Here is a 56,596-nt window from a genome sequence, read left to right on the forward strand (position 1 = left end):
AGCGCGGCGATCATGCTGCCCGGATCCGCGCGGCCCGTGCCGGCCAGATCGAGCGCGGTGCCGTGATCGACCGACGTGCGGATGATCGGCAGCCCGAGCGTCACGTTGATGCCCTCGCCGAACGTCGCGTACTTCAGCACGGGCAGACCCTGGTCATGGAACATCGCGAGCACGCAATCGGCATCGGCCAGATGGCGCGGCTGGAACAGCGTGTCGGCCGGATACGGGCCGCGTGCGTCGATGTGTTGCGCGTTCGCGCGGGCCAGCGCCGGCGAGATCACGTCGATCTCCTCGCGGCCGAGATAACCGTTCTCGCCCGCGTGCGGGTTCAGGCCCGTCACGAGAATGCGCGGCGCGGCGAGACCGAAATCGCGCCGCAGGTCGCGATCGATGATCGCGAGCGTCTCGACGAGCCCGTCGATCGTCAGCGCGGCCGATACGTCCTTCAGCGGCAGGTGCGTGGTCGCGAGCGCGACGCGCAGCGGCCGGTGGCCGGTGCCGGCCAGCATCATCACGACGCGCGGCGTGTGCGTGCGTTCGGCCAGGTATTCGGTATGGCCGGTGAACCGCACGCCCGCGTCGTTGATCGTGCTCTTCTGCAGCGGCGCGGTAACGATCGCGTCGTACCGGCCGGCCAGCGCACCGTCGATCGCCGCGTCGAGCAGCCCGAGCACGTAGCGGCCGTTCGCCGCGTCCAGCTTGCCCGCCTGCGCGGGCGCCGCCAGTGCGTGATGCGCGACCGACACCTGCGCGCCGCCGGCCAGTGTGGCCGCGTCGACGCCGACCGCGGCCGCACGCGCGTCGAGCAGTGCGGCATCGCCGAGCACGGTGAAATGCGCATCGGGCCAGCGCTGCGCGGCGTCACGCAGCGCCTGCACGGTCAGCTCCGGGCCGACCCCCGCGGGTTCGCCGGTCGTGATCGCGATCTGCAGCGCGGGCGTGGTCATCCGAGGCTCGCTCAGTTCGCCGGGCCGACGCCGCCGATCTTGTACTGCACGTACGACGAATCGCGCAACTCGCGCAGCCAGTCGGCATACGCCTGCTCGGCCTTGCGCTGGCCGATCGCCTGACGGGCGATGTCCATCTGCTGCTGCACCGACCCTTCCGCCTCGCGGCGGTTCAGCACCTGGATCAGGTGATAGCCGTATTCGGTACGGATCGGCTGGCTGATCTGGCCGTCCTGCAGGTTGTTCATCGCGCGCTCGAATTCCGGCACGGTCTCGCCCGGGCTGATCCAGCCGAGATCGCCGCCCTGCGACGCGGAACCGTCCTGCGAGTAGGTGCGCGCGAATTTCGCGAAATCGCCGCCGGCCTCGACCTGCTTGCGGATGTCGGCCAGTTGCTGGCGCGCCTGGCCTTCCGACTTGCCTTCGCCGACGCGCAGCAGGATGTGGCGCACGTGCGTCTGGACGATCTTCGGCGCCGCGGCGCTCGCGCCCTGGCTTTGGCGGCGATCGACGAGGCGCACGATTTCGAAGCCGTCCGGCACGCGGATCAGCGTCGGGTTGACCTCGCCCGGGCGCAGCTTCGACGCGGCGTCGACGACGTCGGGCGGCAGCGCGCTCGGCGCCTTGAAGCCGAGATCGCCGCCCTTCTTCGCGTCGTTCGCTTCGGAGTTGTTCTTCGCGAGGCGCTCGAAATCGGCGCCCGACTTCGCCTGCTGCAGCAGCGCTTCGGCCTTCTTCTGCGCGGCTTCGATGTCAGCCTGCGGCGCGTTGGTGGGCGCCTTGATGAAGATGTGCTGGAAGCGCAGGTCCTGCTGCTGCGATGCGTTCGGCCCGCGCTGGCTCGCGATGTAGTTCGCGACCTCGGCGTCCGACACCGTGATCTTGCCGTCGACCTCGCGCTCGCGCAGCTTCGACAGCATCAGTTCGGTGCGCGCGTCGCTCGTGAAGATGCTCCAGGGCACGCCCTGCGCCTCGAGGCGCGCGCGGTACTGGTCGAGCGTCATCCCGTTCGCCTGCGCGAGACGCTGCAGCGTGGCCTGCACGGTCGCGTCGTCGATGCGGATCCCGTCGTCCTTGGCCTTCTGCACCTGGATACGTTCGAGCACCATCTGGTTCAGCACCTGCGCGCGCAGCTGGTCGGCCGGCGGCACCGGCGCGTTCTGCTGCTGCAGGCGGCGTGCGATCAGGCCGGCGCGCTGGTCGAGTTCGCGGCCCGTGATCACGTCGTTGTTGACCACGGCGACGACTTCGTCGGCGAGCTGCGCACCTTGCGAACCGAGTGCCTGCGCCGCGGCCGGCGCGGCGGCGAGCAGCGCGGCGGACGCGGCGAGGCTGGACACGACTGCCGCGAAACGAAGGGTTTTCTTCATTGCCACTGAAACTCCATTGAAATCGTGCTGACCGGTGCAGACATGCCGGCGTTACTCGTAGTTGCTGAAGCGGGACATCGGCGGCGGCGGCGGCGGCAACGGCGTGTAGCCCGGCACCCCGGCGCGGAATGCGGACACGAGGCCGTTGTCGATGGTCGACAAGCCCTTGAGCGTCAGCTGCATCATGAAGCGCGTCGACGAGTTCTGCTGTCCCGACGAATTGATGCCGTTCGCGGCCCGCTGCACCCCGACCCCGAGCGCCCAGCAATCCGCGTCGTATTGTAAGCCGACCAGACCGTCGACCACGCGATCTCCGGCGAAGTCGTAGTTGAACCGGCCGATCGCATACAGGCGGCGCGTGAGCGGCCACTGCGCGGACACCAGGAACTGGTTGATCGGCTGGTTGTCGAGCGTGGTATTCGTGCGCGTATAGCGGTAGCCGACGTTGATCACGCGGCGCTCGCCCGGGCTGTAGCCGAAACCGATACTCGACTTCACGAGCTGGTTGTTGTTCTGGTTGTACTGGAACGCCGTTTCCGACATGAAGCCCGAGCCGAGCTTCAGCGCGGCGCCGACGATCAGGTCCGAGTGGCGCGCCAGCACGGCGCTCTGCCCCGGGTTCAGCGTGACGCGCTGATCGGCGAAGTAGTACTGCTGCGCGATCACGAACCGCGCGCGCTCGTCGCCGGTGCGCGGATCGATGAAGCGCGACGTCAGGCCGGCCGTGATCCGGTTCGCATCGGCGATCCGGTCGTTACCGACGAACGTGTTCGGCTGGTAGATCTCCGCGAGGCCGAAGTCCGATTCCGCGGTGTCGAACAGCGGCGCGTTCGACTGATCGCGATACGGCGTGTACACGTAGTACAGGCGCGGCTCCAGGGTCTGGATGAAGTCCTGGCCGAACAGGCGCACCGAACGGTCGAAGATCAGGCCCGAATCGAAGCTCACGGTCGGGATCGACTCGGTGAAGCGCTTCGGGCTGTTCGGCGTGGCGGACGACAGGTAGTTCAGGTCGTACGACGCCAGGTGGTACTGGACCTTCGGCACCGCGAAGTAGCCGGGACCGTATACGCCATACGAAATGTACGGGTTGAAGACGACCCGGTCGCCCTGGGTCGCATCGGCGGTCGTGATGCGGAACCGCGAATAGTCGGCTTCCGCGCCGAAGTCGAACCCGCCGACGTTGTACTTCGTGTACTTCACGTTCAACTGCGGCTCGCGGCTGTACGGCGCGATCGACGGCGGCAGCGTCTGCCAGTGCTGGTAGCGCGCGAGCACCGACCACGGGCCGTTGTTGTACGTGAGGCCGGCTTCCTGCTGGTACAGCGTCTGCGTGCCGTTGATGAACTGGTTCGCCGACCCGAGGTCTTCGGGATACGTGTTGTCCGAAACCTTGTTGAAGTAGACGTAGCCGCCGAAGCCGCCGCCGAAGTTCTGCTGGTGCTGCCAGTAGATCGCGTAGCGGTTGCGATGCGCGAGCCGGTCGTCCGGCAGGTAATTGGCGGTAAACGTGCCCGAATACGACGGCGACAGATAGCGGAACGTCGCTTCGGTCATCACGCCGCGCCGCGAGATGATGCGCGGCGTGAGCGTCAGGTCGCGGTTCGGCGCGATGTTGAAGTAGTACGGCAGCGACAGCTCGAAGCCGTTGTTCGAGTTCACCGAGAACGTCGGCGGCAGCAGGCCGCTGCGCCGCTCGCCCGACAGCGGGAACGTCATCCACGGGCTCGCGAAGATCGGCACGCCCTGGAAGAACAGCACGCCGTTGCGCGCGGTGCCCTCGTCGGCGCCCGTATCGAAGTCGAAGCGGCTGCCCTTGATGTACCACGCGGGGTTCGTCGAGCACTGGCACGCGGTGTACGTACCGTTGACGAACACCGAGCGCTCGTTGTCGACCATGTCGACGCGCTCCGCGCTGCCCGACCCGCCCGTCACGTTGAAGTGATACTTCGGCGCGGTCATGAAGCCCTGGTTCGCCTCGATCTTCAGGTGCGCCTCGGGGCCGGCGAACGACGTGCCGCCATTGACCACCTTGACCTGGCCGTACGCATCGGCCATGTCGGTATCCTGATCGTAGTGGATCGCGTCGGCCTTCACGACGGCGTCGCCGCGCCGCAGCTCGGCCGAACCCTTCGCGGCGAGGTCCTGCTCGGCGGTGCCGCTCGTATGGTCGGCAATGACGAAGGCGGCCGGCTTCGCGCCGTCCTTCAGCGGATGATCCTCGAGCTGGGGCGCGAGACGCAGATCCCACGGCGAGTCGAGCGGCTGCGGCTGCGCAGCCGCGCCCGACAGCTGCGCGTACGACACGGCCGGCACGAGGCCGGGCACGGCCAGGAGCGCGAGCGCGAGCCGCCGTTTGCGCGGCGCCCCGTCACCGGGGAAAACATTCGGGAATAGCGGTTTGGGCGGCATCTATCGTTTGGCGAATCGCCCCTTGTCAACCGCGCCTGCACGGCACCTTCACGCGCGGCGGGCCGCGCCGTCGAGCCGCGACTGCGGCTCTTCGCAAACCGGGGAGGCGATCGGGCGGACGGCGCGACAGGCCGCGGGCCTGCACGGCGGAAGCTGACGCGGGGCGCGTCAAAAAAGTCGTGGGGTATTATATGGCAAGACGTTCCCCCCTCCGCCGAGTTTCATGACGCCCCCATCCGCCGCATCCCAGCCCGACGCCCGCCTCGACGCGCTCACCGCGTGGCTGCACCCGCTCGCCGAGCGCTACGCGCTCGATCTGTCGACCCTCGCGCCCGCGTCGTCGGACGCCAGTTTCCGCCGCTATTTCCGCGTCGCGTCGGCCACGCGCCCCGGCGGCACGCTGATCGCGGTCGACGCGCCGCCGCCCGAGAAGTGCCGCGAGTTCGTCCAGGTCGCGCGGCTGCTCGCCGGGGCCGGCGATCACGTGCCGGACGTGCTGGCCCACGATTTCGACGCGGGCTTCATGCTCGTGACCGATCTCGGCCGCACGTCGTACATCTCGGTGCTCGATCCGGCCGATCCGGGCGCGGCCCGTCCGCTGATGCGTGACGCGCTCGACGCGCTGATCCGCTTCCAGCTCGCGTCGACACCCGACGTGCTGCCGCCGTTCGACGAAGCGTTCCTGCGCCGCGAAATGGAGCTGCTGCCCGAATGGTTCGTCGGCCGCCACCTCGGCAAGCCGGTCACCGACGCGATGCGCGGCACGCTCGACCGCACGTTCGCGCTGCTGGTCGCGAGCGCGCACGCGCAGCCGCAAGGCTTCATGCTGCGCGACTTCATGCCGCGCAACCTGATGGTCTGCGAGCCGAACCCGGGCGTGCTCGACTTCCAGGACGCCGTCTACGGGCCGCTGACGTACGACGTCGTGTCGCTGCTGCGCGACGCGTTCATCAGCTGGGACGAGGAGTTCGAGCTCGACTGCTTCGCGTACTACTGGGAAAAGGCGAAGAAGGCCGGCCTGCCGGTCGACGCGGATTTCGGCGAGTTCTACCGCCAGCTCGAATGGATGGGGCTGCAGCGCCACATCAAGATCCTCGGCCTGTTCGCGCGCATCAACTACCGCGACGGCAAGCCGCACTACCTGAACGACCTGCCGCGCTTCCTCGCGTATGCACGCAAGGTCGCGCTGCGCTATCGCCCGCTCGTGCCGTTCGCGAAGCTGCTCGACGAGCTCGAGGGCAACGCGCCGGCCGACGTCGGCTACACGTTCTGACCGTCCCCACACCCAGTCGAACATGAGCACTACCCTCACCACGGCGATGATCTTCGCCGCCGGACGCGGCGAACGGATGCGTCCGCTGACCGACGCCCGCCCGAAGCCGCTGCTCGAAGCCGGCGGCAAGCCGCTGATCGTGTGGCAGATCGAGGCGCTCGCGCGGGCGGGCATCGACACGATCGTGATCAACCACGCGTGGCTCGGCGAGCAGATCGAGGCCGCGCTCGGCGACGGTTCGCGCTGGGGCGTGCGGCTCGCGTATTCGGCCGAGGGCGACGCACTCGAAACCGCCGGCGGCATCGCGCAGGCGCTGCCGCTGCTGGAACGCGACGGGCAGCCGACGGTGTTCGCGGCGGTCAGCGGCGACGTATACTGCGCGTTCGACTACCGGACGCTCGCGCCGCGCGCCGCCCGGATGGCCGCGCTCGACACGCCGGCGATGCACCTCGTGATGGTGCCGAACCCGCCGTTCCATCCGGCCGGCGACTTCGCGCTCGGCGACGACGGCCGTCTCGCGCTCGACGGCGCCGCGCGCTTCACGTTCGGCAACATCGGCCTGTACGACACGCGGATGTTCCGCGACCTCGCACCCGGCACGCGGCGCGCGCTGACGCCGTACTATCGCGCGACGATCGAAGCCGGCCGCGCGACCGGCGAACTGTACGAAGGGATCTGGGAGAACGTCGGTACGCCCGCGCAGCTCGGCGAACTCGACGCACGGCTGCGCGCCGCCGCGGGCTGATCGGACGACGGGCGGCGACGCCCCCGTCGCGCCCCGTTACGCGGCCTCGGCCTCTTCCCCGCCCGCCGCCGCGCGCTGCTGCTGCAGCGCCCACATCTGCGCATACAGCCCGTCCGCGCGCACGAGTTCGTCGTGCGTGCCGCGCTCGACGATCCGCCCGTGGTCCATCACGAGGATCTGCTGCGCGTGCACGACCGTCGACAGACGGTGCGCGATCACGAGCGTCGTGCGATGCCGCGCGATCTGATCGAGCTCGCGCTGGATCGCGCGTTCCGAGCGGGAATCGAGCGCCGACGTCGCTTCGTCGAACAGCAGCACCGGCGGGTCCTTCAACAGCGTGCGCGCGATCGCGACGCGCTGCTTCTCGCCGCCCGACAGCTTCAGCCCGCGCTCGCCGACCGGCGTGTCATAGCCCTTCGGCAACCCTTCGATGAAATCGTGGATGTGCGCGGCGCGCGCGGCCGCGACCACCTCGTCGCGCGTCGCCGTCGGCCGACCGTACGCGATGTTGTAGTAGATCGAGTCGTTGAACAGTACGGTGTCCTGCGGCACGATCCCGATCGACGCGCGCAGCGATTCCTGCGTGACGTCGCGAATGTCCTGCCCGTCGATCCGGATCGCGCCGCCCGCCTGCCGGTCGAGATCGTAGAAGCGGAACAGCAGCCGCGACAGCGTCGATTTCCCCGACCCGCTGTGGCCGACCACCGCGGTCGTCGTGCCGGCCTCGATCGTGAACGTCACGTCGTGCAGGATCTGCCGCGACGGCTCGTACGCGAAGTTCACGTGCTCGAAGCGCACCTGCGCGCCGGCCACCGCGAGCGGCGGCGCATCGGGCCGGTCGGCCACTTCCTTCGGCGCCGACAGCAACCCGAACATCCGGTCCATGTCGGTCAGGCTCTGCTTCAGCTCGCGATAGACGACGCCGAGGAAATTCAGCGGAATGTACAGCTGCAGCATGAACGTGTTGATCAGCACGAGATCGCCAAGCGTCAGCTTGCCCGCGAGCACGCCCTGCGTCGCGCGCCACAGGATGAACACGAGCCCCGTGCCGATGATCGCCTGCTGGCCGAAGTTCAGCACCGACAGCGAGTTCTGCGAGCGGATCGCGGCCTTCCGGTAGCGCTTCAGGTTCTCGTCGTAGCGCTGCGCTTCCCACGCCTCGTTGCCGAAGTACTTCACCGTCTCGTAGTTGATCAGCGAATCGATCGCCCGCGAGTTCGCGCGCGAATCGAGCTCGTTCATCGTGCGGCGAAAATGCGTGCGCCAGTTGGTGACCTTCACGGTGAACACGATGTACGTGACCAGCGCCGCGAACGTCACGTACGCGTAGTAGGCCTCGTACTTGACCACGAAGAAGCCGAGCACGAGCCCGACCTCGACGAGCGTCGGCAGGATGCTGTAAAGCGAATACGAAATCAGTTGCTGGATGCCGCGCGTGCCGCGCTCGATGTCGCGCGACATGCCGCCCGTCTGGCGCTCGAGATGAAACCGCAGCGACAGCCCGTGCAGATGCCGGAACACCTGCAGCGCGAGCTGGCGCACCGCGCTCTCGGTGACCTTCGAGAACAGGATTTCGCGCAGTTCGGTGAACAGCGACGTCGACAGCCGCACGAGCGCATACGCGACGACCAGCAGCCCGACGCCGCCCGCGAGCACGATGCCGGCCGACTGCTCGGCACGGCCGAGCACGGTGAGCTGCTGCACGGCGGACAGGTGATCGACGATGCGCTTCATCACGACCGGCACGCCGAGGTTCGCGACCTTCGCCCCGATCAGGCAGCCGAGCGCGAGCGCGACGCGCCATTTGTAGGTGGTCAGGTACGGCAGCAGCGACCGGATGGTCTGCCAGTCGTTGCGAGGCCCGGTCGAAGCCGGCGCGGGCTCGCCGGAAGCGGGAAATCGGCGCATGGGGAAAGGTCCTGCGGCAATGCGGGACGCGCGTATCGGCGGCCGGCTCGCGCGCTTTCTCGTACAATTTGCGAACGTTGTATTGTCGCAGAAGCCGCTTCGCGCCGCTGCCGGCGGCCTCGCCGGCCAGCCTGCGCGCGGCGGCTCGTTTATTACAGGATGAAAGCCCCCGCCATGACCGATTCGACCCTCGAACTCCCGCAGAAGCAGCCCGCGCTGCGCGTCGTCCCGCAACCGCACGATGCGAACGTTCACGGCGACGTGTTCGGCGGCTGGATCATGTCGCAGGTCGACATCGCCGGCTCGATTCCCGCGAGCCAGCGCGCGAACGGCCGCGTCGCGACGGTCGCGGTCAATTCGTTCGTGTTCAAGCAGCCGGTATTCGTCGGCGATCTGCTGAGCTTCTACGCCACCATCATGCGCACCGGCAACACGTCGATCACGGTCGACGTCGAGGTGTACGCGCAGCGCATGCGCCTGATGGGCGAAGTCGTGAAAGTCACCGAAGCGACGCTCACCTACGTCGCGACCGGCCCTGACCGCAAGCCGCGGCAACTGCCGCCGCTCTGACGGCGGGCAAGCGCCGCGGTGCGGCAGGCGGCCGTCAGTGCGTGGCCGTCAGTGCGTGGCCGTCAGCCCGAACTCCCGCATCGCGGGCACGAAATCGTGATTCAGCGTCGGTTTGCGCGACAGCTTGACCAGCACGTAGCGCTGGAACGGCGCGAGCCGCTGCCACTGCGCGAGCGCGGGTGCCGGCAGCCCGGCCAGCGCGCTCTGCTGTACCAGCGACTCCGGTACCGCGTCGACGGCGCGCCAGGCCGGCTGCTCGTCCGGCTGGAACCATGACGGCTCCAGATCGGCGTGCGTGCGCAGCATTTCGAACAGCGCGTGATCGAAGTTGGGCTCGATCGCGGTGTCGTCGTCGGCCGGAAAGCGCGCGAGCAGCTTGCGGTCCTCGAGCGGCAGCAGTTGCCACTGGTCGAGCGAAATCCGCAGGCCGAAGCGGTCGAGATTGAAACGCACGATCATCGGGATGTACGCGAAGTTTTCCGACGAATCGTGTTCGAAGTTGAAGAGCAACGGAGCGTCGCTGAGTCCCATGGTCGTTACCTGACGTGGCGGATGCCGGCGCGGCCGGCTTGCCTGGGGTATTTTAGAACCTCTGCGCGCGGCCGGCGGCACGATCGTCGCCGGCCGTGCTTCGAATCAACGGGAGTGCTCGTGAATCCGACCCAATCAGACGAACTGCGCGACGCGTTGCGCGACGAACCGCGCGGCGCGATCGAGCTGCCCGTGAGCCGCACGCGCGGCGGCGCGGTCGAACCCGCGCACGACTTCGTCGGCCAGGAATGGCCGGTCGCACTCGTCTTCAACGGCATCTCGCACGCGGTGATGATGTGCACGCCATGCGAGCTCGAAGCGTTCGCGGTCGGCTTCGCGATCTCGGAAGGGATCGTCGCGCGCGGCAGCGACATCAAGGACATCGAGGTGATCCTGCACGCCGACGCGCCGCTGCCGCATGCGGAAGTTCATCTGGAAGTCGTCCAGCAGGCGTTCGCCGCGCTGAAGGACCGGCGCCGCGCGCTCGCGGGGCGCACGGGCTGCGGCGTCTGCGGCATCGAGAGCATCGACCTGCTCGACCTCGCGCCCGAACGCGTGCCCGATACCGGTTTTCTCGCGCGCCTCGCGCCCGACGCGCTGGCGCGCGCCGCGCATGCGTTACCGTCGCATCAGGCGCTGACGAAACTGACCGGCGGCCTGCATGCGGCCGCGTGGTGCGATGCAACAGGCGCGATCCGCACGGCATTCGAGGACGTCGGCCGCCACAACGCGCTCGACAAGCTGATCGGCTCGCTCGTGCTGGCGCGCGCCGATACCACCGACGGCTTCGTGTTCCTGTCGAGCCGCGCGAGCTACGAGCTCGTGCGCAAGGCCGCGCGGGTCGGCATCCCGCTGGTCGCGACCATCTCCGCGCCGTCGTCGCTCGCGATCGAAATCGCGAAGGCGGCCGGCTTGCGGCTCGTCAGCTTCTGCCGCGAAACGGGCCACGTCGACTACGGCACGGCCTGATCGCTCTCCCAACCGCGCACCGGCGAGCCACCGCCGGCGCGACCCGTTCCGTCAGTCGAACTGACGGAAATCCGGCTTGCGCTTCTCGAAGAACGCCGTCATCGCCTCGCGGGCCTCCGGCGCGCGCAGCATCTCGGCGAAATGGCGCGCTTCCTCGGCCATCCGCGCGGGCGTCGCCACGCCGCCCGTCTCCTTGAGCAGCGCCTTCGTCACACGCAGCGATGCCGCCGGCAGCGCCGCCAGCTTCGCCGCCTGCTTCGCCGCGAACGCGTCGAGCTCGGCCGCCGGCAGCACGCTGTTGACGATACCGATCCGGTGCGCTTCCAGCGCGTCGAACGCCTCGCCCAGCAGCAGCTTCTCGGCGGCGACCTGATGGCCGGCCAGGCGCGGCAGCAGTGCGCTGGACGCGGCTTCCGGGCACAGCCCGAGCTGCACGAACGGCAGCGAGAACGTCGCGGTGTCGGCCGCATAAACCAGATCGCAGTGCAGCAGCATCGTCACGCCGACCCCGACCGCGATGCCGGGCACCGCCGCCACGACCGGCTTGCTCGCGCTGCTGATCCGCGCCAGAAACTGGAACACCGATGCGGTGTCGTCCTTCGGCGGCGACTTCAGGAAATCCTCGAGATCGTTGCCCGCGCTGAAATTACCGTCGCTGCCGCGCAGCAGGATCACGCGCGTCGCCTTGTCTTCCTGCGCGTCGGCGAGCGCATCGGCCATCGTCTGGTACATCGCCGCCGTCAGCGCGTTCTTCTTCGCCGGGCGCGCGATCGTGATCGTCATCACGCCGTCGGCGCGTTCCACTTGAATGTCGGCCACAACCGTCTCCTTTGACTGTCTCTACCGGAATGAAAAAAACGGTGCGCGAGCTCGTGGCCCGCGCACCGTCGTCGCTTGTCGTCGCGTCCCGCTTACAGGCGTTCGATGATGCCCGCGGCGCCCATGCCGGTGCCGACGCACATCGTGACCATCCCGTACTTCAGGTTGCGGCGGCGCAGGCCGTGCACGACGGTCGCCGCGCGGATCGCGCCGGTCGCGCCGAGCGGGTGGCCCAGTGCGATCGCGCCGCCCATCGGGTTGACCTTCGACGGATCGAGGCCGAGATCGCGCATCACCGCCAGCGACTGCGCGGCGAACGCCTCGTTCAGCTCGATCCAGTCGAGATCGTCCTGCTTCAGGCCGGCGGCCTTCAGCGCAGCCGGAATCGCTTCCTTCGGGCCGATCCCCATGATTTCCGGCGGCACGCCGCGCACCGCGAAGCTCACGAAGCGCGCGAGCGGCGTCAGGTTGAACTCCTTCAGCACCTTCTCCGACACGACGAGCAGCGCGCCCGCGCCGTCCGACGTCTGCGAGCTGTTGCCGGCCGTGACCGAGCCCTTGTTCGCGAATACCGTGCGCAGCTTCGCGAGGCCTTCGAGCGACGTATCCGCGCGCGGACCTTCGTCGAGCTTGATCTCGCGCGTCTTCACGTCGACTTCGCCGGTCGCGAGGTTCGGGAACCGCTCGGTGAGCGTGTACGCAGCGATTTCGTCGCCGAATTCGCCGGCCTGCTGCGCGGCGAGCGCCTTGCGGTGCGATTCGACCGAGAACGCGTCCTGGTCGTCGCGGCTCACCTTCCACTGTTCGGCGACGCGCTCGGCCGTCAGGCCCATCCCGTACGCGATGCCGAAGTCTTCGCTGCGATCGAAGATGTGCGGCGACATCGACGGCTTGTTGCCCATCATCGGCACCATGCTCATCGATTCGCAGCCGCCCGCGAAGATCGCGTCCGATTCGCCGACGCGGATGCGGTCGGCCGCCATCGCGAGCGCGGTGATGCCCGACGCGCAGAAGCGGTTGACCGTCACGCCGCCGACCGTCTGCGGCAGGCCCGCGAGCAGCGCGCCCATGCGCGCGACGTTCAGCCCCTGCTCGGCTTCCGGAATCGCGCAGCCGATGATCGCGTCCTCGATCACCTTCGTGTCGAGACCGGGCACCTGCGCGACCGCCGACCTGATCGCGTGAACCAGCAGCTCGTCGGGGCGCGTGTTCTTGAAGACACCGCGCGGGGCCTTGCCGATCGGGGTGCGGCTGGCGGCGACGATGTATGCGTCTTGCAGTTGTTTGCTCATTTCAGACTCCTTGTCTGCTCGCTCAGTTACGCACCGGCTTGCCGGTCTGCAACATGCCCATGATCCGTTCCTGCGTCTTCTGCGTGCCGAGCAGCTCGACGAACGCGCGGCGCTCGAGCGCAAGCAGCCATTCCTCGTCGACGAGGCTGCCGGCTTCGACGTCGCCGCCGCACACGGCTTCGGCGATGCGGCTCGCGATCAGGTAGTCGTGGTCGCTGATGAAGCGGCCGTCACGCATGTTGACGAGCGATGCCTTGATCGTCGCGATCGCCGAACGGCCCGCAACCGGCACGTCCTTCGCGCGCAGCGGTGCGCGGTAGCCGGTGTCGGCCAGCGCACGCGCTTCCTTCTTCGCGGTGTCGAGCAGTTCGAACACGTTGAACACGATCGTGTCGGACGGCTTCACGTAGCCCATCGCACGCGCGTCGTGCGCGGACGCCGACACCTTCGCCATCGCCGCGTTCTCGAACGACTTCGTGACGAACTTCAGGATGTCGGTGGTCGCGTTCGCGGCCGCCGCGGCGTCCGCTGCGCGCAGCGCCGCTTCCTTCAGGCCGCCGCCGGCCGGCACGAGGCCGACGCCCACTTCGACGAGACCGATGTAGCTCTCGACGTGCACGACGCGCTTCGCGCTGTGCAGCATCAGTTCGCACCCGCCGCCGAGCGCGATGCCCGACACGGCCGCGACGACCGGCACGTTCGCGTACTTCACGCGCAGCATGCCTTCCTGGAACTTCTTCACGAACGGCTCGATGCCCTTCGCGCCGCCCATCATGAACGCGGGCATCGCCTCTTCGAGGTTCGCGCCGGCCGAGAACGGGCCGCCCGGCGTGCCGAGCTTCAGCGACGTCGGCTGCCAGATCACCACGCCCTTGTAGTCCTGCTCCGCAAGTTCGATCGCCTGCACGAGGCCGTCGATCACGCTCGGTCCGATCGTGTTCATCTTCGACTTGAACGACACGATCACGACGTCGTCCTCACCGGCACGGTCGTCGACCCACGCGCGCACCGCGTCGGTCTCGAACAGCGTCTTGCCGTACGTCTTCGGATCGGCGCCGGCTTCGCCCAGCAGCGGCGCGCGGAACACCTGCTTGCGGTACACGGCCAGGTCCGAACGCGGCACGAAGCGCTTCGATGCCGGCGCCCACGAGCCTTCGGCCGTGTGCACGCCGCCCTGCTCGGCGACCGGGCCTTCGAGCACCCACGACGGCAGCGGCACGTTCGCGAGCGCCTTGCCGGCCGCGATGTCTTCCTGCACCCACTCGGCGACCTGCTTCCAGCCGGCAGCCTGCCAGCCTTCGAACGGGCCTTCGTTCCAGCCGAAGCCCCAGCGGATCGCGAGGTCGACGTCGCGCGCGTTGTCGGCGATCGACTCGAGATGCACGCCGATGTAGTGGAACACGTCGCGGAAGATCGACCACAGGAACTGCGCATGCGGATGATCCGTCTCGCGCAGCAGCTTCAGGCGTTCCGCCGGCGGGCGCTTCAGGATGCGGCCGACGGTTTCGTCCGCCTTCGCGCCCGAATCGACGTAGCTGCCCGTCTTCGCGTCGAGCACCTTGATCGCCTTGCCTTCCTTCTTGTAGAACCCGCCGCCCGTCTTCTGGCCGAGCGCGCCCTGCTTCACCAGTTCGGCGAGCACGGCAGGCGTCTGGTAGACCGGGAAGAACGGATCGTCGGCGAGGTTGTCCTGCATCGTCTTGATCACGTGCGCCATCGTGTCGAGGCCGACCACGTCCGCGGTGCGGAACGTCGCCGACTTCGCGCGGCCGAGGCGGCTGCCCGTCAGGTCGTCGACTTCGTCGAAACGCAGGCCGAACTTCGCGGCCTCGGTGATCACCGCGAGGATCGAGAAGATGCCGACGCGGTTCGCGATGAAGTTCGGCGTGTCCTTCGCGCGCACGACGCCCTTGCCGACGACGCTCGTCAGGAAGGTTTCGAGCTGGTCGAGGATCTCCGGGCGCGTATGCGCGGTCGGGATCAGCTCGACGAGGTGCATGTAGCGCGGCGGGTTGAAGAAGTGCACGCCGCAGAAGCGCGCCTTCAGCTCGTCCGAGAATCCTTCGGACAGCTTCGTGATCGACAGGCCCGACGTGTTGGTCGCGAAGATCGCGTTCGGCGCGATGTGCGGTGCGACCTTCTTGTACAGGTCGTGCTTCCAGTCCATCCGCTCGGCGATCGCCTCGATCACGACGTCGCATTCGGCGAGCTTCGCGATGTCGTCTTCGTAGTTCGCCGCTTCGAGGTATTTCGCGTCGTCCTTCACGCCGAACGGCGCGGGCGACAGCTTCTTCAGGTTCTCGATCGCCTTCAGCGCGATCGCGTTTTTCGGGCCTTCCTTGGCCGGCAGGTCGAACAGCAGCACCGGCACGCGCGCGTTGACGAGGTGCGCGGCGATCTGCGCGCCCATCACGCCGGCGCCCAGCACGGCGACCTTGCGAATCAGGAAATTGCTCACGGGATGTCTCCGGATAGTGTCGTGCAGCGCGGAATGTGAGGGCTGCACGGCGAAGTGAGTACCAGGAACCGTTGCGTTCGGGCGGCGCGACGCGCGGCGCGCACCGCCCGGACTCGCGTCAGAACAGCGATTCGTCGACTTCCATCATCGTCTTCGAACCGGCGCGCGCGGCGCGGATCGTCGCCGCCGTCTCGGGCAGGAGGCGCGCGAAGTAGAAGCGGGCCGTCGCGAGCTTCGACTTGTAGAACGGGTCTCCGCTACGGTCGCCCGACGCTTCCTTGTCGAGCGCGAGACGCGCCATGCGCGCCCAGAAGTACGAGAACACCAGATGGCCGACGGTACGCAGGTACGGCACGGCGGCCGCGCCGACTTCGTCCGGGTTCTGCATCGCCTTCATGCCGATTTCCATCGTCAGCTTCTGTACCTTGTCGCCGATGTCGGCGAGCGGGTTGATGAACTCGGCCATCTCGGGCTTCACGCCTTCGGCTTCCGCGAATTCGGTCACGAGCTTGCCGAACTTCTTCAGCTTCGCGCCCATGTCGCCGAGCACCTTGCGTCCCAGCAGGTCGAGCGACTGGATCGAGTTCGTGCCTTCGTAGATCATGTTGATCCGTGCGTCGCGCACGTACTGCTCCATGCCCCATTCGGAGATGAAGCCGTGGCCGCCGTAGATCTGCATCGCGTGGTTCGTGCACTCGAACGCGTTGTCGGTCAGGAACGCCTTGATGATCGGCGTGAGCAGCGCGACGAGGTCGGCTGCTTCCTTGCGCACGGCTTCGTCGGCGTGCGACAGTTCCTTGTCGATCTGCAGCGCGGACCAGTACGTGAATGCACGCGCGCCTTCCGCGTACGCCTTCTGCGTGAGCAGCATGCGGCGCACGTCCGGGTGCACGATGATCGGATCGGCCGGCTTGTCCGGTGCCTTCGGGCCCGTGAGCGAACGCATCTGCAGGCGTTCCTTCGCGTACGTCAGCGAGTTCTGGTACGCGACTTCCGTGAGGCCGAGGCCCTGCATGCCGACGCCGAGGCGCGCGGCATTCATCATCACGAACATCGCGTTCAAGCCCTTGTTCGGCTCGCCGACCATCCAGCCCTTCGCGCCGTCGAGGTTCATCACGCACGTCGAGTTGCCGTGGATGCCCATCTTGTGTTCGATCGACCCGCACTTGATGCCGTTGCGCTCGCCCGGCTCGCCCGACGCGTCCGGAATGAACTTCGGCACGATGAACAGCGAGATCCCCTTCGTGCCTTGCGGCGCGTCCGGCAGGCGCGCGAGCACGAGGTGGACGATGTTCTTCGACATGTCGTGCTCGCCGCTCGAGATGAAGATCTTCGTGCCGCTGATCGAGTACGAGCCGTCGCCGTTCGGTTCGGCCTTGGTGCGCAGGATGCCGAGGTCGGTGCCGCAGTGCGGCTCGGTCAGGCACATCGTGCCCGTCCATTCGCCCGACACGAGCTTCGGCAGGTATTGCTGCTGCAGTTCCGGCGCGCCGTGCGCGTGCAGGCATTCGTACGCGCCGTGCGACAGGCCCGGATACATCGTCCATGCCTGGTTCGCCGAGTTCAGCATTTCGTAGAGCGCGTTGTTCACGAACGCGGGCAGCCCCTGGCCGCCGTAGTCCGGATCGCAGCCGAGCGCCGGCCAGCCGGCCTCGACGTACTGCCGATACGCTTCCTTGAAGCCGGTCGGGGTCTTCACGACGCCGTCGCCTTCATACGTGCAGCCTTCGCGGTCGCCGACCTGGTTCAGCGGGAACAGTACCTCGGAGCAGAACTTGCCCGCTTCCTCGAGGACCTGGTTGATCGTGTCGGCGTCGAGGTCCGCATGCTTGGGCATTTGCTTGACTTCGGCTTCGACGTTCAGAAGCTCGTGCAACACGAATTGCATGTCGCGCAGCGGCGCGGCGTACTGTCCCATGACTCTCTCCAAAGGTGGGCAACGGCTCGAGCTCCTGGCGGGCGGGTCACGCGCCGCTAACGGCTCTCGCTCTGATACGAAACAATCGTCTTTTCCAGCGCGGCCCACGTAAGGCGCACGGCGTCCGGCGAATGCAGGAAGCGTGCGTCGTGATGCAGGCCGAGCGTGAAGCTGTACAACTCGAAGAGCATCAGGTCCGGATCCGTATCCGCGCGCAGATGCCCTTCTTCCATCGCCTGCGAAATGGCGCGCAGCAACGCGGCACGCCAGGCGGTCACGCTCGCGATCAACTGCTCGCGCACGGGGCTGTCCGGCCGGTCGTCGTACTCCACTGCGCCGCTGATGTAGATGCACCCGGTCGTCACCTCCTGGATGCGCTTCTCGATCCAGCGCGCCAGCATCGCCCGAAGACGCGGCAGACCGCGCGACTCGCGCAGGCTCGGAAAGAACACCTCGTTCTCGAAACGATGGTGGTACTCGCGGACGACCTCCACCTGAAGGTCTTCGCGCGATCCGAAGTGCGCGAACACGCCGCTCTTGCTCATCTGCATGCGCTCGGCCAGCAGGCCGATCGTCAGCCCCTCCAGCCCGTCACGGCTGGCGAGGTCCAAAGCAGCTTCGAGTATCGCGGCACGCGTCTGTTCGCCTTTTCGCATAGCTATTTCTGTAACCGTTCGGGGGTTCGAATAAAATCGAACGGCCGTACTATTATTGAGTGCGGCCGCTCGCGAAACAAGGAAATTATTAGAAACCGGTGTCTAACCGAGCCGCTATTTTGCGCGATTCCGGCGGGACCGGAGCGGCTTTTCCGCACGAACGTGCGGACAGATTTTTTGAAGCGAATACTTAGTCTGCGTCAGTCGTAACCGCCGACCGTCAGCGCCTTCATCACGAGGCGGTACGTGTTGTACGCCAGCCAGTTCAGCAGCCGCTCGACGCGCGGGCGCGCGGCGTAGTGCGCGGCGTCGATTTCCCGGCCTTCGGCGAACGCGGTGGCGATCGCGTCGCGCAACTGGTTCGTCACTGCATCGTAGCGCACCAGCACGACGTTCGCTTCATTGTTCAGCATCAGGCTCAGCGCGTCCAGATTCGACGAGCCGACCGTCGCCCAGTTGTCGTCGATCACGGCGACCTTGCCGTGCAGGATCGTCTTGTCGTATTCGGCGACGCGCACGCCTGCGCGCAACAGCGCGTGATACAGGAACGGTACGGCCGTATCGAGCGCCGTGAATTCCTTGCGGCCGATCAGCACCTGCACGTCGACGCCGCGGCGGGCCGCGCCCGTCAGCGCGCGGCGCAGCTTGCGGCCCGGCATGAAGTACGGATTCGCGAGCAGGATCCGCTGGCGCGCCTGGCCGATCGCCGCGAGGTAGGCTTTCTCGATCGCACGGCGATTCACGACGTTGTCGCGCGCGACGAACGCGACGCTCGGCTCAGTCACGACCCGGAGCGCGCCGGCCTTGATCCACCGGTGGCTGCGCATCCAGCGCCGGAACATGTCCGGGAACGCTTCGCCGCCATGCAGCCCGGCCGCGTACTGCGCATACGGCTTGTGGCCGAACCGGATCCGGTGCCACTGCAGCTCGAACGCGGCGCGCACGTCGGACACCGCGGGCCCGGCCATCTCGACCGCGAAATCCCAGCGCGGGAACGGCAGCGTCGCGCTGCCCTGCGTGTAGTCGTCGACGATGTTGATGCCGCCGCAGAACGCGACCGCGTGATCGATCACCGCGAGCTTGCGGTGCGTGCGCGAGAAGCCGAAGCGGCCGAACAGGAAGCGGTTGTAGATGCAGTGCTCGACGCCGGCCTCGGCCCATGTGTCGAACAGCGGCAGGCGGGCGGTGCCGATGCCGTCGGTGATCACGCGCACGCGCACGCCGCGCTGCGCCGCGCGGATCAGCGCGTCCGACACCGGGCGGCCGGCCTCGTCGTCGCAGAAGATGTAGGTTTCGAGCATCACCTGCTCGCGGGCGGCGTCGATCCGATCGATCAGCGCGTGGAAGAATTCACCGCCGGTTTCGCACAGCCGCACGGTGTTGCCGGCCGTAAACGCGAGCCGCGACGCGGAGCCGCGCTCCTGCAGGAACATCTGCCGCAATTGCGCGAAACGCTTGCGGGTCTCCGCATTCATGCGGACGAACCGTGCGGCGCACGCATGAGGGCCACGCGCGCGGGCAATTGCAGGATCGCCTCGGCGTTCGACGGCGAGAAGCAGCGCGCGGCCGCCTCGCGGAACGGCAGCCACGCATGGTCGACATGCTCGCGCGGCGACAGCGTCACGTCGACGCGATGCGGCACGCACAGGCCGAACCAGTGCTCGACGTTGCGCGTGACGCCCGGCGCATAGCGATGCAGGTATTGCGGATAGATCGTGTATTCGATCCGGTGATGCCAGTCGACGAGCGCGGTGGCCGGCACGTCCGGCGTGCCGACCGCGATGCCGGTTTCCTCGGCCACTTCGCGTGCGGCGGTGAGCGTGAGCGGCTCGTCGAGCGCGTCCTTCGAGCCGGTGACCGATTGCCAGAAATCGGGCTGGTCGGCACGCTTGATCACGAGCACGTCGAGTTCGGGCGTGTAGATCACGACGAGAACGGATTCGGGGATTTTCGGCGGCTTCGTCATCTTGGTTTCATGCGGCACAGGGCCGTGCGCGGGGCCTGTGCCCGAACGTGCGGCAAGTGCTGCGACTGTACCGCAAAAAACGAAAAAGGCGCACCACGGCGCCTTTTCGTTGGATGTCGCGCGCGCGTCGCCGCGCGCACGACCGGGTGCGAAAACGCGTTACGCCTTCGGCTGCTCCGGCTGACGCAGACGGATGTGCAGCTCGCGCAGCTGACGCTCGTCGACCGGGCTCGGCGCCTGCGTGAGCAGATCCTGCGCACGCTGGGTCTTCGGGAATGCGATCACGTCGCGGATCGAATCGGCGCCGGCCATCATCGTGACGATGCGGTCGAGACCGAATGCGATACCGCCGTGCGGCGGCGCGCCGTACTGCAGCGCGTCCAGCAGGAAGCCGAACTTCAGTTGCGCCTCTTCCGCGCCGATCTTCAGTGCGCGGAACACCTTGCTCTGCACTTCCTCGCGGTGGATACGCACCGAGCCGCCGCCGATTTCCCAGCCGTTCAGCACCATGTCGTACGCCTTCGCGAGGCAGCGGCCCGGGTCGGTCTCGAGATACTCGAGGTGCTCGTCCTTCGGGCTCGTGAACGGGTGGTGCGCGGCGACGTAGCGCGCGTCTTCGTCGTCGTATTCGAACATCGGGAAGTCGACGACCCACAGCGGCTTCCAGCCGGCCTGGACGAGGCCATTCGCCTTGCCGAATTCCGAATGGCCGATCTTCAGGCGCAGCGCGCCGAGGCTGTCGTTGACGACCTTCGCGCGATCGGCCGCGAAGAAGATGATGTCGCCGTCTTCAGCGCCGGTACGCTCGAGGATCGCCGCGATCGACGCGTCGTGCAGGTTCTTCACGATCGGGCTTTGCAGGCCGTCGCGGCCCTTCGCCTTCTCGTTGACCTTGATCCAGGCGAGGCCCTTCGCGCCGTAGATGCGCACGAATTCCGTGTAGCCGTCGATGTCGCCGCGCGACAGCTCGCCGCCCTTCGGCACGCGCAGCGCCGCGACGCGGCCGTCCTTCGCGTTGGCCGGCGTGCTGAACACCTTGAAGTCGACGTCCTTCATCGCGTCGGTCAGCTCGGTGAATTCGAGCTGCACGCGCAGGTCCGGCTTGTCCGAACCGAAACGCGCCATCGCTTCCGAGTACGGCATCACCGGGAATGTCGCGTCGAGTTCGACGTCGATCGTCGTCTTGAAGATGTGACGGATCATGTCTTCGAACAGATCGCGGATTTCCTGCTCGCCGAGGAACGACGTTTCGCAGTCGATCTGCGTGAATTCCGGCTGACGGTCGGCGCGGAGATCCTCGTCGCGGAAGCACTTGGTGATCTGGTAGTAACGGTCGAAGTTCGCGACCATCAGCAGCTGCTTGAACAGCTGCGGCGACTGCGGCAGCGCGAAGAACTGGCCGGCGTTCACGCGCGACGGCACGAGGTAGTCGCGCGCGCCTTCCGGCGTGCTCTTCGTCAGCATCGGTGTTTCGATGTCGATGAAGCCCTGCTCGTCGAGATACTTGCGCGCCTCGATCGCGACGCGGTAGCGCAGGCGCAGGTTGTGCTGCATCTGCGGGCGGCGCAGGTCGAGCACGCGGTGCGTGAGGCGCGTCGTTTCCGACAGGTTGTCGTCGTCGAGCTGGAACGGCGGCGTGACCGACGCGTTCAGCACGTTCAGTTCGTGGCACAGCACTTCGATCTTGCCGCTCTTCAGGCCGGCGTTGACCGTGCCTTCCGGACGGTTGCGCACGAGGCCCTTGATCTGCACGCAGAACTCGTTGCGCACGCCTTCGGCGGTCGCGAACATTTCCGCGCGATCCGGGTCGCACACCACCTGCACGAGGCCTTCACGATCGCGCAGGTCGATGAAGATCACACCGCCGTGATCGCGGCGGCGCTGCACCCAGCCGCACAGCGACACGGTTTGGCCCAGCAGGTGTTCGGTCACGAGACCGCAGTATTCAGTACGCATCGACATGATGTTTGCTTTCGTTCGGTTTGATCAACGGGCGCCGCAACGCGCGGCCCGGGCGATGATTCTTTACTTACAGCGGCGGCTCGACGGGACGACGGGCGGGCGCCGGAGCCGGCGCCGAAGGCGCCACGACGCCCATCGAGACGATGTACTTGAGCGCGGCATCGACCGACATGTCGAGTTCGATGACTTCGCTCTTCGGCAACATCAGGAAGAAGCCCGACGTCGGGTTCGGCGTCGTGGGCACGTACACGCTCACGTACTCTTCCGTCAGATGGTTGACCACGTCGCCGCCGGGCGTGCCGGTCAGAAACGCGATCGTATACGAGCCGCGGCGCGGGTATTCGATCAGCAGCGCCTTGCGGAATGCGTTGCCGCTACTCGACAGCAGCGTGTCCGATACCTGCTTGACGCTCGTGTAGATCGGCCCGACGACCGGGATGTGACGCACGACCGCGTTCCACCACGTGACGAGCTTCTGGCCGATGAAGTTCTGCGTGGCCAGTCCGACGACGAAGATGAACGCGAGCGTCAGCACCGCGCCGATCCCCGGCAGATGGAAGCCGAGCATCCGCTCGGGCTGCCACGATTCGGGCAGCAGGAGCAGCGTCTGGTCCATCGTGCCGATGATGAGGCCGAGCACCCACAGCGTGATCGCGAGCGGGACGAGAACCAGCAAGCCGGTCAGGAACACCGTTTTCAGGGTCGTCTTTTTCATCATCTGCCGTCAATGAACCGCGCCGGAAGCGCGGGTTGGTCGCGACCCGGCCGGGCCGCGACGATCAAGTGCCGGCGGCGGGCGCCGCAGCCGGTGCCGGCGCGGCGCTCGTCGTCGTGGTGCTGCCCGCACTGCCCGAACTGCTCGTCGCAGCCGGCGCGGCCGCGGCCGGTGCGGCTTCCGCCGCGGGTGCCGCCGGCGCCGCGTCGCCCGACGCGGTCGCCGGTGCGCTGGCGCCGCCCGAGCCGCCGCGAAAATCGGTGACATACCACCCCGAGCCCTTCAGCTGGAAACCGGCGGCAGTCACCTGTTTGCGAAAAGCATCCTTCCCGCATTCAGGGCATTGCGACAGCGGCGCGTCGCTCATCTTCTGGAGCACGTCCTTCGCGAAACCGCACGCTTCGCATCGATAGGCGTAGATCGGCATGATATTTTTCCCGCAGAAACTGGAAACGGCTTGCAAAACCTTGAATTATAGCCGAAACCCCGGCCCGCTCCGGCAACGGCCGCGACGCGCGCGCATCAGCGGCGACGCCACGTGAGCCAGCGCTCGTGCCCGTCGAACACGGCCAGCGAATCGGTCACGGGCAGATCCTCGATCAGCTCGAAGTGCGGCGCGAGCAGCGCGTCGAGTTCGGCTCGCTCGATCCCGAACGGCGGCCCTTTCGGTTTCGCCACCACGAAGAAATAACCGGCCAGCAATCCGCCCGCGGGCAGCAGCTCGGCCATCCGCGCCGCATAGCTCGCGCGCAGGCTCGGCGGCAGCGCGCACAGGAACGCGCGCTCGTACACCCACTGCACATCGAACGGCGGCTGGTACTGGAAAAAATCGGCCTGCTCGACGACGTCCGCATGCGCACCGAGCTGCGCCTTCGCCGCAGCGACCGCCTGCGCGGCGAAATCGATCGCGCGCACCGGCCAGCCGGCCTGCGCGAGCCATCCGGCCTCCTGCGCACTGCCGCAGCCCGGGATCAGCACCGCACACGGGTCGCGCCGCTGCGCGAACGCGCGAAACCCGTCCGGCACACCGCCGAATTCCCACGGCGTCACGCCTCGCTCGAAGCGCTCGTCCCAGAACGACGCGCTGCCGGGGTCGCGCGTCGCGAAATCGGCGGCGCTCGACGCGGACGGCTGTTTCGGTTCGGACATCGCGTGGCTCCTTTCGGTCAGGCGCCGTACGCGAGCGCGAGCAGCACGCGCGCGACGAGCGCCCCGACGCCGACGGCCAGGCCGAAGATCAGCAACGCCTGCAGCAGCCGGTTCGTCCGTTTCTGCTCGACGAGGACCTGACGCATCAGCTCCTCGCTCGCGGCGCGCGGCGCGTCGTGGCGCGCGGCCATCGCATGGTGGATCAGGCGCGGCAGTTGCGGCAGCGTCTTGCTCCACTGCGGCGCCTCGACCTTGAACCGCTCGTACCAGCCGCGCAGGCCGATCTGCTCGGTCATCCAGCGCTCGAGATACGGCTTCGCGGTCTTCCACAGGTCGAGTTCGGGGTCGAGCGAGCGGCCGAGCCCCTCGACGTTCAGCATCGTCTTCTGCAGCAGCACGAGCTGCGGCTGGATCTCGACGTTGAAGCGGCGCGACGTCGAGAACAGGCGCATCAGCACCTGGCCGAGCGAGATGTCCTTCAGCGCGCGATCGAAATACGGCTCGCACACCGCGCGGATCGCGCTTTCGAGCTCCTCGACGCGCGTCTCGGGCGGCACCCAGCCCGATTCGAGGTGAAGCGTCGCGACGCGGTGGTAGTCGCGCTTGAAGAACGCGAGGAAGTTCTGCGCGAGGTAGTTCTTGTCGAAATCGGACAGCGCGCCGACGATCCCGAAATCGAGCGCGATATAGCGGCCGAACGTGTTCGGGTCGAGGCTCACCTGGATGTTGCCGGGGTGCATGTCCGCATGGAAGAAACCGTCGCGGAACACCTGCGTGAAGAAGATCTCGACGCCTTCGCGCGCGAGCTTCTTGATGTCGACGCCGGCCGAGCGCAGTGTCTCGACCTGGCTGATCGGCACGCCGGTCATGCGCTCCATCACGAGCACCTGCGACGTCGAGAAATCCCAGAACATCTCGGGCACGAGCAGCAGGTCGAGGCCCGCGAAGTTGCGGCGCAGCTGGCTGCCGTTCGCGGCCTCGCGCATCAGGTCGAGCTCGTCGTGCAGGTACTTGTCGAATTCGGCGACGACCTCGCGCGGCTTCAGGCGCCGGCCGTCGGCCCACATGCGTTCGGTCCACGTCGCGATGTCGCGCATCAGCGCGAGGTCGGAATCGATCACCGGCAGCATGTTCGGCCGCAGCACCTTGACGGCGACGGCCTTGCCCGCGTGCACGCCCTGCTTCAGCTTCGCGAAATGCACCTGCGCGATCGATGCGCTCGCGATCGGCTCGCGCTCGAATTCGTCGAACAGCTCGTCGACCGGCGCGCCGAGCGACTTCTCGATGATCGCGATCGCGACGGCCGAATCGAACGGCGGCACCTGATCCTGCAGCTTCGCGAGTTCGTTCGCGAAATCGACCGACAGCAGGTCGCGGCGCGTCGACAACACCTGGCCGAACTTCACGAAGATCGGGCCGAGGCTTTCGAGCGCGTGGCGCAGCCGCACGGCGGGCGGATCGGAGTAACGGCGACCGATCGTCGTGATCCGCAGCAGCAGCTTCACGCGCCGGTCGTCGATCCGGGACAGCATCACTTCGTCGAGACCAAAGCGGATGACGGTGTAGACAATCTTGATGAAACGGAAAATGCGCATGCCCTGCGGCCCTCAGTGCGCGCCGCGCGGGCTGGAACCCGTGCGCGCGCCGATTTTTTGTTCGAGTCGCTCGACCCGCTTTTCGACCCGCGCGAGCGCATCGCGTGCGCGCGCCAGTTCGGCGTCGAAGCCGCCGAGCGACGCACGCCGGACGACTTGCGGGTTCTCGTCGAGCCAGTATTCGGCGACGGAGTCGAGCACGTTGCGTCCGGTGCGGCGCGCGCGCGCGCCGGCATCGCGCACGACCGTCGCGATCCGGTACGCCGCCGCGTCGCCGACCAGCTTCGCGAGATCTTCTTCCGGTTCCCAGCGCAGATGCTCGGCCAGTTTCGCGATCTGCGTCGCGAATTCCGCGTCGCCCTCGATCTTCACGTGCTTCATCACGGCGGCCTGGCCGCCCTGCAGGAACGCGGCGACCGTATCGCCGGCGAGCGCGATCGACACGTCGACCTGTTGCGCATCGTGTGCGTCGACAGCCGACAGATAGCCGTCGGGCTGCACCAGCAGCGTGAGCGTGACGGGAGGCACGTCGATCCGGGCAGTCTTGCCCGCATAGGGAATCAGGCGGTCACGCGCCCACGATTCGCGCGCGAGCAGGTGATTGACGGCAGCAGCAAAAGGCTTGGCGGCAAAGGTCATCGGCTGGGAAAGAAAAAACCCGCGCAGGCCGGGCGCCCACGCGGGTTTCTATTGTAACGTCGGATCGATGGCAGACCGTGCCTGACCGTACACCCGGGCGGCAAGCGGTCGCAGTGCGGCGGCCGTCGCCCGGGTGCCCGGCGGCGCGGGCCGCCGGCCACGCTCAGTGCGTGTTGATCTGCTGGATACCCGCGAGCAGCCAGCCCTGGCTGCCCGACTTCGACAGGTTCCACACCTCGTCGAACGGTGCGGCCGACGTATTCGCCGATTCGCGGATCAGGCCATGGAAGCGCACGCTCGCCGACTGCTCGATGCCGCGATCCTCGATCGCGACCAGTTCCGCGTCGAGCTGCACGACGTCGGTCTGGTTCGCGTCGTTGCCGCGCGAATCGAGGTCGATCTTGATCTCGGCGAACATTTCGGGCGTCGTGAACTCGCGGATGTCGGCCAGGTTGCCCTGGTCCCACGCGGCCTGCAGGCGCACGAAATAGACTTTCGCGCTGCGCAGAAACGCTTCGGTGTCGAAGCCGGCCGGCACTTGAAGCGGCGCAGCCGCCATCGCGCCTGCCGCGCCGGCGGCCGCCGCACCGCCGCCGAACACGCCCTGCGCTTCATTGGCATAGCTGCTGCCGCTGCCCGCGTAGTTGCCGCCGGTGTTGCCCTGCTGGAACGAGGGGCTTTGCGAATAGCCGCCCGACGACGACGAAGCGCCGCCGACCGAATATGCCGGCTCCTGCGGGCGACGGCGGTTCATGAACTTGCGGACCAGCCAGATGCCGACCATCGCGAGCAACGCGATCACGATGACGTTCGCCATCATGCTCGCGAACGCGCCACCGAGGCCGAAGTGCGACAGCAGCGCCGCGATGCCGAGACCGGCCGCGAGACCGGCGATCGGCCCGAGCCAGCGCGAGCGGTTGGGCTGCGCGGCCGGCGTGGGCGCGGCCGGGTTCGTACGCTGCGCCTGCGACGGCGCGGCCTGCTGCATCGGCTGCTGCGCGGGCGGCGTGGCCTGGCGCTGCGTGACGGTGGAGCTCTGGCGGCCGATGCTGCGCCCGCCGCCCATGCGCTTCGCTTCGGCGTCGAGCGATGCGAACGTGCCGGCCGTGAGCAGGCCGACCATCAGCAGCGTGCCGACCCGTCGAGCCCACGGCTTCGACGGCTTGCTACGGTTGAACAACGAACGCGATTCAGACATCAGCTTCTCCGAATGTAAGACGAATGTAGGGAAAGAACCCCTTAGTACTTGGTCCCTAGGTGTAAAGCTACCACGCCACCTGACAAATTGTAATATTTGACGGCATCGAGGCCCGCTTGTTCCATCATCGTCTTCAGCGTGTCCTGATCGGGGTGCATCCGGATAGATTCAGCAAGATACCGATAACTTTCAGCATCTTTCGCGAACTTGTCGCCAAGCCACGGTAATACTTTGAAAGAATACAGGTCGTACGCTTTTTTAAGCGGATCCCAGACTTTCGAGAATTCCAGCACCATCACGCGGCCGCCGGGCTTCGTCACGCGGCGCATCTCGGCGAGCGCGGCATCCTTGTGCGTCATGTTGCGCAGCCCGAACGCGACCGTGACCACGTCGAAGTAGTTGTCCGGAAACGGAATTTTCTCGGCGTCGCACAGCAGCGACGGCGTCACGACGCCCTTGTCGAGCAGCCGGTCGCGGCCGACGCGCAGCATCGATTCGTTGATGTCGGTATGCCAGACCTCGCCCGTCGGCCCGGCCGCCTTCGCGAACGACTTGGTCAAGTCGCCGGTGCCGGCCGCGATGTCGAGCACCTTGAAGCCGGGGCGCACGTTCGCCTGCGCGATCGTGAACGCCTTCCACGCGCGGTGCATGCCCGCCGACATCAGGTCGTTCATCAGATCGTAGTTGCTCGCGACCGAATGAAACACGCCCGCCACTTTCTTCGCTTTTTCGTTTTCCTCGACGCTTTCGAAGCCGAAGTGGGTTTTGCTCATCGCGTTGATCCTCAGTAAATGGCAAGACGGCGCCGAGCGGGCGCCGTCGATTTCAGTGGCAGTGGCCGTGCGGCGCTGCGGCTGCCGGCATCGGCGCGTCGCGCTCGACGCCCGCCGCCTTCAGTTTGTCGAAATAGTCGCGCCACAGCGCGTCCTGCTGCGTCGCCAGTTCGTACAGCAGGTCCCACGAGTAGATGCCGGTCGAATGGCCGTCGGAGAACGTCGGCTGCAGCGCGTAGTTGCCGACGCCCTCGAGCGCGGTGATCGTCACTTCGCGCTTGCCGGTCTGCAACGTCTCCTGGCCGGGCCCGTGGCCGCGCACCTCGGCCGACGGCGAATAGACGCGCATCAGCTCGAACGGAATCCGGTAACTCTCGCCGTTCGGGTACTGCAATTCGAGCACGCGCGACACCGCGTGCACGACGACGCCGGACGGAATCGGCGTCGTGGAAGTCAAACCGCTCATGCTTGCCTCGAATCGGTCATGCGTTGAATTTCCTCGCGCACCGCATTGTGCAGCAGCGAGGCCTGCGCCGCGCGCGAGCGCAGCAGCGCCTCGGACACGCTGCGCTGGCGCGGCGCCCACACGGGCTGCGGGAAATGGGCATCGTTGGAAAAGCGCGGAATCACGTGCCAGTGCACGTGCGGCACCATGTTGCCGAGGCTCGCGAGATTCACCTTGTTCGGCTGCATCACGCGCCGCACGGCCCGCTCGACCGCGTAGACCACGCGCATCAGATGTGCCCGCTCGGGCTCGCCGAGATTGGAGAACTCGGCCACGTGCGCACCCCAGATCACCCGGCAGAAGCCCGGGTAGTCGTGCTCGCCGGTGGCCAGCACGACACGCAGCGCATCGTCCTGCCAGAGCACCTCGCCGCCGTCTTCACGGCAAAACACGCATTCCATCGTCGCTCCCATGTGGACGGGCGCCGGCACATCAGCGCCGGCGCCCGCTCTCATCCTAGTCCCGCCGGGCGGTCGTCATGCCCGCATTAGACCAGCACGCGCTCGATCCCGCCATGGTTCGCCCGTGCGACATAATCGGCCATCCAGTTCTCGCCGAGCACCTGACGCGCGATTTCCACCACGATGTAGTCGGCCTCCAGGTTCGCGTCCTCGTTGTAGCGCGACAGCCCCTGCAGGCACGACGGGCAGCTCGTCAGGATCTTCACGTCCGGGCCGTTCGCGCCCGCGGCGGCCGGCGCCGGCGCATCGCCCGCCACCACCGGAATCGCACGCAGCTTCGCCGCGCCCTTGCGGATCTCCTCTTCCTTGCGGAAGCGCACCTGCGTCGACACGTCCGGCCGCGTGACCGCCAGCGTGCCCGACTCCCCGCAGCAGCGATCGTTCTTCTCGATCCTGTAGCCGTCCTTCTCCGCGCCCATCAGCTCGTTGACGAGCTTCACCGGGTCGATCGTCTTGATCGGCGTATGGCACGGGTCGTGATACATGTAGCGCGTGCCCGTCACCCCGTCGAGCTTCATCCCCTTCTCGAGCAGGAACTCGTGGATGTCGATGATCCGGCACCCCGGGAAGATCTTGTCGAATTCATACCCCGCCAGCTGGTCGTAGCACGTGCCGCACGACACCACCACCGTCTTGATGTCCAGATAGTTCAGCGTGTTCGCGACCCGGTGGAACAGCACGCGGTTGTCCGTGACGATCTTCTCGGCCTTGTCGTACTGCCCCGAGCCGCGCTGCGGATAGCCGCAGCACAGGTAGCCCGGCGGCAGCACCGTCTGCACGCCCGCTTCCCACAGCATCGCCTGCGTGGCCAGCCCCACCTGCGAGAACAGCCGCTCGGAGCCGCAGCCGGGGAAGTAGAACACCGCCTCCGAATCGACGGTCGTCGACTTCGGGTTGCGGATGATCGGCACGATCTTGTTGTCCTCGATGTCCAGCAGCGCCCGCGCCGTCTTCTTCGGCAGGTTGCCCGGCATCTTCTTGTTCACGAAGTGGATCACCTGCTCGACCGCCGGCGGCTTGCCGGTCGTCGCCGGCGGGTGCTGCGTCTGCTTCGTCACGACCTTCTTCAGCATGTCGTTCGCGAAGCGCTGCACCTTGTAGCCCACCCCCATCATCACGCCGCGCGCGAGGTTGATCGTCTGCGGATTGGTCGCGTTCAGGAAGAACATCCCCGCCGCGTTGCCCGCGTTGAACTTCTTCTTGCCCATCTTGCGCAACAGGTTGCGCATGTTCATCGTCACGTCGCCGAAGTCGATCTTCACCGGGCACGGCGTCGCGCACTTGTGGCACACCGTGCAGTGGTCGGCCACGTCGTTGAACTCGTCCCAGTGCTTGATCGACACGCCGCGGCGCGTCTGCTCCTCGTACAGGAACGCCTCGACCAGCAGCGACGTCGCGAGGATCTTGTTGCGCGGGCTGTACAGCAGGTTCGCGCGCGGCACGTGGGTCGCGCACACCGGCTTGCACTTGCCGCAGCGCAGGCAGTCCTTCACCGAATCGGCGATCGCGCCGATGTCGGACTGCTGCATGATCAGCGACTCGTAGCCCATCAGCCCGAAGCTGGGCGTGTATGCGTTGCGCAGATCGGCGCCGTCGAGCAGCTTGCCCTTGTTGAAACGGCCGTTCGGGTCGACGCGCTGCTTGTACGCGCGGAATTCGGCGATCTCGTCGTCGGTCAGGAACTCGAGCTTCGTGATGCCGATCCCGTGTTCGCCGGAGATCACGCCGTCGAGCGAACGCGCCAGCGTCATGATGCGGGCCACCGACGCGTGCGCGTCCTGCAGCATCTCGTAGTTGTCGGAGTTGACCGGGATGTTGGTGTGGACGTTGCCGTCGCCCGCATGCATGTGCAGCGCGACGAACACGCGGCCGCGCAGCACGCGCTTGTGGATCGCCTGCGCTTCGTCGAGGATCGGCTTGAACGCGCCGCCGTTGAAGATCGCGCGCAGCTCCGCGCGGATCTCCTGCTTCCACGAGATGCGGACCGTGCGGTCCTGCGTGACGTGGAACACGGTCGCGCCCGGCTGCGCGTCCGCGCGATCGGCGAACTTCTCCGCGAGCGCCTCGTAGCCGAGCTGCACCAGGTAGTGCTGCGCCTCGCGCAGCGGCTGGTCGAGCCGGTCGCGCACGAATTCCCAGCGCGCGCGCACGCGCTTGAGCAGCTCCAGCGCCTGCTGCACGCGGTCTTCCAGCAGCTCGGCGCTCGGGATCTCGTTCGCGTCGTCGGTCTTGCCGAGCGGCAGGTTGCCGCCCTTGAAGAACGCCTCGAGCGCGTCGACCAGCTGCAGCTTGTTCTTCAGCGACAGCTCGATGTTGATCCGCTCGATGCCGTCGGTGTACTCGCCCATCCGGTTCAGCGGGATCACGACGTCCTCGTTGATCTTGAACGCGTTCGTGTGCTTCGCGATCGCGGCCGTGCGGCTGCGGTCGAGCCAGAAGCGCTTGCGCGCCTCCGCGCTGACCGCGACGAAGCCTTCGCCGCTCTTGCCGTTCGCCATCCGGATCACTTCGGACGTCGCCTGCGCGACCGCATCGGCGTCGTCGCCGACGATGTCGCCGATCAGCACCATCTTCGGGAACGCGTTGCGCTTGCTCTTGGTCGCGTAGCCGACCGCGCGCAGGTAGCGCTCGTCGAGGTGCTCGAGGCCCGCGAGGATCGCGCCGCCCTGCTTCGACGTCTCGAACAGGTAGTCCTTGATCTCGACGATGCTCGGGATCGCCTCGCGCGCCTGGCCGAAGAATTCGAGGCAGACGGTGCGCGTATGCGCGGGCATCTTGTGCAGCACCCAGCGCGCGGACGTGATGAGCCCGTCGCAGCCTTCCTTCTGCACGCCCGGCAGGCCGGCGAGGAACTTGTCGGTCACGTCCTTGCCGAGCCCTTCCTTGCGAAAGCGCCGGCCCTCGATCTCGAGCATCTCGGTCTTGAGCAGCTTCTCGCCGGGCGCGTATGCGCCGTCGAACCACTTCAGCTCGAAGCGCGCGACCGCGATGTCGTGGATCTTGCCCTGGTTGTGCTCGTGGCGCGTGACTTCGAGCCAGTTGCCGTCCGGGTCGACCATTCGCCACCACGCGAGGTTGTCCAGCGCGGTGCCCCACAGCACGGCCTTCTTGCCGCCCGCGTTCATCGCGACGTTGCCGCCGATGCACGACGCGTCGAGCGAGGTCGGATCGACCGCGAACACGTAGCCGGCCGCTTCGGCCGCCTCGGTCACGCGGCGCGTGACGACGCCCGCGCCGGAGAAGATCGTCGGCACCTTGTGCGCGACGCCCGGCAGCTCGGTCAGTTCGACCGCGCCGAGCTGTTCGAGCTTCTCGGTGTTGATCACCGCGGAGAACGGCGTGAGCGGCACCGCGCCGCCCGTGTAGCCGGTGCCGCCGCCGCGCGGGATCACGGTCAGGCCGAGCTCGAAGCACGCCTTGATCAGCGCGGCGATCTCGGCTTCGGTGTCCGGCGTCAGCACGACGAACGGGTATTCGACGCGCCAGTCGGTCGCGTCCGTCACGTGCGACACGCGCGACAGCCCGTCGAAGCGGATGTTGTCCTTCTGCGTGCAGCGGCCGAGCGCCTTGGTCGCGCGGCGGCGCAGCTCGGCCATCTTGTCGAATTCGTCGGCGAATTCGTCGACCGCGCGCTGCGCGGCGGTTTCGAGCATCTCGACGCGCGACGCGCGTTCCCGGCCGGCGTCGTCGCGGTGCGCGGTGAGATCGGCGCTGCGGCGCTTGCCGATCTCGGTCAGGCGGTGGTTCAGCGCCTCGATCAGCAGCGCGCGGCGTTTCGGGTTGTCGAGCAGGTCGTCCTGCAAATAGGGGTTGCGGCGCACGACCCAGATGTCGCCGAGCACTTCATACAGCATCCGTGCCGAGCGGCCCGTGCGGCGCTCGGCGCGCAGTTCGTCGAGCACCGCCCACGCCTCTTCGCCGAGCAGGCGGATCACGATCTCGCGATCCGAGAAGGACGTGTAGTTGTAGGGAATCTCGCGCAAGCGGGGCGCGGGGTCGGCGGCGACGGCGGCGGCCGCGCCATGCGGATCGAAAACTTGTGGTGCGTTCATGTTCGGACGACTCGGAGGGCCGATATCCCGTGCACGGGCGTCGGCAAGCGCGTGGGCGCAATCTTGGGGAAATCTGTTCTGTTACCAGGCGCGCGGCTGTCCTTCATGGGGCCGGAGCGGGCGACTCGCCCCTCCTGGCCGGCGACAGGGCCTGGCGGCACTCGGGACCATCAGCACGATCGCGCGCGGCGCGCATGCCGTTCGGCCGCGGGGCTGGCTGCGCGCGGCGTCGGCTTCAACGGTGCGATCCGTGGGTGCCTCTGCATCTTCCGAATCCTTGATTCAAAACGGAATTCTAACCCATGATCGGGCAGCCCGTGACACGCCGGACAGGTCGTGGGGCTATCGCCGCGAGCCGCGCCGGGCGGGCTTCGGCGCGGTTTCGTCCGACCATTCGCCGTCCGTCCGGTCGGTAACCATGCGGTTAAACGGTAAAGAGCGCCGGCAAAATGCTGCGCCCGGCGGCGCGCATCCGCTGCCTGCACGCACACACGGCCGCCCGCAGCCGCCCGCCCGGCATGCCGCTTGCGTGCGGGCGGACCCTTGGCGCTATCATTGACCCTTTACCGTCTGCATCCGCACTGCACGCGAGCGCCCATGGCATCCCACGATTACCTGAAGAAAATCCTCACCGCGCGCGTCTACGACGTCGCGATCGAGACGGAACTCGAACCGGCCCGCAACCTGTCGGCCCGGCTGCGCAACGCCGTTTACCTGAAGCGCGAGGACAACCAGCCGGTGTTCTCGTTCAAGCTGCGCGGCGCGTACAACAAGATGGCGCACATTCCGACGGACGCGCTCGCGCGCGGCGTGATTACGGCGTCGGCCGGCAACCACGCGCAGGGCGTCGCATTCTCGGCGGCCCGGATGGGCGTCAAGGCCGTGATCGTCGTCCCGGTCACGACGCCGCAGGTGAAGGTCGACGCGGTGCGCGCGCACGGCGGCCCGAGCGTCGAGGTGATCCAGGCGGGCGAATCGTACAGCGATGCGTACGCGCACGCGGTCAAGGTCCAGCAGGAGCGCGACCTCACGTTCGTCCACCCGTTCGACGATCCGTACGTGATCGCCGGCCAAGGCACGATCGCGATGGAGATCCTGCGTCAGCACCAGGGTCCGATCCACGCGATCTTCGTGCCGATCGGCGGCGGCGGGCTCGCGTCCGGCGTCGCCGCGTACGTGAAGGCGGTGCGCCCGGAGATCAAGGTGATCGGCGTGCAGGCCGAGGATTCGTGCGCGATGGCGCAGTCGCTGGACGCGGGCGAGCGCATCGAGCTGAGCGAAGTCGGCCTGTTCGCGGACGGCACCGCGGTGAAGCTCGTCGGCGAGGAAACCTTCCGGCTGTGCCGCGAATTCCTCGACGGCGTCGTGACGGTCAACACCGACGCGCTATGCGCGGCGATCAAGGACGTGTTCCAGGACACGCGCAGCGTGCTCGAGCCGTCCGGCGCGCTCGCGGTCGCGGGGGCGAAGCTGTACGCGGAACGCGAAGGTATCGAAAACCAGACGCTCGTCGCGGTCACGTCCGGCGCGAACATGAATTTCGACCGGATGCGCTTCGTCGCCGAGCGCGCGGAGGTCGGCGAGGCGCGCGAAGCGGTGTTCGCGGTCACGATCCCCGAGGAACGCGGCAGCTTCAAGCGCTTCTGCTCGCTCGTCGGCGATCGCAACGTCACCGAGTTCAACTACCGGATCGCCGATGCGCAATCCGCGCACATCTTCGTCGGCGTGCAGATCAGGCGCCGCGGCGAATCGGCGGAGATCGCCGCGAACTTCGAGTCGCACGGCTTCAAGAGCGTCGACCTGACGCACGACGAGCTGTCGAAGGAACACATCCGCTACATGGTCGGCGGCCGCTCGCCGCTCGCGCTCGACGAGCGCCTGTTCCGCTTCGAATTCCCGGAACGGCCGGGCGCGCTGATGAAGTTCCTGTCGTCGATGGCGCCGGACTGGAACATCAGCCTGTTCCACTACCGCAACCAGGGCGCGGACTACAGCTCGATCCTCGTCGGGCTGCAGGTGCCGCAGGCCGATCGTGCCGAATTCGAACGCTTCCTCGCGGCGCTCGGCTATCCGTATGTCGAAGAGAGCGCCAACCCGGCTTACCGCCTCTTCCTGTCGTAAAGGCGTCACACGATGAATCCCGAACATTCCCCGCTCGGCAAGGCCACCGTCTACGCGGCGCAGTACGACGCGTCGCTGCTGTTCCCGATCCCGCGCGCCGGCGCGCGCGAGCAGCTCGGCATCACGTCGGCGCTGCCGTTCTTCGGCACCGACATCTGGAACGCGTACGAGCTGTCGTGGCTCAACGCGCGCGGCAAGCCGCAAGTCGCGATCGCGACGTTCTACGTGCCGGCCGAATCGCCGAACATCGTCGAATCGAAGTCGTTCAAGCTGTATCTCGGTTCGTTCGCGCAGTCGAAGTTCGACTCGGTCGACACGGTGCGCGACGTGCTGAAGCGCGACGTATCGGCCGCGTGCAGCGCGAGCGTATCGGTGCAGCTGGTGTCGGCGCACGATTTCCGCAAGCTGGAGATGGACGAGCTCGACGGGCTGTCGCTCGACCGGCTCGACCTCGACACCGACGTGTACGAACCCGACCCGTCGCTGCTGTCGGCGGCCGACGGCGAGAACGAGGCGCCGGTCGAAGAGACGCTCGTGTCCGACCTGCTGCGCTCGAACTGCCCGGTCACGGGGCAGCCCGACTGGGGCAGCGTGCAGATCCATTACGTCGGGCCGCAAATCGATCACGCGGGGCTGCTGCGCTACATCATCTCGTTCCGCAATCACACGGGCTTTCACGAGCAATGCGTCGAGCGGATCTTCCTCGACATCCTGCATGCGTGCAAACCGGTGAAGTTGGCGGTGTATGCGCGTTACACGCGCCGCGGCGGGCTCGACATCAACCCGTTCCGCACGAATTACAATCAGCCGATGCCGGATAACGCGCGGACGGCGCGGCAGTAAATGCGTGAGCTGGCGGACATTTCGGTCCGCCAACACTGCCCGCTTGCGGAAGGCGCGCTTCTCTAATTCGGTGCGAATACGTCGGCCCGGCACTTCGGACAATACAGGTAGATTGTTCGACCATCGGGCAGGGAAATGAAGCCTCGCCTTGCCTGGTCTATCCTCCATTTCGCCGCGCCACCACCTGCCAGACGCGCTTCGCCTTCGGCATAGCAACGCGCGGCGTCCAGGTCATGGCTGTACGCCCGTTCTGTTACGCGGTCCGCACGCTTGAAAAATGCGCTGACATCCGCACGCCGAAGCACGAACGTGCGACACATATCCGCCGTTTCGTCCCCGCTGATGTCAGCCGACCACGCACCGTTCCTGACGATTTCGACTGACTCCGGCACAACGGCGGGTGCCGCGCCGCCAGGCGATACCCTATTGGGCAGCGTGCCCGCAGCCGCGCTGTAGCTGAGCGCGAGCGCCAACATCAAAACTGCGATCCGAATCACCATTGCACTCTCGCCGCCTCCGTCCGGTTCTTCCGCGATACTACCGGGTGACGGAAAACCTCTGTCACCGGAACACGTAGCGTTACCGAAAGGGCGTGGATAAGCCATCGCAACGAATCGTTCTGAGCAGCCGGCGCCGCGACGTAGGTTCGTCGATCAGGGTTGGGCTCATTCAGTGGCAGAGCTTCACCGACCAATTCCACGCCAATGCTGTCCGTATTGGACGGGTAACGGTCCGGGACCGCCTTGCGCATCTCCCGCCGGTCTTCCCCACGCGGATCAAAACGTCGAAGTTGCTCCAGTTCGACGGGCGTGCAACGCATTTCGGCAACACAGCGCGCCTTGATTCGACCAACATGCCAAGTCTGCTTCTTCAAAGACGCCGTCTGATAAATCGTTCCGTCTTTTTCAATCAGAAAATGCGCGCCAGTGGCCGACGCATTCCGATAGCTGCTGAGCGCAGAAGCCGCAGTCGAACCACCTGTTTGATGGACGACAATCCCACTAATCCTCTGCATCGCACCGCGCTCAATTTGGATTTTTCTGGCCCGCACTACGCGCGGAGTCACAACCATCCCACTGGAATCAATCGACAACATCCAATACCCTCCGGTTAGATTACGGCATATCACCCTGACCTTCCCGCCTATCTCTTACGCTCAGCCTTCCGGAAGTCATGCGCACCTGCTCACTCGACTCCTCACGATAGCTCGGTCAGTTGTCGCGCATCCCATTTCCGTTCAACCGCTGCGCGGTACAGCATCGCCAGCGTGATCGGTTCCCGTTCGAGAGCGTGCGGTTTTCGGAGCACCCATCGACGGAACAACGAATAGAAGCCCCCTTCGCCCTCCATCAGGAAATACCGGTGAAAATCGAAGTCGCCGGCATCCACGGAAAAACGCTCGAAAAAGCGACCCATGAAATCGTCGGCTTCGTCGCCGGTCTGGCCAAGATCCTCCCAAAGCCTCGTGGCGGCGAACAACGGCGTCGATTTGCCAAGCCCTACCTCTGCTCTGACGAAGACCTCGATCTCATCCCAACGCACGCTTTCCATCAAAACACCTCGCCCTCTGGATTGAAAGGCGGTTGTACCCGGCGAATCGCGCCATGCATCTGCGGCTCGCTGTCGCAGTCCGCTCAGACAGGTGTCACGTCGAGGCCCGTTGGAAAAACTTCGTCACACAATGCAAAGTTCCGGGCCGCTCGCACCTACTTCAACCGAGTTGTATTTGAACGCCCTCCGCTCATCTGCTCGCCCTCGCATCGATCTCGCCAAATGCAAAAGGCCGGTGCACGTCCATGCACCGGCCTTGTTGTACAGCTTCCGCCCTCGCCGCGTTACTTCACCGGCGGCTTGTAAGCGATGCAATCGACCTCGACCTTGCAGTCGATGACCATGCTCGACTGCACGCAGGCCCGCGCCGGCGGGTTCTCGCCGAAGTACGACACGAACACCTTGTTGAACGACGCGAAATCGCGCGCGTCGTCGAGCCACACGCCGCAGCGCACGACGTGCTCGAGGCCGTAGCCGGCTTCCTTCAGGATCGCGATCACGTTCTCGATCGTCTGCTTCGACTGCGTGACGATCCCGCCTTCGACGACCTCGCCGTTCACCATCGGCGTCTGGCCCGACACGTACAGCCAGCCGTCGGCTTCGACCGCGCGTGCAAACGGCATCACCTGGCCGCCGGTCCCCTTCGCTTCGCCTACGCCATATCGCTTCATCGTTTCACTCCTCACATTTCGGTTACGGATGCGCGCGCCGGCTTGGGCACACGCGGAAGATCGGAACACACGCCGCGTTCAGAACGCCGCGTCGGCGCTGGCCGGCACACGCTCGCCGCGTGCGACGAAACCGCCGGCGCGCTCGCCGGTCGGCTGGCCGTTTTCGTAGGTCAGCACGCCGTTCACCCACACCGCGTCGATCCCGTGCGCGGGCTGTTGCGGCTTCTCGAACGTCGCCGCGTCGATCACGCTCGCCGGATCGAACAGCACGAGATCCGCGTGGTAGCCGACATGCACTTCGCCGCGCTTCGCGATCCCGTAGCGGCGCGCGGACAGCGACGTCATCTTGCGGATCGCCTCCTCGAGCGGCAGCAAGTTGGTCTCGCGTACGTAATGGCCGAGCACGCGCGGAAACGCGCCCCACAGCCGCGGATGCGGCAGCGGATCGTTCGGCAGGCCGTCCGAGCCCACCATCGTCGCCGGATGCGACAGAATCCGGCGCACGTCGTCCTCGGACATGTTGTGGTACACGGCGCCCGCCGGGCGAATGCGCTGCGCGGCTTCCTGCTCGGTCATGCCCCAGTCGGCCGCGATCGCCTTCAGCAGCTTGCCCGCGACTTCCGGATGCGGCTCCGACCACGTGATCGTGATGTCGATGTCACCGGTCACCTGCTTCAGGTCGAGCGTCGACGAACTGCGGCTGTACGGATAGCAGTCGCAGCCGACCGGCTGGTAGCGGCGCGCGCCTTCGAGCGACGCGAGCACCTCGGTGCTGCGCCCCCAGTTCGACGGGCCCGCGCACTTCAGGTGCGAGATCACGACCGGCACCTGCGCGTGGCGGCCGACGCGATAGGCCTCGTCCATCGCGTCGAGGATCGCGTCGAACTCGGTGCGCATGTGCGTCGTGTACAGCGCGCCGGCCTGGGCGAGCGGCTCGGCGAGCGCCATCACTTCCTCGGTCGGCGCCGCGAACGCGGAGCCGTACGCCAGGCCCGACGACAGGCCGAGCGCGCCGTTCGCGAGCGCCTCCTCGAGCTGCGCGCGCATGCCGGCGATCTCGCCGTCGGTCGCCGCGCGGTCGAGGCGGTCCATCTGGTTGTTGCGCAGCGCCGTATGGCCGACGAGCGCCGCGACGTTCACGGCCGGACGCGCGTCGTTCACGGCCGCGACGTAAGCGGCGAAGGTCGGGTACCGGAACGCACCGCGCTCGCCGAGCAGGTTCATCGGGTCGGGCGGATCGCCGGCAAGCGTCACCGGCGATGCGCTGATCCCGCAGTTGCCGACGATCACGGTCGTCACGCCCTGCGAGATCTTCGGGATCATCTCCGGCGCGCGGATCACGTGCGTGTCGTCGTGCGTGTGCACGTCGACGAAACCCGGCGCGAGCGCACGGCCGTTCGCGTCGACGACGTTTTCGGCGAGCCAGTTCGACAGGTTGCCGATCGCCGCGATCAGGCCGTTGCGGATCGCGACGTCGCGCGTGACGGGCGGCGCGCCGGTGCCGTCGTACAGCTGCGCGCCGACGATCAGCGTATCGGCCGCTTCGGGATGCGAATGCATGGTCAGTCTCCTACCGGTTGACGGTCGCCGCCGCCGCGGTGCGCATCGAGCGCGTGTTTGATGCGGCGCAGCGATTCCCGGCCCGCATCGCCGAGCCGCAATGCGACGCCGGTGACGAGCACGTCGATCGCCATCATCATCGCGTAGCGCGAGGTCGACGGCTTGTAGATGAAATCGGTTTCGAACGCGACGACGGGAATCAGGTGGTCGGCGAGCTTCGCGAGCGGCGACGCCGGCGCGGTGATCGCGATCAGCTTCGCGCCGTAGCGCTTCGCGAGCCGGCAGCTTTCGAGCAGCTCGGGCACGCGCCCGCTCACCGACAACGCGACGACGGCGGTGTCGCTCGACAGCGTCGCGGCCACCATCCGCTGCAGCAGGCTGTCCTGGTAGCTCGCGACCGGCCGGCCGAAACGCACGAGCCGGAAGCGCAGCTCGTCGGCCAGCGCGGTCGAGCCGCCGCCCTGCCCGTACACGTAGGTCATCTTCGCGCCGGCGAGCAGGTCGGCCGCCGCATCGAACGACGTGTTGCGCAGCAGCTGGTGGTTGTGCGCGAGCGCCACGCGAATCTCGTCGTAGACCATCGACGCGGGGCTCGCGTCGTCGGCCGGCGCGTCGTCGGACGGCACCAGGAAGCGCTGGCCGACGGCCGCCGCCTGCGCGACGAGCACCTTCAGTTCGCGCACGTCGCGGCAGCCGACGGCCTTCGCGAAGCGCGTGACCGTCGCGACGCTGACCTCCGCATCCCGCGCGAGCGCGCCGATGCTCGCATGCGCGGCGCGCGCCAGATCGGCGAGGATGAACGCGGCGACCTTGCGCTCGGCTTCGCGCAGCTCGGGCGCGCACTCGGCGATCCGCGCGACGATGTCGAGGACCGGCGGGGCGGCCAGCGCGGGATGAGACTCGGCGGCAAGCGGAGCGGACGGGGAAGCGGGCGCGTTCATCGACGGAAAGGGTGCGGAACTTGATGTTATTAAATAACATCACCGCGCCGATGCTACTTTCTGTACCATCTGCATGTCAACTTCAGTGCAATGCATAGTGATGATGGAGCGGGATGACATGAAAGTTACAAACTATCAGGAAGCGACGATCGATCCGTTCGGCAAGGGCCTGGGCAATGTGCCGAGCGCGAGCGTGCCGCTCGGCGACGCCGGCCGGCTCGAATGGAACCTGCTCGCGGAAGACGTCAGCCTGCCGGCCGCCGTGCTTTACGAGGATCGCGTCGAGCACAACCTGAACTGGATGCAGGCGTTCGTGCAGCAATACGGCGTCAAGTTCGCGCCGCACGGCAAGACGACGATGGCGCCGCAACTGTTCCGCCGCCAGCTCGACGCCGGCGCGTGGGGCATCACGCTCGCGACCGCGCACCAGACGCAGGCCGCGTATCACGGCGGCGTACGGCGCGTGCTGCTCGCAAACCAGCTGGTCGGCCGCCAGAACATGACGATCATCGCGGGGCTGCTGTCCGATCCCGATTTCGAGTTCTTCTGTCTGGTCGATTCCGCGGACAGCGTCGACCAGCTCGGCCGCTTCTTCGGCGACGCGAAGAAATCGCTGAACGTGCTGATCGAGCTTGGCGTGCCGGGCGGCCGCGCCGGCGTGCGCGACGCCGCGCAGCGCGAGGCCGTGCTGGCCGCGATCGCGCGCTATCCGGACACGCTGAAGCTGGCCGGCATCGAGCTCTATGAAGGCGTGCTGAAAGAGGAAGGCGAGATCCGCGCGTTCCTGCAGCAGGCGGTCGCGCTCACGCGCGAGCTGGCCGAAGCCGGCCGCTTCGCGCGCACGCCGGCGATCCTGTCCGGCGCCGGTTCGGCGTGGTACGACGTGGTCGCGGAAGAATTCAGGAAGGCATCCGACGCGGGCTTCGCGGAAGTCGTGCTGCGTCCGGGCTGCTACCTGACGCACGACGTCGGCATCTACAAGAAAGCGCAGACCGACGTGTTCGCGCGCAACCCGATCGCCCGCTCGATGGGCGAAGGGCTGCTGCCGGCGCTGCAGCTGTGGGCGTACGTGCAGTCGGTGCCGGAAGCCGACCGCGCGATCGTCGCGCTCGGCAAGCGCGATGCGGCGTTCGACGCGGGCCTGCCCGAACCGGCGCGCCACTTCCGGCCGGGCCGCGACACCGCGCCGCGCGACGTCGCCGCCACCGAAGGCTGGGCCGTCACCGGGATGATGGACCAGCACGCGTACCTGCAGATCCCGCCGGGCGCGGACGTGAAGGTCGGCGACATGGTCGCGTTCGACATCTCGCACCCGTGCCTGACGTTCGACAAGTGGCGCCAGGTGCTCGTGCTCGATCCGCAGTTCCGCGTGACGGAAGTCGTCGAAACCTTCTTCTGACGCACGCCGCGCGCGATGCCGCCCCGCCGCTCGCGCGCGGCGGCCGTCACGCGCGCTTCAATCGGCCGGAGTACACTGCGCTTTCGTCCTCGGGGCCCGTCGCGGCCGTCATGCACGGCGCGACCGGGCCTTCAACGCTGCTTCACTGGAGAAAGCCATGGCCGCGAAGAAGATCCTGTTCCTGACCGGCGATTTCGCCGAAGACTACGAAACGATGGTGCCGTTCCAGGCGCTGCAGGCCGTCGGCCACCACGTCGATGCAGTCTGCCCGGGCAAGCGCGCGGGCGACAAGATCAAGACTGCGATCCACGATTTCGAAGGCGACCAGACCTACACCGAGAAGCCCGGCCACCAGTTCACGCTGAACGCGGCGTTCGACGACGTCGACGCATCGCGCTACGACGCGCTCGCGATCGCGGGCGGCCGCGCCCCCGAATACCTGCGACTCGATCCGAAGGTGATTTCGCTCGTGCGCGCGTTCGCCGAAGCCGGCAAGCCGATCGCGGCGATCTGCCACGCGGCGCAACTGCTCGCGGCCGCCGACGTGATCCGCGGCAAGCGCATTTCGGCGTACCCGGCCTGCGCGCCGGAGGTGAAGCTCGCGGGCGGCGAATACGCGGACATCCCGGTCGACGCGGCCGTCACCGACGCGCCGTTCGTCACCGCGCCCGCGTGGCCCGCGCATCCGGCGTGGCTCGCGCAGTTCCTCGCGTTGCTCGGCACGCGCATCGAGCTGTGAACGACGTGAGATGAGTTGAAGTGAAAAGCCGGCCGGCGGCGGGCACGTTCGACCCGCTTGCCGCGCCGGCCACGATCGCCGGGGCGCGCGCCTTTCGTGCCGCCTCCCGATGCTTGTTGCGGCTTCCCTGCCTACCCTTTAGGGAGACGCCGGCGTCGATCCGACGTCCGCGATCCGCGACTCCAGCATCGCGAGCGCGCCCGACAGCGCATTCAGCACGTCGTCCGGCAGCTGCGCCATCGTCTGTTCGAGAAACGCCTTGCGGCGCGGCAGGCATGCGTCGAACGCGGCGCGCCCTGCGTCCGTCAGCGTGACGTTGGTCACGCGGTTGTCGCGCGCGTCCGATTCGCGCTCGATCCAGCCGAGCGCGTCGAGCGACTTCAACTGGCGCGTGAGCGCGCCCGGATCGATGCGCAGCACCTCGACGAGCTTCTTCTGCGACGCATGCCCGTCCATCGTGTGCAGCGCGACCATGATGCGCCAGCGTGGCATCGGCTGCCCGACGTGCGCCTCGAACGCGGTCATGAATGCGCGATACGTGCGTCCGAATTGCTGCAAGATCGCGACGCGGTCCTGTTCTTCCATGCGCTGATTTCGTTCCGGTGAATCGTTGAGTCGTCGAATCGCTCGCCCGATCGGTCAATCGGCCGCGACGTGCGGTTCGATCTTGCGCCGCAGCGCGATCGGCGGCACGCGACGGCACTGCCACACCGACACCACGGCGACGACCGCCGCCATCGCGACGCCCAGGTGAATCGCGCCGACCAGCGATTCGCGGGCCGCTTCCAGCAGCAGCGCGCCATTATGCCCGGCACGCGTCAACTCCGCGACGAGACCGCCCTGCGCCGCGCGATCGATCAGGATCTGCGGATCGGCGAGCCGCGCGTGCCACTGCATCGCCTGGTCGGCCGACAGCGCATTGCGCACGCCGCCCGAATACATCTGATTGACGAGCGTGCCGGTGAGCGCGGTGCCCAGCATCCCGCCGACCATCCGCAACGATTGCAAGAGCGCCGTCGCGATGCCGAGATGCTCGCGGCCGGCCGTCTGCTGTGCGAACACGGTCAGGTTCGGCAGCACGAAGCCAAGCCCGATGCCGCCCGCGACCATCAGCGCCATCAGCATCCAGGCCGGCGTCGCGTGGGTGGACACGACGATGCCCGCGCACGCGAGCGCGAACAGCACGAAGCCGACGTGCAGCATCGTGTTCGGGTTGCGAATGCGCGTGATGACGCGACCGTTCATGATGCTGCCGATCGTGATGAACACGACGAGCGGCGTGATCACGAGCCCCGCCTCCTTCGGCGACATCCCGAAGCCGCCCTGGAACAGCAGCGGCGCGTAGAACAGCAGCGAGAACATCGAGAAACCGGCGAGGATCGCGAGCACGAACAGCGCGGACAGCGCGCGGTTGCCGAACATGTCGAACGGCAGAATCGGCTGCGCGCAGCGCTTCTCCCAGTGCCACAGGCCGATGCCCGCCGCGACCGCGACGACGAGCAGCAGCGACGCCCAGCTCGCGGCGCCGTACTTCGGCAGCCATTCGACGAACAGCTGCAGCGCACCGAGCGACAGCGCGATCAGGAGCGCGCCCGGCCAGTCGAGCCGCATCTTGCGATCATGCTCGACGTGGCGCAGATGCGGCAGGTAGCGCCACACGAAGATCAACGACAAGATGCCGATCGGCAGGTTCACGTAGAACACCGAACGCCAGCCGAACGACTGGGTCAGGAAGCCGCCGAGCGACGGGCCGACCGCGTTCGCGATGCCGAACGCCGAGCTCATCAGCACCTGCCAGCGCAGCCGCACGACGGAATCGGGGAACAGATCGGGAATGCACGCGAACGCGGTGCCGACCAGCATCCCGCCGCCGATTCCCTGCAGCCCCCGCGCGAGCACGAGGGACAGCATGTCGTTGGCCATCCCGCACAGCACCGACGCGCCGGTGAACACGACGATCGACGCGATCACGAACGGCTTGCGGCCGTAATAGTCGCCGAGCCGGCCGAAGATCGGCACCGTGATCACGGAACTGAGCAGATACGAGGTCGCGACCCACGCATACAGGTCGAAGCCGCGGAGTTCGGCGACGATGGTCGGCAGCGCGGTGCCGACGACCGTCTGGTCCAGCGCGACCAGCATGGTGACGAACGAGATCCCGATCATCGCGAGCAGCGATTCGCGGAACGGCAGGACTTGCCCGCTCGAATGGTGGGCGGCAGTGTGGACGGCCATTTTTTGTCGATGCAACTTTTGCCGAGTCAAAGAATCTCAAAATTCTAGCACGCCGGAGTAATCTAGGCTGGCGATGGGTTCAGGGCCCGTTCACGCCAAGGAGAGAGATGGAACCGATTTCAATTTCCCCCGCCGCGACGCTGTCGCCGGAGGATCGGGACGCGCTGCGGCGCGCGAAGCAGGTGCTGGAAAGCCCGTCGCTGACGATGAAGCTGACGGGCGTGCTCGGCGCGCCGGTCGAGAAAATGATCGCGCGGCTGCCGGACTTCGCGACCGGCAAGATCAACGATGCGACGCAGCTCGCGCTGCGCAAGTGCCTGAACATCGCGCTGCGCACGCTCGGCAAGCCGCAGGCGCCGGACGCCGAACCCGAGAAGCCGAGCAACCTGCTGCACAAGCTCGCGGTCGCGACGACCGGCGCGGCGGGCGGCGCGTTCGGCTTTCTCGCGCTGCCGGTCGAGCTGCCGGTGACGACCACGCTGATCTTCCGCTCGGTATGCGACATTGCACGCAGCGAAGGCGAGGACCTGACGTCGGTCGATACGCAGCTGCAATGCCTGGCCGTGCTCGGCATGGGCGGCAACCCGGACAAGCAGGAGGAGGACGCCGATCTCGGCTATTTCGTGCTGCGCGGCGCGCTCGCGCAGGCGATCTCGAAGGCGTCGTCGGACATCACGGCCAAAGGCATCGCCGCGCACAGCTCGGCGGCCGTGTTCAAGCTCGTGCAGACGGTGGCGTCGCGCTTCTCGGTGCAGGTGACCGAGCAGATGGCCGCGAAGTCGATCCCGGCGATCGGCGCCGTGCTCGGCGCGACCGTCAACACGCTGTTCATCGACCACTTCCAGCAGATGGCGCACGGCCACTTCACCGTGCGCCGGCTCGAACGCAAGTACGGTTCGGTGGCCGTCAAGGCCGCCTATCAGACGATCGACGCCTCGCCCGCACGCTGAACCGCGCGCGCGACCGCGACGCGGCGCACGAACGCGGCCGCGCGGTCGAGCGCATCGCGCGCTTCCGGCACCATCGGCGCGTACAGCTGCCACACGTGCGGCATGTCGGGCCACACCTCGATTTCCACCTGAACGCCGGCCGCCTTCGCCTTGTCGGCGACGCGGCGCGAATCGTCGAGCAGCACTTCGGTGCTGCCGACCTGGATGTATAGCGGCGGCAAGCCCGCGAAGTCCGCATGGAGCGGCGACGCGTACGGATGCGTCGCCGGCGCGTCGCCGAGATACAGCTTCGCGGCCTTCGGCAGCGCGGCGGCCGCGAACATCGGGTCGCGGCCGTCGTTGCTGCGCATCGTGTCGCCGGTGCCGGCCAGGTCCGTCCACGGCGAGAACAGGATCGCGCCGGCCGGCAGCGGCTCGCCGCGATCGCGCAGCGCGACGAGCGTCGCGAGCGCGAGGCCGCCGCCCGCGGAATCGCCGCCGAACACGATCGACTCGGGCGGCGTGCCGAGCGCCAGCAGTTGCCGGTACGCGGCGAGCGCATCGTCGAGCGCGGCCGGGAAGCGGTTTTCGGGCGCGAGCCGGTAGTCGAGCGAGAAAGAACGCACGCCCGCGCGCTTCGTCAGCCCGAACACCAGCGGGCGGTGGGTTTTCGTCGAACAGAAGTAGTAGCCGCCGCCATGGAAATACAGCAGCGTGCGGCCGGGCACGCGCGCCGCGCTCGAGTCGGTGCGCTCGAGCCATTCGCCGCGCAGCGGCGCGTCGCCCGGGCCGTAACACTGGCGCAGCCGGTAGCCCGACGGCGCCCGGCGCGGCACGATCATCCGCAGGTCGGTAAAGCGCCGGGCACGCGCGGGGTCGAGCACCTCGCGCGTGGTTTCCGGACGAAACTGCCAGCGCAGCAGCCAGCAGGCGAACTTGCTTTGCCAACTCATCGGACGCACTCCGTCATCGCAATGTGACGATGGTACGTGCGAACGCTCCCGCGTCGCTCGACAGGTGCCTCTACGCCACACGCCGGCGCTCAGTTCGCCGGCATCATCTGCCCGCGGATCTCGCCCGACGGGTGTTCCTTCGTATGAAGGTTGAAGTACCACCTGCCGCCCATCAGGTCGGTGACCTGCTCGTCGGTGAGCGCCTTCGAACCCTTGATGGGGCTCGCCAGCTCGTCCTTCGGGATCGGCACCTGCACGCCGGCGTTCTGGCCGACCGGCGCGGGCCCGTGGAAATGCGCGGCCGTGGCCGGCCCCGTGAGGTGTTCGTACGTGACCGTCCACTGCAGCAGGCGGGTGGCCGTGTCGTAGGTGGCGGCGACGGCGCCCGAGCCCTTGGTCGCCGTCGGCGGCACTTCGCTCGACGGCTGCAGACTGGCGGACAGGCGCACCGTCTCGGCAGCGGCGCTGCCGGCGGCCAGCACACCCGCGAATAACGCGACCTGGAGCAAACGCAGCTTGAGCATGGATTCTCCTTGTACGACGTGGTACGCCGCCGGAACGGGGGCGCTACGCATGATGGTAGTCGATCGCCGCCGCGCCGACAGTCCGCCGAACGGCCATGCTGCGAATCGCCGCACCGCCTGTCGGCGCACCGCGCACGGCCGACGATCCTGCGCGACGCCGCTCGCGCCAGTCTGCGTCACGCTGGAACAGACCTTTGCAGCCTGACGGCTGAATCCATGCGCGGCCTTTCGCTACACTTCGTTCCACAGTTGCTTGTTTCCTTCGTCCGAAGGAGTCTGCGAGTATTCACGCGGCCACCCGGCCGCGTTTTTTTTGCATGCGCCGCGCCTCATGCACGATAGCCGGGATCGATCCGGTCGACGATCCGCTGCAGCGCGTCGAACGCGTCCTGCCCCGCGCCATGCTTCGGGTCGAAATTCAGCGAATCGCGCACGCACCCTTCGAGCACGAGCGGCGCAATCGGCAGCGCATCGCCGATCGCCTGCGTCGCGACCTGCACCTCGCACGCACGGTTGAGCAGCCACATCAGCGAAAACGTCTGCGCGAGCGTCGCGCCGATCGTCACGGGCCCGTGGTTGCGCAGCAGCAGCACGGGCCGCCCGCCCGCGCTGTCGACGATGCGCCGGCCTTCCTCGAGATGCACGGTGATGCCCTCGAAGTCGTGATACGCGATCTTCCCGTACAGCTGCGCCGAATAGAAATTCGAGAACGACAGCCCGTCGCGCGAACAGCACACGGCCATCGTCGGCGTCGTGTGCACGTGCATCACGCAATGCGCATCGGGCAGCGCCGCATGGATCGCGCTGTGGAACGTGAAACCGGCCGGATTGATCGGCCAGTCGGAATGGCCGATCACGTTGCCGTCGATGTCGATCTTCACGAGGTTCGACGCGCACACCTCGCGGTAATGAAGCCCGAACGGGTTGATCAGGAAATGACCGTCCTCGCCCGGCACGCGCAGCGAGATATGGTTGTAGATCAGCTCGGTCCAGCCGAGGTGATCGAAGATGCGGTAGGCGGCCGCGAGCTGCACACGCGCCTGCCATTCGGCTTCGGAGAAGCGCGCGGGGCGCGTGAACGGCTGGTTCGGTACACGTTGCATGGGGAACTCCGGTTGCGGGCGACGCGCGGCCGCGGCGAGCGGCGCCGCGCATCGTCCTCGTCTGCCGGCGCCGCAAGCGATGCGTGCGCCGCGTATCGCGCAGGTGCGGCGCACCGTTCCGGCCCGCATTGTGCGATCCGCCGGCGCGCTTCACGATACCCATATCGTTGCGCGCACAACCATATCATCTTTCCCCGCGCACCGGTATCGCGGGTTTTGCCGGAGCCGTTCCCGCCCTTACAACTGGTCGTCGACCGGCAGCAGCGTGAAGATGCCCGTCATCACGTTGCGCAGCAGCCCCGCATGCGGGTCGACGTGATAGGTGGTCGTCTGGCCGCCTTCGGTGCCCGTCCATTCGAGCGCGGGCGGGCTGCCGTCGGTCCGCTTCGCGAGCGTGACGCGGTAGCTTTCGTCCGGCTGCGTCACGCGCGCGAAGATCGCCTCGGCCTGCTGCGCGAGCACCGGGCTGTGGATCACGAGCGCGAGCTCGGTGTTCAGGTACGCGGAACGCGGGTCGAGGTTCAGCGAGCCGATCACGAGGATTTGCCGGTCGATCACGTACGCCTTCGCATGCAGGCTCGCACGCGAGCGCGACCCGAACAGCCGCGCGGGCTGCTGGTCGGGCTGCGACTTGAATTCGTACAGCTCGACGCCGCGCTGCAGCAGCGGCACGCGGTACGGCGCATAGCCGGCCTGCACCGCGACCGCATCGGTCGCCGCGAGCGAATTCGTGACGATCGCGACGCGCACGCCGCGCGCGGCCGTATCGCCGAGGATCTTCACGCCGGCGTCGTGCGGCACGAAGTACGGCGAAAACGCGAGGAATTCCTTCTGCGCGCCGCGCGTCAGCTCCGCCAGGCGCTGCATCGGCGGGCTCACGTAGGTGCCGGTCGGCCGCGCGACCTTGGTCGGCGCATCGACCTTGAATTCGGCCGGCGCCCACACGAGTTCGAGTTCGTCGCGTGCGATCTGCCGTGCGAGCGGCGTCGCGTTCAGCGGCTTCGCGTTGTACGGATCGGCATTCTTGCGCCAGTGGTCGCGCAACTCGTCGCGCATCGCGTCGAGATCCTTCGGATCGAACTTCTGATGATTGAGCACCCGCAACGGATAGCTGCTCGCGCTCGCCCAGTATTCGTCGAAGCTCTTCGAGATGTCGTGGGTCACGGGGCCGGCCGCCAGCACGTCGAGATCGCGGAACTGGAGCGTCGGGCTCGCACTGAAGTATTCGTCGCCGAGATTGCGGCCGCCGACGATCGCGAGCTGGTTGTCCGCGATCATCGCCTTGTTGTGCATCCGGCGCGTGAAGCTGTCGATCCGCGTGAAGAAGTTGGCCGTGCGCTCGACCACGCCGCGCTGCGATGCGCCGAACGGGTTGAACACGCGGATCTCGATGTTCTGGTGCGTATTGAGCGCAGCCATCACGCGGTCGATATCGTCGAAGTTCAGGTCGTCGACCAGCATCCGCACGCGCACGCCGCGATCGGCCGCGTACAGCGCCGCGCCGAGCAGCAGCTTGCCGGTCGTATCCTCGGTCGCGATGTAGTACTGCATGTCGAGCGTCTTCGTCGCCGCCCGCGCGAGCGCGATGCGCATCTGCAACGCGGTGGCGCCGTCGGCCAGCAGCCGGAAGCCCGACTGCCCCGGATGCGCGGCTTCCGGCGCGGCCAGCGCAGCGTGCAACGGTGTCGCGGTATCGGCCGACAACGCGTGCGAGACGGGGCGATCGAGCGAGGTGGCGGGCGGATGCGTCGCGCACGCGGCGAGCGGCAGCAGCGCGCAGACGATCAGCGCGCGGGCCTGGCGGCATGCGGCGCGCCACGACGGCGTGGCCGGTGCGCGCCGGATCAGGGACGTGAGCACGAAAGCTTCCTCGACAGTCGGATCAATGGGCACGTCATCGCCGCGGCGCGCGGCTGACAAGGGGTTGCGATCGATTCTAGTGGGCGCCCGACGAACCGGTCAATTGGGCCGGCCCCGCAGGCCATCGCAGCCGCTGGTCCGACCAATCTCATGACGCATCGCCGCTGCGCTCGAAATGGCTGCGCACGTAGTCGATATGCGTCTGCATCGCGGTGCGCGCCTCTTCGGGGCGGTGCGCGCAAATCGCGTCGCACACCACCCGGTGCTGCAACAACAGCAACTCGGATGCCTGCTCGTCCTCCGTCGTCATCCCGGCCACGTTGATCGAAATGTGCTCGCGCAACATTCCGATCACGCTCGTATGCAGGTGCAGGAACATCGTGTTGTGCGACGCGAGCGCGATCGCCTCGTGCAGCTTCGCATCGGTCGCGGCTTCGACGGCCGCATCGTCGTTCGCGTGCGCGGTTTCGAGCTCGCGCAGCAGCGCGCGAATCCGGCGTCGGTCGTTCGCATCGGCGCGCAGCGCGGCGAAATAGGCGGTCGCGCCTTCCAGCACGCGGCGGAATTCGAGGATGTCGTCGCGCAGCGCCGGATGATCGGCGACCAGTTGGCCCCACGGCGACGCGATGCCGGCGCGCAACTGGTCGGTCACGTAGACGCCCGCGCCGCGCCGGCTCTGCAGCAGCCCGCGCGCGACGAGCCGCTGGGTCGCCTCGCGCACCGTATTGCGCGCGACGCCGTACTGCTGCGCGAGCACGCGCTCGGCCGGCAGCCGCGCGCCGGCCGGCCACGTGCCGTCGAGCAGTGCCGTCTCGATCTTGCGCATCACCACTTCGGTCCGGCCCCGTGCCGTCATCGCCGCCATCGTCGCGTCTCCCCGCGGAATGCATGCCGCCCCGATTGGCCCAACCAATTTGAGCTGCGGCGCGGACGGGGGAATTATGCAGCGAAATCGACGCTCCGCACGCCGGGTCGTCGCCTCTGGAGCGAGACATGAACCCACGGCCGTACCCCACCGCCCCCGCGCACGTCTATCTGTTCGCGACCTGCCTGGTCGACCTGTTCGTCCCCGAAGCGGGGCTCGACGCGGTCCGCCTGCTGGAACGCGAGGGCCTGACGGTCCACTATCCGCGCGGCCAGAGCTGTTGCGGGCAGCCGGCCTACAGCAGCGGCAATCCCGACGAGGCGCGCCGCGTCGCGGCCGCGCAGCTCGACCTGTTCGCGCAACCGTGGCCGGTGATCGTGCCGTCCGGCTCGTGCGCGGGCATGATCCGGCACCACTGGCCGGCGCTGTTCGCCGACGATCCCGTTCACGGCCCGAAAGCACGCGCGATCGCGGAGCGGACCTACGAACTCGCCGAATTCCTCATCCATGTGCTCGACGTGCAGCTCGACGCGGTCATGGCCGACGCCGGACCCGACGAACGCGTCGTGCTGCACACGTCGTGCGCGGCACGGCGCGAGATGGGCACGCGCGTGCACGGCGTCGCGCTCGTCGACGCGCTGCCGGGCGTGACGCGCATCGAACACGAACGCGAATCCGAATGCTGCGGCTTCGGCGGCACGTTCTCGCTGAAGCATCCGGACATCTCCGGCGCGATGGTGCGCGACAAGGTCGCGTCGGCGTGCGCGACCGGCTGCGACCGGCTCGTGTCGGCCGACTGCGGCTGCCTGCTGAACATCGGCCACGCCGCGGCCAAGGCCGGCGCGGCGCTGCCCGTCGAACATCTCGCGAGCTTCCTGTGGCGCCGCACGGCTGGCGCCGGCTCGCTGCGCGGAGCATCGAAATGAGCGCGCGCGACGCGATCCTCGCGCGGCTGCGCGCCGCCGCACCGGGCGTCGCGACGAACGCCGCGCCGGCGCTCGATGCACGCATCGACGCGCATTACGACACGCGCCGTGCATCGGCCGGCCCCGCCGCCGATGCACGCGTGCGGGCGATGCAGACGGCACTTGCCGCGTCGCACGCCGAAGTCTGGTGCGCAACCGCCGACGCATGGCCCGCGCAGCTCGCCGCACGTCTGGCCGACGCCGGCGTGCGCCGCCTGCTGCTCGACGCGGCCCGCGCCGAATCCGCGGCGCTTGCCCGCGCGCTGCCCGAGACGGTCGCGCCCGTGCCGTTCGACCGGCCGATCGACGCGTGGAAAACCGAACTGTTCGACACGATCGACGCGGGCTTCACCGTCGCGCGCTCGGGCATCGCGGCGACCGGCACCCTGGTGCTCGCGCCCGATGCCGGCACGCCGCGTACGGTGTCGCTGGTGCCGCCGCTGCACGTCGCGCTCGTCCATGCGAACACACTGCATGCGGACCTGCACGCCGCCGTGCACGCGGAGCGCTGGCCAGCCGGCATGCCGACCAACCTCGTGCTGGTATCGGGCCCGTCGAAGACGTCCGACATCCAGCAGACGCTCGCCTATGGCGCGCACGGCCCGCGCCGCCTGTGGGTCGTGATCGTCACCGATTCGGCCGCGCCGCCGGCCGCCCCCGCTTGCGAGGACCTGCCGCGATGAGCGACCACCCGCTGCAATTCGTCGCCCCCGGCGACTTCAAGACCCGTGCGCGCGCCGCGCTCGACGATCCGGCACTGCGCCGGAGCTTTCGCGGCGCGATGGACTTCCTGCAGGGCAAGCGCGCGACGCAATTCCCCGACGACACCGAGCTGCAGCAGCTGCGCGATCTCGGCGAAGCCGTCCGGCAGCACGCGCTCGCGCAGCTGCCCGCGCTGCTCGAACGGCTGGAGACGAAGCTCGCCGCAGCCGGCGTGCACGTGCACTGGGCCGAGACGGCCGCCGATGCGAACGCGATCGTGCTCGGCATCGCGCAGGCGAAGAAGGCGCGCCGCGTGATCAAGGGCAAGTCGATGGCGAGCGAGGAAATCGAGCTGAATCATTACCTCGCGGAGCACGGGGTCGACTGCATCGAATCCGACATGGGCGAATTCATCGTGCAGCTCGCCGGCGAGAAGCCGTCGCACATCGTGATGCCGGCGATCCACAAGACCCGCGGCGACATCGCCGAACTGTTCGAGGCGCACCTCCCCGGCGCGCGCTACACGGAAGACGTCGACGAGCTGATCCAGACCGGCCGGCGCGCGCTGCGCCGCGCGTTCGCGGAAGCGGACATCGGCCTGTCCGGCGTCAATTTCGCGGCGGCCGACACGGGCACGCTGTGGCTCGTCGAGAACGAAGGCAACGGCCGCCTGTCGACGACGGTGCCCGACACGCACGTGGCGATCATGGGGATCGAGAAGGTCGTCGAGAAACTCGAGCACATCGTGCCGCTGTCGAGCCTGCTCACGCGCTCGGCCACCGGCCAGGCGATCACGACCTACTTCAACCTGATCTCGGGCCCGCGCCGCGACGGCGAACGCGACGGCCCGCGCGAGCTGCATCTCGTGCTGCTCGACAACGGCCGCACGCAGGCGTACGCGGACGAACAGTTGCGCGCGACGCTGCAATGCATCCGCTGCGGCGCGTGCATGAATCACTGCCCCGTCTATACGCGCATCGGCGGCCACGCATACGGCACGACCTACCCGGGCCCGATCGGCAAGATCATCTCGCCACACCTGCTCGGCCTCGACGCGACGGCCGACCTGCCGACCGCATCGACGCTGTGCGGCGCATGCGGCGAGGTGTGCCCGGTGCGCATCCCGATCCCGCAATTGCTCGTGCGGCTGCGCACCGAAGCGAACCGCAAGCCCGACGAACCGGTCGCGCATCCGTTGCGCGGCCAGGGCGCGAACTACCACCGCACGGAAGAACTCGTGTGGCGCTTCTGGTCGGGCGCGTTCGCGCATCCGCGCGCGTACCGCGCGTTCCGCTGGGCCGCGACGCGCCTGCGGGCGCTCACGCCCGCGAAACAACTGGGCTGGACGCAGCACCGCACGCCACTCGAACCGGCGCCGCGCAGCCTGTCCGACCTGCTGCGCGCCCGCGGCCAGCCCGAATAGCGCATCCGCTTTCAAACCCGTACCCCGATAAATCCATGGAGGAGACAACCATGCAGGTTTGGCACCAGATCTACACCCCGCTCGGCAGCCTCGGGCTGTCGGCACTCGTCGCCGCGATTCCGATCATCTTCTTTTTCGTCGCGCTCGCCGCGTTGCGGATGAAGGGCCACGTCGCGGCCGCGATCACGCTGCTGCTGGCGCTCGGCGTCGCGATCGTCGCGTACGGCATGCCCGTGCCGCAGGCGCTCGCGGCGGCCGGCTTCGGCTTCGCGTACGGCCTGTGGCCGATCGCGTGGATCATCGTCGCGGCGGTGTTCCTGTACAAGATCGTCGTGAAGACCGGCCAGTTCGACGTCATCCGCGCGTCGGTGCTGTCGATCACCGACGACCAGCGGCTGCAGATGCTGCTGATCGGCTTCTCGTTCGGTGCGTTTCTCGAAGGCGCGGCCGGCTTCGGCGCGCCCGTCGCGATCACGGCCGCGCTGCTGGTCGGCCTCGGCTTCAAGCCGCTGCATGCGGCCGGACTGTGTCTGATTGCAAACACCGCGCCGGTCGCGTTCGGCGCGATGGGCATTCCGATCATCGTCGCCGGGCAGGTGACGGGCATCGACGCGTTCCACATCGGCGCGATGGCCGGCCGTCAGCTGCCGCTGCTGTCGCTCGCGGTGCCGTTCTGGCTCGTGTTCATGATGGACGGGCTGCGCGGCGTCCGGCAGACGTGGCCGGCCGCACTCGTCGCGGGCGGCAGCTTCGCGGTCACGCAGTACTTCACGTCGAACCACATCGGGCCCGAGCTGCCGGACATCACGTCGTCGCTCGTCAGCCTCGTGTCGCTCGCCGCGTTCCTGAAGGTCTGGCAGCCGAGCAGCGCGAAGCAGACGGCCGGCGGCATCGTCGCGTCCGGCGGCGGCGCGGCGCTCGCCGGATTCGGCGCGGGCGGCAACGGAGCGGGCACGAGCCGCCAGGCGTCGCCGTACACGCTCGCGCAAACCGTGCGCGCGTGGTCGCCGTTCCTGATCCTGACGGCCGTCGTCACCGTGTGGAGCATCGCGCCGTTCAAGGCGCTGTTCGCCGCGCACGGCGCGCTCGCGTCGACCGTGCTGAAGTTTCACGTGGCCGGGCTCGACCAGCTCGTCGTGAAGACCGCGCCGATCGCCGCGACGCCGAAGGCGCTCGACGCGGTGCTGAAGCTCGATCTCGTGTCGGCGGTCGGCAGCGCGATCCTCGTGACCGCGCTGATCTCGATGGCGCTGTTGCGGATGAAGCCGCGCGACGCGCTCGTCACGTTCGGCGAGACGCTGAAGGAACTGACGCGCCCGATCCTGTCGATCGGCCTCGTGCTCGCGTTCGCGTTCGTCGCGAACTACTCGGGGATGTCGTCGACGCTCGCGCTGATGCTGGCCGCGACCGGCGGCGCGTTCCCGTTCTTCTCACCGTTCCTCGGCTGGCTCGGCGTGTTCCTGACCGGCTCGGACACGTCGTCGAACGCGCTGTTCTGCTCGCTGCAGCAGGCCACCGCGCATCAGCTCGGCGTGCCCGAAACGCTCGCGGTCGCCGCGAACACGACGGGCGGCGTGACCGCGAAGATGATCTCGCCGCAATCGATCGCGGTCGCGTGCGCGGCGACGGGCCTCGTCGGCAAGGAATCGGAGCTGTTCCGCTTCACGGTGCGGCACAGCCTGCTGTTCGCGGTGATCGTCGGGCTGATCACGCTCGTGCAGGCGTACGTGCTGCCGGGGATGGTGCCGTAACCGGCGCGCAGGCAGGCCCCAAAGACAAAACCCCACGCCCGAACAACGGGCGTGGGGTTTTTCATGTCGCTTGCCGATCGCCGGCGCGGACGGCCGGCGATTCGTCGTGCGATCAGCTGCCCTTCGCGATGCGATCCTGGATGTGCTGCGCACGGCTCGACGACGACGGGTGCGAGCTCATCATCGAGCTCTTGCCGCCGTCCAGTTGCGCGAGCTTCTGGAACGCGGTGACGAGGCCCTTCTGGTTCATGCTCTTCTGCTTCATCAGGTCGAACGAGTAGTCGTCGGCCGCGCTTTCCTGCGTCTGCGAGAACTGCGCGTTGATGAACTTCTCGGTGATGTCGCCGAGTTGCGAGCTCGTCAGCGCCGCCACGCCCGGCGATGCCGCGCCGGCCGCGGTGCGCGCCGCGCTCACCGCGTACGCCGTCTGCATCGCCTTCTTCGAGTGACCGAGTGCGACGTGGCCCATTTCATGGCCGATCACGCCGCGCAGCTCGTCGTCGTTCATCATGTCCATCAGGCCGCTGTACACGCGCACGCAACCGTTGCCCATCGCCCACGCGTTGACGTCCTTGGTC

General features: G+C 67.5%; 50 protein-coding genes (2 of these 50 only partly in view). 13 read left to right on the plus strand and 37 right to left on the minus strand.

Annotated features, from left to right (window positions below; genetic code table 11):
• The 3 genes in view from pdxA to GJG85_RS14350 are tightly spaced (at most 51 nt apart) and all read right to left on the minus strand, a layout consistent with a single transcriptional unit that may run on beyond the window.
• Positions 1 to 947, minus strand: the 5' portion of a protein-coding gene (pdxA, locus tag GJG85_RS14340; RefSeq protein ID WP_050014666.1) for a 4-hydroxythreonine-4-phosphate dehydrogenase PdxA. The gene continues 43 nt to the left of window position 1, outside the view; only the first 947 of its 990 coding nucleotides appear in the window; its start codon is at positions 945 to 947; its stop codon lies off the left edge, out of view.
• A gap of 11 nt (positions 948 to 958) precedes the next feature.
• On the minus strand, positions 959 to 2,317 hold the full coding sequence (locus tag GJG85_RS14345; RefSeq protein WP_050014667.1) for a peptidylprolyl isomerase: 1,359 nt from the start codon (positions 2,315 to 2,317) through the stop codon (positions 959 to 961).
• 51 nt (positions 2,318 to 2,368) lie between these two features.
• A complete protein-coding gene (locus GJG85_RS14350; protein WP_050014668.1) occupies positions 2,369 to 4,729 on the minus strand; it encodes an LPS-assembly protein LptD in 2,361 nt (786 codons plus the stop codon).
• 223 nt (positions 4,730 to 4,952) lie between these two features.
• Between GJG85_RS14350 and GJG85_RS14355 the strand changes: the two genes are divergently transcribed.
• The gene (locus GJG85_RS14355; protein ID WP_050014669.1) at positions 4,953 to 6,002 is read left to right on the plus strand and encodes a phosphotransferase; all 1,050 of its coding nucleotides are present in this window, start codon (positions 4,953 to 4,955) and stop codon (positions 6,000 to 6,002) included.
• Between the two features lie 22 nt (positions 6,003 to 6,024).
• Complete coding sequence (murU, locus tag GJG85_RS14360; protein WP_204383409.1) at positions 6,025 to 6,747, plus strand: N-acetylmuramate alpha-1-phosphate uridylyltransferase MurU; 723 nt, start codon at positions 6,025 to 6,027, stop codon at positions 6,745 to 6,747.
• Positions 6,748 to 6,783: 36 nt separating this feature from the next.
• On the opposite strand, the gene GJG85_RS14365 is transcribed toward murU, so the two are convergent.
• Complete coding sequence (locus tag GJG85_RS14365) at positions 6,784 to 8,655, minus strand: ABC transporter ATP-binding protein/permease (RefSeq protein WP_204383411.1); 1,872 nt, start codon at positions 8,653 to 8,655, stop codon at positions 6,784 to 6,786.
• Positions 8,656 to 8,829: 174 nt separating this feature from the next.
• Here GJG85_RS14365 and GJG85_RS14370 point away from each other — a divergent pair, with 174 nt between their 5' ends.
• Positions 8,830 to 9,225: an acyl-CoA thioesterase gene (locus GJG85_RS14370; protein WP_006485741.1), complete on the plus strand. Its 396-nt coding sequence runs from the start codon at positions 8,830 to 8,832 to the stop codon at positions 9,223 to 9,225.
• A gap of 48 nt (positions 9,226 to 9,273) precedes the next feature.
• Here GJG85_RS14370 and GJG85_RS14375 read toward each other — a convergent pair whose 3' ends face one another.
• A complete protein-coding gene (locus tag GJG85_RS14375; RefSeq protein ID WP_089488804.1) occupies positions 9,274 to 9,756 on the minus strand; it encodes a nitrate reductase associated protein in 483 nt (160 codons plus the stop codon).
• Between the two features lie 114 nt (positions 9,757 to 9,870).
• Here GJG85_RS14375 and fdhD point away from each other — a divergent pair, with 114 nt between their 5' ends.
• Positions 9,871 to 10,725, plus strand: a complete 855-nt coding sequence (fdhD, locus tag GJG85_RS14380) for a formate dehydrogenase accessory sulfurtransferase FdhD (protein WP_089488805.1) — start codon at positions 9,871 to 9,873, stop codon at positions 10,723 to 10,725.
• Between the two features lie 51 nt (positions 10,726 to 10,776).
• Here fdhD and GJG85_RS14385 read toward each other — a convergent pair whose 3' ends face one another.
• The 18 genes from GJG85_RS14385 to GJG85_RS14470 form a co-directional block, all read right to left on the minus strand.
• Complete coding sequence (locus GJG85_RS14385) at positions 10,777 to 11,544, minus strand: enoyl-CoA hydratase (protein ID WP_089488806.1); 768 nt, start codon at positions 11,542 to 11,544, stop codon at positions 10,777 to 10,779.
• A 92-nt stretch (positions 11,545 to 11,636) separates the two neighbouring features.
• On the minus strand, positions 11,637 to 12,836 hold the full coding sequence (locus tag GJG85_RS14390; RefSeq protein WP_050014680.1) for an acetyl-CoA C-acyltransferase: 1,200 nt from the start codon (positions 12,834 to 12,836) through the stop codon (positions 11,637 to 11,639).
• 22 nt (positions 12,837 to 12,858) lie between these two features.
• Positions 12,859 to 15,294, minus strand: coding sequence for a 3-hydroxyacyl-CoA dehydrogenase/enoyl-CoA hydratase family protein (locus GJG85_RS14395; RefSeq protein WP_050014682.1), 2,436 nt, complete (start codon positions 15,292 to 15,294; stop codon positions 12,859 to 12,861).
• A gap of 118 nt (positions 15,295 to 15,412) precedes the next feature.
• The gene (locus GJG85_RS14400; RefSeq protein WP_050014685.1) at positions 15,413 to 17,212 is read right to left on the minus strand and encodes an acyl-CoA dehydrogenase C-terminal domain-containing protein; all 1,800 of its coding nucleotides are present in this window, start codon (positions 17,210 to 17,212) and stop codon (positions 15,413 to 15,415) included.
• A 56-nt stretch (positions 17,213 to 17,268) separates the two neighbouring features.
• Entirely contained in the window at positions 17,269 to 17,868 is a 600-nt protein-coding gene (locus GJG85_RS14405) for a TetR/AcrR family transcriptional regulator (protein WP_050014686.1), read from the minus strand.
• Between the two features lie 200 nt (positions 17,869 to 18,068).
• Entirely contained in the window at positions 18,069 to 19,343 is a 1,275-nt protein-coding gene (gene clsB / locus GJG85_RS14410; protein ID WP_050014688.1) for a cardiolipin synthase ClsB, read from the minus strand.
• The gene (gene nudB, locus GJG85_RS14415; protein ID WP_089488935.1) at positions 19,340 to 19,834 is read right to left on the minus strand and encodes a dihydroneopterin triphosphate diphosphatase; all 495 of its coding nucleotides are present in this window, start codon (positions 19,832 to 19,834) and stop codon (positions 19,340 to 19,342) included. Before nudB ends, clsB begins: the two co-directional genes overlap by 4 nt.
• Before the next feature lie 159 nt (positions 19,835 to 19,993).
• Positions 19,994 to 21,796 (minus strand): aspartate--tRNA ligase, encoded by a 1,803-nt coding sequence (gene aspS / locus GJG85_RS14420; RefSeq protein ID WP_011657896.1) that lies wholly within the window; start codon positions 21,794 to 21,796, stop codon positions 19,994 to 19,996.
• A 67-nt stretch (positions 21,797 to 21,863) separates the two neighbouring features.
• Positions 21,864 to 22,514, minus strand: a complete 651-nt coding sequence (locus GJG85_RS14425; RefSeq protein WP_006477842.1) for a DUF502 domain-containing protein — start codon at positions 22,512 to 22,514, stop codon at positions 21,864 to 21,866.
• A gap of 61 nt (positions 22,515 to 22,575) precedes the next feature.
• Positions 22,576 to 22,938 (minus strand): FmdB family zinc ribbon protein, encoded by a 363-nt coding sequence (locus tag GJG85_RS14430; protein ID WP_089488807.1) that lies wholly within the window; start codon positions 22,936 to 22,938, stop codon positions 22,576 to 22,578.
• 95 nt (positions 22,939 to 23,033) lie between these two features.
• The gene (locus GJG85_RS14435) at positions 23,034 to 23,660 is read right to left on the minus strand and encodes an SAM-dependent methyltransferase (protein WP_050014695.1); all 627 of its coding nucleotides are present in this window, start codon (positions 23,658 to 23,660) and stop codon (positions 23,034 to 23,036) included.
• Positions 23,661 to 23,677: 17 nt separating this feature from the next.
• The gene (ubiB, locus tag GJG85_RS14440) at positions 23,678 to 25,255 is read right to left on the minus strand and encodes a ubiquinone biosynthesis regulatory protein kinase UbiB (protein WP_050014696.1); all 1,578 of its coding nucleotides are present in this window, start codon (positions 25,253 to 25,255) and stop codon (positions 23,678 to 23,680) included.
• Positions 25,256 to 25,267: 12 nt separating this feature from the next.
• A complete protein-coding gene (locus GJG85_RS14445; RefSeq protein ID WP_027806086.1) occupies positions 25,268 to 25,894 on the minus strand; it encodes an SCP2 sterol-binding domain-containing protein in 627 nt (208 codons plus the stop codon).
• A 163-nt stretch (positions 25,895 to 26,057) separates the two neighbouring features.
• Complete coding sequence (locus GJG85_RS14450) at positions 26,058 to 27,092, minus strand: TIM44-like domain-containing protein (protein ID WP_050014698.1); 1,035 nt, start codon at positions 27,090 to 27,092, stop codon at positions 26,058 to 26,060.
• Positions 27,093 to 27,133: 41 nt separating this feature from the next.
• Positions 27,134 to 27,865 carry a bifunctional demethylmenaquinone methyltransferase/2-methoxy-6-polyprenyl-1,4-benzoquinol methylase UbiE gene (gene ubiE, locus GJG85_RS14455; protein ID WP_006477837.1) on the minus strand — a complete coding sequence of 244 codons (732 nt, stop codon included), beginning with the start codon at positions 27,863 to 27,865 and terminating at the stop codon, positions 27,134 to 27,136.
• A 52-nt stretch (positions 27,866 to 27,917) separates the two neighbouring features.
• A complete protein-coding gene (locus GJG85_RS14460) occupies positions 27,918 to 28,331 on the minus strand; it encodes a DUF971 domain-containing protein (RefSeq protein WP_050014701.1) in 414 nt (137 codons plus the stop codon).
• Positions 28,328 to 28,771: an HIT family protein gene (locus GJG85_RS14465; protein WP_050014703.1), complete on the minus strand. Its 444-nt coding sequence runs from the start codon at positions 28,769 to 28,771 to the stop codon at positions 28,328 to 28,330. Before GJG85_RS14465 ends, GJG85_RS14460 begins: the two co-directional genes overlap by 4 nt.
• An 86-nt stretch (positions 28,772 to 28,857) precedes the next feature.
• A complete protein-coding gene (locus GJG85_RS14470) occupies positions 28,858 to 32,883 on the minus strand; it encodes a DUF3683 domain-containing protein (RefSeq protein WP_204383413.1) in 4,026 nt (1,341 codons plus the stop codon).
• A 597-nt stretch (positions 32,884 to 33,480) separates the two neighbouring features.
• Between GJG85_RS14470 and ilvA the strand changes: the two genes are divergently transcribed.
• Both ilvA and queF read left to right on the plus strand, forming a co-directional pair.
• Entirely contained in the window at positions 33,481 to 35,004 is a 1,524-nt protein-coding gene (gene ilvA / locus GJG85_RS14475) for a threonine ammonia-lyase, biosynthetic (protein WP_050016647.1), read from the plus strand.
• Positions 35,005 to 35,016: 12 nt separating this feature from the next.
• Positions 35,017 to 35,847, plus strand: a complete 831-nt coding sequence (queF, locus tag GJG85_RS14480) for an NADPH-dependent 7-cyano-7-deazaguanine reductase QueF (protein WP_204383415.1) — start codon at positions 35,017 to 35,019, stop codon at positions 35,845 to 35,847.
• 62 nt (positions 35,848 to 35,909) lie between these two features.
• Here queF and GJG85_RS14485 read toward each other — a convergent pair whose 3' ends face one another.
• The 6 genes from GJG85_RS14485 to GJG85_RS14510 form a co-directional block, all read right to left on the minus strand.
• Complete coding sequence (locus GJG85_RS14485; protein ID WP_124631943.1) at positions 35,910 to 36,347, minus strand: hypothetical protein; 438 nt, start codon at positions 36,345 to 36,347, stop codon at positions 35,910 to 35,912.
• Complete coding sequence (locus GJG85_RS14490; RefSeq protein WP_080334356.1) at positions 36,341 to 36,943, minus strand: peptidoglycan recognition family protein; 603 nt, start codon at positions 36,941 to 36,943, stop codon at positions 36,341 to 36,343. The genes GJG85_RS14485 and GJG85_RS14490 overlap by 7 nt, the downstream gene beginning before the upstream one ends.
• Before the next feature lie 101 nt (positions 36,944 to 37,044).
• Entirely contained in the window at positions 37,045 to 37,398 is a 354-nt protein-coding gene (locus GJG85_RS14495; RefSeq protein WP_050016653.1) for a DUF1493 family protein, read from the minus strand.
• 284 nt (positions 37,399 to 37,682) lie between these two features.
• A complete protein-coding gene (locus tag GJG85_RS14500; protein ID WP_050016655.1) occupies positions 37,683 to 38,069 on the minus strand; it encodes a RidA family protein in 387 nt (128 codons plus the stop codon).
• Positions 38,070 to 38,147: 78 nt separating this feature from the next.
• Complete coding sequence (locus tag GJG85_RS14505) at positions 38,148 to 39,629, minus strand: D-aminoacylase (protein WP_204383418.1); 1,482 nt, start codon at positions 39,627 to 39,629, stop codon at positions 38,148 to 38,150.
• A 2-nt stretch (positions 39,630 to 39,631) separates the two neighbouring features.
• Positions 39,632 to 40,570, minus strand: coding sequence for a MurR/RpiR family transcriptional regulator (locus GJG85_RS14510; RefSeq protein WP_050016658.1), 939 nt, complete (start codon positions 40,568 to 40,570; stop codon positions 39,632 to 39,634).
• A gap of 118 nt (positions 40,571 to 40,688) precedes the next feature.
• On the opposite strand from GJG85_RS14510, the gene GJG85_RS14515 reads away from it, so the two are divergent.
• Both GJG85_RS14515 and GJG85_RS14520 read left to right on the plus strand, forming a co-directional pair.
• Positions 40,689 to 41,969, plus strand: a complete 1,281-nt coding sequence (locus GJG85_RS14515) for an amino acid deaminase (protein WP_050016660.1) — start codon at positions 40,689 to 40,691, stop codon at positions 41,967 to 41,969.
• A gap of 157 nt (positions 41,970 to 42,126) precedes the next feature.
• Positions 42,127 to 42,708: a DJ-1/PfpI family protein gene (locus GJG85_RS14520; protein WP_050016662.1), complete on the plus strand. Its 582-nt coding sequence runs from the start codon at positions 42,127 to 42,129 to the stop codon at positions 42,706 to 42,708.
• 138 nt (positions 42,709 to 42,846) lie between these two features.
• Here GJG85_RS14520 and GJG85_RS14525 read toward each other — a convergent pair whose 3' ends face one another.
• Both GJG85_RS14525 and GJG85_RS14530 read right to left on the minus strand, forming a co-directional pair.
• Positions 42,847 to 43,293: a MarR family transcriptional regulator gene (locus tag GJG85_RS14525; protein WP_124557571.1), complete on the minus strand. Its 447-nt coding sequence runs from the start codon at positions 43,291 to 43,293 to the stop codon at positions 42,847 to 42,849.
• 54 nt (positions 43,294 to 43,347) lie between these two features.
• Positions 43,348 to 44,943, minus strand: coding sequence for an MDR family MFS transporter (locus tag GJG85_RS14530; RefSeq protein ID WP_204383419.1), 1,596 nt, complete (start codon positions 44,941 to 44,943; stop codon positions 43,348 to 43,350).
• A 107-nt stretch (positions 44,944 to 45,050) separates the two neighbouring features.
• On the opposite strand from GJG85_RS14530, the gene GJG85_RS14535 reads away from it, so the two are divergent.
• Positions 45,051 to 45,893, plus strand: a complete 843-nt coding sequence (locus GJG85_RS14535; protein WP_124557572.1) for an EcsC family protein — start codon at positions 45,051 to 45,053, stop codon at positions 45,891 to 45,893.
• On the opposite strand, the gene GJG85_RS14540 is transcribed toward GJG85_RS14535, so the two are convergent.
• The 5 genes from GJG85_RS14540 to GJG85_RS14560 all read right to left on the minus strand — a co-directional run bounded on the left by GJG85_RS14540 (position 45,863) and on the right by GJG85_RS14560 (position 51,177).
• The gene (locus GJG85_RS14540; RefSeq protein ID WP_204383420.1) at positions 45,863 to 46,825 is read right to left on the minus strand and encodes an alpha/beta hydrolase; all 963 of its coding nucleotides are present in this window, start codon (positions 46,823 to 46,825) and stop codon (positions 45,863 to 45,865) included. The two genes, GJG85_RS14535 and GJG85_RS14540, sit on opposite strands and share 31 nt — an antisense overlap.
• An 89-nt stretch (positions 46,826 to 46,914) precedes the next feature.
• Positions 46,915 to 47,349 (minus strand): CHRD domain-containing protein, encoded by a 435-nt coding sequence (locus GJG85_RS14545; RefSeq protein ID WP_050016671.1) that lies wholly within the window; start codon positions 47,347 to 47,349, stop codon positions 46,915 to 46,917.
• A 329-nt stretch (positions 47,350 to 47,678) separates the two neighbouring features.
• Positions 47,679 to 48,452 carry a class II aldolase/adducin family protein gene (locus GJG85_RS14550; RefSeq protein ID WP_050016673.1) on the minus strand — a complete coding sequence of 258 codons (774 nt, stop codon included), beginning with the start codon at positions 48,450 to 48,452 and terminating at the stop codon, positions 47,679 to 47,681.
• A 237-nt stretch (positions 48,453 to 48,689) separates the two neighbouring features.
• Positions 48,690 to 50,312, minus strand: coding sequence for a phospholipase D family protein (locus GJG85_RS14555; protein ID WP_050016719.1), 1,623 nt, complete (start codon positions 50,310 to 50,312; stop codon positions 48,690 to 48,692).
• A gap of 148 nt (positions 50,313 to 50,460) precedes the next feature.
• Positions 50,461 to 51,177 carry a FadR/GntR family transcriptional regulator gene (locus tag GJG85_RS14560; protein WP_050016675.1) on the minus strand — a complete coding sequence of 239 codons (717 nt, stop codon included), beginning with the start codon at positions 51,175 to 51,177 and terminating at the stop codon, positions 50,461 to 50,463.
• 128 nt (positions 51,178 to 51,305) lie between these two features.
• On the opposite strand from GJG85_RS14560, the gene GJG85_RS14565 reads away from it, so the two are divergent.
• The 4 genes from GJG85_RS14565 to GJG85_RS14580 are packed head-to-tail and all read left to right on the plus strand — an operon-like array spanning position 51,306 to position 56,018.
• Complete coding sequence (locus tag GJG85_RS14565; RefSeq protein ID WP_050016677.1) at positions 51,306 to 52,103, plus strand: (Fe-S)-binding protein; 798 nt, start codon at positions 51,306 to 51,308, stop codon at positions 52,101 to 52,103.
• On the plus strand, positions 52,100 to 52,825 hold the full coding sequence (locus GJG85_RS14570) for an LUD domain-containing protein (protein ID WP_050016721.1): 726 nt from the start codon (positions 52,100 to 52,102) through the stop codon (positions 52,823 to 52,825). Before GJG85_RS14565 ends, GJG85_RS14570 begins: the two co-directional genes overlap by 4 nt.
• A complete protein-coding gene (locus GJG85_RS14575) occupies positions 52,822 to 54,267 on the plus strand; it encodes a LutB/LldF family L-lactate oxidation iron-sulfur protein (RefSeq protein WP_050016679.1) in 1,446 nt (481 codons plus the stop codon). The genes GJG85_RS14570 and GJG85_RS14575 overlap by 4 nt, the downstream gene beginning before the upstream one ends.
• A 50-nt stretch (positions 54,268 to 54,317) precedes the next feature.
• A complete protein-coding gene (locus GJG85_RS14580; RefSeq protein ID WP_050016681.1) occupies positions 54,318 to 56,018 on the plus strand; it encodes a lactate permease LctP family transporter in 1,701 nt (566 codons plus the stop codon).
• Between the two features lie 112 nt (positions 56,019 to 56,130).
• Here the strand turns inward: GJG85_RS14580 and GJG85_RS14585 are convergent, their stop codons facing one another.
• Positions 56,131 to 56,596 carry the 3' portion of a M48 family metalloprotease gene (locus GJG85_RS14585; RefSeq protein ID WP_050016683.1) on the minus strand. It continues 296 nt past the right edge of the window, so 466 of the gene's 762 nt are visible here — the last part of the coding sequence; the start codon falls outside the window, past its right edge; the stop codon is at positions 56,131 to 56,133.

The organism is Burkholderia sp. MS389 (assembly GCF_016899425.1).
Lineage (GTDB): Bacteria > Pseudomonadota > Gammaproteobacteria > Burkholderiales > Burkholderiaceae > Burkholderia > Burkholderia sola.

What these genes read in the sequence shown, in the direction of transcription:
- GJG85_RS14345 (WP_050014667.1), bottom strand. Translation starts at nt 2,317, where the DNA reads ATGAAGAAAACCCTTCGTTTCGCGGCAGTCGTGTCCAGCCTCGCCGCG.
- GJG85_RS14350 (WP_050014668.1), bottom strand. Translation starts at nt 4,729, where the DNA reads ATGCCGCCCAAACCGCTATTCCCGAATGTTTTCCCCGGTGACGGGGCG.
- GJG85_RS14355 (WP_050014669.1), top strand. Translation starts at nt 4,953, where the DNA reads ATGACGCCCCCATCCGCCGCATCCCAGCCCGACGCCCGCCTCGACGCG.
- murU (WP_204383409.1), top strand. Translation starts at nt 6,025, where the DNA reads ATGAGCACTACCCTCACCACGGCGATGATCTTCGCCGCCGGACGCGGC.
- GJG85_RS14365 (WP_204383411.1), bottom strand. Translation starts at nt 8,655, where the DNA reads ATGCGCCGATTTCCCGCTTCCGGCGAGCCCGCGCCGGCTTCGACCGGG.
- GJG85_RS14370 (WP_006485741.1), top strand. Translation starts at nt 8,830, where the DNA reads ATGACCGATTCGACCCTCGAACTCCCGCAGAAGCAGCCCGCGCTGCGC.
- GJG85_RS14375 (WP_089488804.1), bottom strand. Translation starts at nt 9,756, where the DNA reads ATGGGACTCAGCGACGCTCCGTTGCTCTTCAACTTCGAACACGATTCG.
- GJG85_RS14390 (WP_050014680.1), bottom strand. Translation starts at nt 12,836, where the DNA reads ATGAGCAAACAACTGCAAGACGCATACATCGTCGCCGCCAGCCGCACC.
- GJG85_RS14400 (WP_050014685.1), bottom strand. Translation starts at nt 17,212, where the DNA reads ATGGGACAGTACGCCGCGCCGCTGCGCGACATGCAATTCGTGTTGCAC.
- GJG85_RS14405 (WP_050014686.1), bottom strand. Translation starts at nt 17,868, where the DNA reads ATGCGAAAAGGCGAACAGACGCGTGCCGCGATACTCGAAGCTGCTTTG.
- clsB (WP_050014688.1), bottom strand. Translation starts at nt 19,343, where the DNA reads ATGAATGCGGAGACCCGCAAGCGTTTCGCGCAATTGCGGCAGATGTTC.
- nudB (WP_089488935.1), bottom strand. Translation starts at nt 19,834, where the DNA reads ATGACGAAGCCGCCGAAAATCCCCGAATCCGTTCTCGTCGTGATCTAC.
- aspS (WP_011657896.1), bottom strand. Translation starts at nt 21,796, where the DNA reads ATGTCGATGCGTACTGAATACTGCGGTCTCGTGACCGAACACCTGCTG.
- GJG85_RS14425 (WP_006477842.1), bottom strand. Translation starts at nt 22,514, where the DNA reads ATGATGAAAAAGACGACCCTGAAAACGGTGTTCCTGACCGGCTTGCTG.
- GJG85_RS14430 (WP_089488807.1), bottom strand. Translation starts at nt 22,938, where the DNA reads ATGCCGATCTACGCCTATCGATGCGAAGCGTGCGGTTTCGCGAAGGAC.
- GJG85_RS14435 (WP_050014695.1), bottom strand. Translation starts at nt 23,660, where the DNA reads ATGTCCGAACCGAAACAGCCGTCCGCGTCGAGCGCCGCCGATTTCGCG.
- ubiB (WP_050014696.1), bottom strand. Translation starts at nt 25,255, where the DNA reads ATGCGCATTTTCCGTTTCATCAAGATTGTCTACACCGTCATCCGCTTT.
- GJG85_RS14445 (WP_027806086.1), bottom strand. Translation starts at nt 25,894, where the DNA reads ATGACCTTTGCCGCCAAGCCTTTTGCTGCTGCCGTCAATCACCTGCTC.
- GJG85_RS14450 (WP_050014698.1), bottom strand. Translation starts at nt 27,092, where the DNA reads ATGTCTGAATCGCGTTCGTTGTTCAACCGTAGCAAGCCGTCGAAGCCG.
- ubiE (WP_006477837.1), bottom strand. Translation starts at nt 27,865, where the DNA reads ATGAGCAAAACCCACTTCGGCTTCGAAAGCGTCGAGGAAAACGAAAAA.
- GJG85_RS14460 (WP_050014701.1), bottom strand. Translation starts at nt 28,331, where the DNA reads ATGAGCGGTTTGACTTCCACGACGCCGATTCCGTCCGGCGTCGTCGTG.
- GJG85_RS14465 (WP_050014703.1), bottom strand. Translation starts at nt 28,771, where the DNA reads ATGGAATGCGTGTTTTGCCGTGAAGACGGCGGCGAGGTGCTCTGGCAG.
- GJG85_RS14470 (WP_204383413.1), bottom strand. Translation starts at nt 32,883, where the DNA reads ATGAACGCACCACAAGTTTTCGATCCGCATGGCGCGGCCGCCGCCGTC.
- ilvA (WP_050016647.1), top strand. Translation starts at nt 33,481, where the DNA reads ATGGCATCCCACGATTACCTGAAGAAAATCCTCACCGCGCGCGTCTAC.
- queF (WP_204383415.1), top strand. Translation starts at nt 35,017, where the DNA reads ATGAATCCCGAACATTCCCCGCTCGGCAAGGCCACCGTCTACGCGGCG.
- GJG85_RS14485 (WP_124631943.1), bottom strand. Translation starts at nt 36,347, where the DNA reads ATGGTGATTCGGATCGCAGTTTTGATGTTGGCGCTCGCGCTCAGCTAC.
- GJG85_RS14490 (WP_080334356.1), bottom strand. Translation starts at nt 36,943, where the DNA reads ATGTTGTCGATTGATTCCAGTGGGATGGTTGTGACTCCGCGCGTAGTG.
- GJG85_RS14495 (WP_050016653.1), bottom strand. Translation starts at nt 37,398, where the DNA reads ATGGAAAGCGTGCGTTGGGATGAGATCGAGGTCTTCGTCAGAGCAGAG.
- GJG85_RS14500 (WP_050016655.1), bottom strand. Translation starts at nt 38,069, where the DNA reads ATGAAGCGATATGGCGTAGGCGAAGCGAAGGGGACCGGCGGCCAGGTG.
- GJG85_RS14505 (WP_204383418.1), bottom strand. Translation starts at nt 39,629, where the DNA reads ATGCATTCGCATCCCGAAGCGGCCGATACGCTGATCGTCGGCGCGCAG.
- GJG85_RS14510 (WP_050016658.1), bottom strand. Translation starts at nt 40,570, where the DNA reads ATGAACGCGCCCGCTTCCCCGTCCGCTCCGCTTGCCGCCGAGTCTCAT.
- GJG85_RS14515 (WP_050016660.1), top strand. Translation starts at nt 40,689, where the DNA reads ATGAAAGTTACAAACTATCAGGAAGCGACGATCGATCCGTTCGGCAAG.
- GJG85_RS14520 (WP_050016662.1), top strand. Translation starts at nt 42,127, where the DNA reads ATGGCCGCGAAGAAGATCCTGTTCCTGACCGGCGATTTCGCCGAAGAC.
- GJG85_RS14525 (WP_124557571.1), bottom strand. Translation starts at nt 43,293, where the DNA reads ATGGAAGAACAGGACCGCGTCGCGATCTTGCAGCAATTCGGACGCACG.
- GJG85_RS14530 (WP_204383419.1), bottom strand. Translation starts at nt 44,943, where the DNA reads ATGGCCGTCCACACTGCCGCCCACCATTCGAGCGGGCAAGTCCTGCCG.
- GJG85_RS14535 (WP_124557572.1), top strand. Translation starts at nt 45,051, where the DNA reads ATGGAACCGATTTCAATTTCCCCCGCCGCGACGCTGTCGCCGGAGGAT.
- GJG85_RS14540 (WP_204383420.1), bottom strand. Translation starts at nt 46,825, where the DNA reads ATGAGTTGGCAAAGCAAGTTCGCCTGCTGGCTGCTGCGCTGGCAGTTT.
- GJG85_RS14545 (WP_050016671.1), bottom strand. Translation starts at nt 47,349, where the DNA reads ATGCTCAAGCTGCGTTTGCTCCAGGTCGCGTTATTCGCGGGTGTGCTG.
- GJG85_RS14550 (WP_050016673.1), bottom strand. Translation starts at nt 48,452, where the DNA reads ATGCAACGTGTACCGAACCAGCCGTTCACGCGCCCCGCGCGCTTCTCC.
- GJG85_RS14560 (WP_050016675.1), bottom strand. Translation starts at nt 51,177, where the DNA reads ATGGCGGCGATGACGGCACGGGGCCGGACCGAAGTGGTGATGCGCAAG.
- GJG85_RS14565 (WP_050016677.1), top strand. Translation starts at nt 51,306, where the DNA reads ATGAACCCACGGCCGTACCCCACCGCCCCCGCGCACGTCTATCTGTTC.
- GJG85_RS14570 (WP_050016721.1), top strand. Translation starts at nt 52,100, where the DNA reads ATGAGCGCGCGCGACGCGATCCTCGCGCGGCTGCGCGCCGCCGCACCG.
- GJG85_RS14575 (WP_050016679.1), top strand. Translation starts at nt 52,822, where the DNA reads ATGAGCGACCACCCGCTGCAATTCGTCGCCCCCGGCGACTTCAAGACC.
- GJG85_RS14580 (WP_050016681.1), top strand. Translation starts at nt 54,318, where the DNA reads ATGCAGGTTTGGCACCAGATCTACACCCCGCTCGGCAGCCTCGGGCTG.